The sequence below is a fragment of the Pseudomarimonas arenosa genome (genome assembly GCF_014841215.1).
Lineage (GTDB): Bacteria > Pseudomonadota > Gammaproteobacteria > Xanthomonadales > Xanthomonadaceae > Pseudomarimonas > Pseudomarimonas arenosa.
The window spans coordinates 1-56,351 of sequence record NZ_JACYTR010000001.1; the positions used below are offsets into that span (position 1 = coordinate 1).

Here is a 56,351-nt window from a genome sequence, read left to right on the forward strand (position 1 = left end):
GAAAAGCGGATTTCGACCTACTCTGAGGCCCCACTGGCCCGGGGCGATAGGGTAGACCTCCACTGACGGCGAGCCGCCAGGGAGGGCAGAGTTCAGAAAACCGATGGGTATTTCAGCGGCCTGTTAACGCTCGATCCAAACCGCTTCGCCTGCTCCAGTGCGACCGGCGCGACGACACCGGCCAAGGCCTTGGCGGCACCGGCGGATTTCTGGCCGATTTCTATCGCCAACGCCGCCGCATCCGCCGTGCTCTGCTTCAAGGCCGCCAGGTCATCGCCACTCGTGTTTGTCGGCGTGCTGGTGCGCGGTGTGAAGACCGGCGCCTCATCGTCGTCATCGCTGATGACAAACCGCCGCGGTCCGCCTGTGTGCTGTCCGACCTGCCAGCCCGAATGATCGCCGTCCGCGGTCGAGCCGTCGGACTGCGGCTGCTGCCGCTCGGCTTGCGCTTGCTCGTCGTGCTCGTCTTGCCGAGGGCCACCCGACCGCGGTCGGGCCTGGTCGCGCTCGGCCCGCTCGATTTCGTCGAACCGGATCTGGTCGTCGGTCTTGATGTTGGGCCCCGTGTCTTGGGGTTGTGCTTGGGGTTTGGTGTGATGGTCGTGGGCCTGGTGCATGTCGGTCTCCAAAGGTTGAGGAAGGGAAGCCGGGGTTGGGTTAGGCGCGCTTGCTGGCGTCGAGCAATCGCTGTCGCATGTCGTCCGTGGAAGCGCTGCCAGTGGCGCTCGGTTGGCTGAACACACCGAAACGCGAGGCGACGTGATTGAGGTTGCCGAGGGTCGCATTCATCGCCTCAAAGATTTTTGTCATTACGCCAAGAAGTTCATCGGCGTCCGAGGTGCGGTCGGCATTGGCTGCGGCAATGTCGGCGCTCACCGCTTCCACGGTTCTCCGTGCTGCGTCGGTCAACGCGCTGTTCATCCGTTCGATGGCCTGGCGTTCGAGCAGGGCAAGCGAGTGGCGCGTTTGCTCGGCCAGATCGCTGATGGGTGACCGTAAAGCGTCGGTGCGCAGATAGAGGCGCAGCGCATCTTCGTACAGAAAACGGATCGGTCGCCCCTCGCGGGTTGCCAGTTTTTTGATGCTGTCGTGCAAGTCGCGCTCGATGTCGAGCGAGGTTCGTTGGGCTGTCATGCGGTGTGACTCCGAGGGAATGGTCACACCTTGTTTTAAACGCAACGGCGCAACGCGCAAGGGGCACGCACCACCCCGGTATGGATTTTCGGCATTGCTGCGCGCTTTCCGTGCTATTCCGCCGCGTTTGCCCGGTAGGATTTTTAGGGGTGTCCGGTAGTGCTCAATCGCAATGGCGGCGCTAGGTAGACGCCGGTCGCGGCCCGCCAGGGCCGGTAACACCAAGGTGCGACTGGTGTATATCCAACCTGCTGTATTCGGTAACTCTCGGCCCTAGCGCTCGCCGCGTCGCCGGTTGTGCCGCATTCGTTGGCCGCCTTGCGCTCTCTGCTCGCGCTCTTCTCGCTGCTTCGCCCGATCTTCTTCTTGTTCGTTCTCTGCCCGCCGTTTCGCTCTTGTCGCCCCGCTTTTCGCTTCGCGCTTTCCTCTGCCCCCTGCTCTTCTTGTTCTCGTTTCCTTGCTCGCCCTTCGCCTCTTGCCTGGCTCTTCTTGTTCCGTTTCGCCGTTCTCCTGCCGCTCTTCGTCCCCGCTTTTCCGCTCTCGTCCCCTGCTGTCCCCTGGCCTTCCTCGTTTCGCTTTCTCGCCGCGCCCTCTGCTTCCTGATCCGTTTTTCTTCCTGCTTGCGTGGTGCCCGGCTCTTGGTATTTGTGTCTGTATCTCTTCCCCGGACACCCCGCTCATGTCTTCCGCTGCCCCTGACTTTTGCCCCGCCTTCACATTTCCTACACACGCAAAGCCGGGCCGATCGTCGGCTGTTTTCCGCACCTTCGTGCTCCCGGAATCTCTGATGCAGCGGGTGGCTCAATCGGCCCACCTCGCCGGCATTTCGACCTCGGCCTGGTGGGGCGCGGCGATTGATCGCGCTCGCAAGACAAAAAGCCTGGTGAACCGGGAAGCAGTCTGGCAAGTTGCGCAGGCGGTGGCCGGGGCCAATGGGTTTCGGTTCCGAATCGAGCGCGGCGCAGCTCCGCTCGATGCCGCGTTGCCCTCGGCGGAAGGTCCTCCGCGCACCGCAGCCCTGTCGGTACGTCTTGCCCGCGCGGACTTCGAATGGCTCGACCGACAAGCGAAATCCTTGGGTCTGTCGAAGCCGATGGCGCTGACCGTGGCGGCGCTTCGCTTGCTCGAAGAGGCCACCGGCCACGCCGACTGGTTGACCCGTTCGGCGCTGGAAAACTATGCGGCACACGGCCGCAAGGCTGTCCGAAAGGGGGTGTTGTTCGACCTGGAAACGCCCGACCTGGATGGGGTGACCGGCCAGGTGGCCGTGTCGATGCTGACTCTGGCTCGCCCGAAAGTCAGACCACCACCGGTCTGGCTGCGCTCGGCGGTTGAGCGAAACCAGGGGTCGCACTGCGTCGTCTGCGGCCTGGTCACCGATAACCTGATGCTGGATCGGGTGGTGCCGGCGGCTCACGGTTCAACGAGCATGGAAGAAAACTGGTTCTTGACGTGCTTGACCTGCCACCGACACCGCCAGCATCGCGACCTTCTGATGCTCACCGTCATCGGTCCCAACGCCGCCGAGCGCCGGTCGGCTCTACTGGAGCGGCGCACAAGGATCATGCACTACGCTCTGAACCACCTGCCAACCGGCTCGAAGAAGTCCGTCACCGACCGATTCGCCCATCCACGCCGCAGGCTTTGGGCTTGGGAAGACCAGGCCGAAGGCTCGTTTCTCGGATGGACAGGGGTCGATGGATGGTCGGGTGACCGCGCCGATTTCCTCGAAGCAACGCTGCGCTATGGCCTTCGAGCGGCGTGGGTGGCCGTTCCAGGGGAGCCGCTGACCCGGCTTTTCCGGATCGAAGAACCGGATGACGGCCGGTTTCGGGAACTGCTCTGGACCTTGATTGACGAAAATACGCTCGTTCGCCGGCTTCCGATGGGCCGCAGCGGCCTGGTCGGAAAGCCGGTTGAGAGCGGGAAGGATTGGGGCCTGCTGAAAGCGGCCCGACCGCCCGCCGCATTGAAGGCGAGACGGAAGGGTTAAGGCCTGTCGGGTCGTACACGCGCTTTCGGCGCTGGCCCGGCCAACGCGAGCAGTTGAGCACGCTGCGCCTCTGACCGGATCTCCCACCACTTATCTCGATCGCCTTTGAGCGCGGCGATCCTTTGCTCGAAGGCAGTCCGCCTTGCCACGAGCATGGCGTCGCCTGCCTGAATGACAGAGATGGGGGGATTGCTCAACCGCTCTTCCGCCCGCCCGATCCGCCCGCCCACCGCATCAGCGCGTAGCCTTGCCCATTCCTCTTCACGCGCCAAATCATCAATAGCAAGAAGTCCGCGGTGTATGGCTTCACTCACCACCGCCCGCCGCCGCCGTTGGGGGGCGCGCCCCTCAATCCAGGGATGCGACAACGCCTCGGTCAAGGGCATGGCCTGAAAGGCGTCGTCGGGTTCGCGAAGGAACTGCATAACATTCATGTGCTCGACCAGGCCGACCACCGGCGTCTCTTCTGCGTAGTAATCACGGATGCCCGCTTGAACCCGCGCTTCCACACGCACCAAGAACAGGCCCATCGCATCGTTCTTAACTGGCTCAATCTTTTTGGTCAGGGTCGCTATGTCGTAAATGCCTCCCAACCGACAACGAAAGGCATCGGGCTTCCCGGCCCATTCCTTGGCCCTCGCCTGGTCTTTCTTGGGCATCCGGCCATCTTCGAGCGGCCACCAGGCCACTTTGGTTCCCTGCTCAATAACTTCACTCGTGAATGCCCACCATTGCTCGCCCATCCATTTCCATCGCCATTTCTGGATGGTCTCAACGCCCGCTAGGCTCTTGCCGTCGGTGATCAGAAGGCCAGCCAGTTTGTCGGTGATCGGAAGGTTTTCGCTGACCCGCCCTCGCTTGATGGCTTGTCGTAGTTCATCAAGCGCGGTCACGGTCTCGCCGGCACGCCGCCCGGTGTTGGCGGGCTTGAGGGTGGCGGCCACCGCCACCTGTCGTTTGAGTGCGTTCGCTCGGCGCCGAAGCACGACCAGGCGCGCACCTCGCCTCTTTAACTTCTTATCGAGCCAAGCCGCTTCTGCCTTCGCTTTCACGCGCTCTTCGTCTTTCGCTTCCACCGCGATTTTCTCTTTTCGCAACCGCAGGGCGCACCGGTCAACCACTTCTTTCAGCAGCGCCTCGGCCTTCCGACCGTCTTCCGTTTCGCGGCCTTTCAGCACCCCTTTGATTTGCGCCAGCATGTCCGCGATGCCCGCTTCTTGCACCAGGTCTTGTCGCGCTTCACTCGTGGCTTTCGCAATCCGCTGGCGCTGCGCCTTGTTTATTCGGTGCTTGTGGATCTCGTCGCTCACGAATCACGCTCTCCGCACCAGCGGCACGGGTAAAGCCTGGTCGCTGACGGTCACGACCAAGCGCTGTTGCTTGGCGCCCTTCACCAGGCTGTCGAGGGCCCAATCCGCGAGCGCCAGCAACCCAACATGACTGACCCCACCTTGCGCAACCGGCTGCATGCTGGTCCAGAGACCGTACGGGACATTGATTTGGATCTTCTTAACGATGGGCTGCGGGGCCAAGAGCGTCGGCTGCTTGAAGCCGGCCTCCGGTTCGCCCTCGTCGCTTTCAAACTCGAACTGCCGCGTGGGAAAGACCAGGTGCATGCCATCGGTGTCCGCGGGTTTGCTGCGTGTTGAGTAGTGAAACAACGGCCCCTCGTCGCACACGAGTTTGTCATCGAGTTTGTAGGCGCTCTGATAGCGCAGGTAGTCACCGCACAGAAACGCTCCCCGACCAAGGCTCTGCGACGATGTGCCCTCTTGCCCTCTCCAACGCCGCTGCTCGCCGTGGCTGGTCAAGTGCGCAATCTTCGCTTCCGAGTCTTTCAGCAAGAACGGCCCCGGCTCGGCGCCGGTCGCCAGCCATAGCGGCGGCAGGCCTTTGTCTTGCAAGGCCTTCTCGATGGGCTGCACTTTCTTCAAGGGCACGGCGGACGCGCGGTTGGGCCTCACCGCCAACAACTGCGGGTGAGGTGTGACCGACAAGCACTTGCCCTCGGCTTTCAGTTTCGACAACCCGTAGTCCGCGAGCACGGTCAGCACCGTGCTGAAACTGCCTCGGGTGTATTTCTGCAACCGCGTCAGCAAGGGCAGGCCCACCAGGATTTGCCGACGCAACACGCTCGGCCCTGGTACAAACGAGGGCACATCCACGCAAATCGTGCGCCCGTCGGCATCGCCTCGGCTGGCCGGCACTTCGTACGGCTTGGCTTTGTCGTCGTAGTGAAACAGCGGACTGGTTTCGATGAACGCTCGACCGGCCTCGGCCGCGCCAGCGCCCGCTTTCGGCGCCTCGGTGTAGAACTGGATTTGCTGGCGAAGCGCCGCGTACTCGTCTTTCGAGATACTGGCCTTGGCATGCGCGGCTTCTATGTTGGCGCAGACCCTGGCGAAGACGATCCCGGTTTCGCAGCGCGCCAGCGCTGCCTCTTCATCGTCGCTGTTCTCGAACACCTGGCGCGCCCCGCCTGGTCCCGCATCCACGGATTTCTCTGCCCGCTGTTTGTTCCGTCGCGCTTCCTTGCGCAGCGTATCGAACGCGGCCTTGATCTCGGCCTCCAAAGCCACCGCGCTTTTCGATGCGATTTCGCCCGCGCCCTTTTTCTTCCGCGCCATTCTTTGAACTCATGAGGTAGTGCTTGTGGCTTGAAACAATGATCGCCACCCCACCCCTTCGTCAAGTCTGGTGGCTGTCTTCGGGGCTCCAAATGTCGAGGTAGAGGCCAACCAGGATGCTCACCGGCTTGCCCCGCTGACGCCGGTCTTCGGCCCGGTTCATGATCCACTTTTGCGCAGCCAAGCGCGTGGCGTTGTTGGCGGACATCAAGCGGTTGCGCGAAATCGAGCAGCCATCGAGTGCATTGAAGACGAGACCTTGCCACCCCTCAACCGCCAAGCCCTCGGCCTGGTGGTTGGGTTTAGGCGTGGCAAAGTTCAGCCCGATATCGCATCCAGACTTGTGCATGACGATCCGTTCGGTCACGAGGGAAAGCAAGCGCTCGCTGGAACGGATTTCGTTGACTGATGGGCTGACCATGCGCGGCCTCCTTGCGCTGAATAGATACTAGTGGGGTGGTGCTGATGGTTTGGGCTTGGGCCTTGGCTTCCCGCTCGGCTTTGCGTTGGGCCGCTTTCTGTCGCGTGGTCAGCGGCAAGTCGGCCTCGCCCCGGTTGAGATCGACGTGGTAGTGCGCTTCCAGCGTGGCGACGATGGCCGCTGGCACACCACCGATTTTCTGTAAGACCGCGTACCGCTTGCGAAGATAGCCCACCGCTTGCGCGCGCTGGGGCTGCGTGCCGTTGGTCACTCGCTCAACGGCCCCAAGGATTTTTGGTGAAGCGGCTTGTTCGGCGATGTGCGCCGCTGCGAAGCCGGTCCAAGGGTTCTGATTGCGCGCGAGTTGAGGCTCGGCAAAGCGGTCGTCGGACGGTAGAGGGCCACCGCCTCGACGCAAAGCGCCAGGTGCAAGTTCATAGGCTTCTTCAAGTCGTTTCGCCAGCATCGCGCTCGGTCGGCCTTCGACTTGCGCACGTGTATAGCGCAAACGCCATGCGCGCAGTTCGTCGGCCTGGTCTTCGTCGCTTACTGTCTCGTCGTTGTCGATGTCAGCGGTGCGCACTTCGACGCCAAGTTGCGCATGAATATCGTGGTTTCGTGTCGCCCATTTTTCAAAGCGTGAGCCCTCCATTTGATTTCCCTCGCTGCCAGTCAAATAGGGGTCTACTGCCGCCCATCGCTGAACGTGCGCGGCGTTGGCTTCGCGGAGGCAGCGCGGGATATGCGGAAGACCAGCGCTGACAAATTCGTTGTTCCCATAAGAGCACGACATTCCCGCGTTGAGCAGCAGTTGCACGACCGCTTCATAAAACCGCGCGCTCTGCGTTTGCAGTTGCTCGACAGCCCGGCTGTAAGCGTGGACGCTGACGGTCAGTGCGTTGCCACCGGCCCCCATTTTGTTGCGCTCTGATTCGACGGCGGCAAGTCGTCGGATGGTCTCGATATCTCGCCGCAGGATCGCCAGTTGAAGCGCGGTCGGCTTGAGGTCGGAAATGGTCGGTTGCTTGCGGGGGGCGATGGCGGTCATGCGATGGTTCCTTTGATTTCTTACATAGACAAGTCGAACTCGTGAGCCAGGGAGGCGGCGATGGCGATGATGAACAAGATTTTCAGCGTGATCATGAAGGGTTCCTTTCACTGCGCGTGGGGTTCTGCGTGGGCTTTGTTTGCTACACATTCAAGGTAACAAAAGTTCCAAAACGCGCAAGGGGTAAAACGCACGAAAAGTCAATCTTTTTTTGTGTTAGATAATCGAATGTAGGCATGAAAACCGTTCGAGAAAACGCTGTTGGCGCGGCAGCGAGCGTCCTCGTCATGGCTCTTTCGACTGCGCGCAAGCGCCCTAAAAACAACGCCGCCCGAAGGCGGCGAAAAAGAGGTGATGGGAAGCACCTTCGGTGCCGGCGCTGTCGCGCTTACAAGGGATCGCGAATGCGTTTTCCCTCTGGCTTGACTTGCACGGACTTCAAGAGTTCTTCGCGCTGACGGATGGCCTGGCGCTCGGCCACCAGTTGGGCCAGCACGGGCGCGAACTCATTCTGCGCCATCGCGGCCGGCGTTGCGCCATTCCACATGCGCCGCTCGAAGTCGAACTTGTCTGCAAACACCGCATTCCAGATTTCCAGCAACGACGAAGTAGGCGAAAGCCCGCCACCGCTCGCCTTCTCTCTAACCAGCATCTCGCTGATGGATTTGGTCAGCATGCCCGCGCAAATCGTTCGCACGGTGGCGCTTTGACTCTTGGGTCCATTGCTTTTCGTGAGATCCAAGGGCGCTGCGAACATTTGAAAGACATCCGGACCCGCCACCCATCCACGCCTTCGAAAGACCGCCGTGGGGACACATTCCATTAACACATGGCCCGCATTCCTCGGATGCGATGAGTACATCGCCTGCATGTCGTCCTCGGTCGTGTCTCGCATCACGACGGCATACTCCCCCTCACCCTCGACCTCAACAGCAACAGTGATGGGCATGGAAAAGGCGGCCAGATCGGCCTCGGAATAGATGCGTGCGGTCTTTGTGCTCATGATGGCTTCCTCGGTTCGTGCTCGTGATTGTGGTGGTGACGGTGGTCTTGGTGTGTTGCGGTTGGCCCGCCGACTCTACGCGCCGGCCGGGCCTTTCGATCTGATCTGGGTCACGCTACAGCCGCGCTCACGCCTGGCCCTGACCCTGGCCCTGGACGGTGCGGTTCACCGCTTCCAGCGCGCTGGCTTGGACCTTCGCAAAGTAAGACTTGGGACCGCGGCCTGCGAACGCATTGAACTCCTGGCGAAAAATCGTGCGCACGCCCGGCGTGCGTGAGGTCCACACCGAACGGCCTCGCCCTTCGGCGACTTTGGACTTCTGAATGAGCGCATCATCGACCACTTCGACGCAGAGAAACTTCGGCGCGTAGTGCTTGTTGGCATTGCCGCCGGAACTGCCCGCCTCACGCACCACCACCCACCGCTTGGTGCCGGGCAACGGGGCTTCGAAAACAATGTTTTGACGGATGAAATCGGCGTTCAGTTGGTCTTGCGAGATATTGTTGCTTTTCATGATGTGTCCTTTGTGTTTTGGCTTGTGGTATTGCGTAGGGCTTGTGTTCCTCACTCATTCATTGAACCAAACAATCTGAATCCCGCAAGCCCACAAGCGCGGGTTCATCGCACTTTGAAGAAATATTTCTTGCATTCCTTTGCGCTTTTGAAAACCCGATCTCATCGTACCGAGTACGCCGATTTCCCCTCGCCGCCTTCCGCCCTTCTTCGCGCGCCCTGTCGTGCGTGGGCGTTGTGCCCATTCGAGCGCGAAGCGTCGTCCACCGCCGCTTCCCCACCCTGGCGCGTAAGCGCCGTGCTCTATATTCCGACGTGGCCGATTACAACCGCGCGCGTTTGACAGGGGCTTTCAGTGCGAGTTGTGTCCCCAAGCCGTGCCGCCATTTTCCCGAGCGACCGAGTTGCGTCCCCAAGCCGTGCCGCCTGTTGCGCTGGCGGTCGGGATTGGTTTGACAACCTCTGGCGGATCGACAATCACAATCCGAGGACCGCCAGACTCCAGTGCGTATTCCGTCGCGTCGGCCTCAACCCCTTTGTTTCGATGAACGGTCTCTTTAACCATGGGAAACATATGGCCGTAGCGAGAGACCGCAAGGATGCCCGCGCAGGTCATCAATGTGATTCCAACAATCATCAATATCGATGCGATTCCAACAATCGAGATTTGCAGTGTCTTCATAGCAGTGATCCTTTTTGATATCGGGTTGTGCGTGTGGCTTGCGTTCCTCACTCATTCATTGAACCAAAAAATCTGAATCCCGCAAGCCCACAAACGCGGGTTCGGTCACACTTTGAAGAAATAGTTCTTGCATTCCTTTGCGCTTTTGAAAATCCGATCTCATCGTACCGAGTACGCCGATTTCCCCTCGCCGCCTTCCGCCCTTCTTCGCGCGCCGTGTCGTGCGTGGGCGTTGTGCCCATTCGAGCGCGAAGCGTCGTCCACCGCCGCTTCCCCACCCCTGGCGCGCAAGCGCCCCAAACAACAACGGCGCCGAATGGCGCCGTGCTGTTGCTGTTGCTGTTGCTCTTGCTTCTGCGTCTGCTCGCGCTTCTGCGCTCGGCTTCATGCCTCATCGGCCACCCGTACAATCACATACGGCAACATGCCCTGGCCGACCATCAGCCGTTCGCCCTTCGCTTCCAAATCGGCCAGTCCGCGCAGGATCAAACCGGTCACCGACACATTGAGGTTGCCCTCGCAGCGCTCTTTGATGAACGCCACGACAGAACCCGGAAGTTTGAGCGCCAACTTCTCATCGCTGCCGTGGCCCGCAAAACTGGCCACACCCAACACGCTCGCTTGCTCACCCTCACGAACGGGCAAGGTCTCAAAGCGCAGCATGTCTTGCACCGCGACCTGGCGCGGCACCTTCCGCGTGCGCTTGACGGCCTTGGGCTTGCTGGTGGTGGGGGAAGCCGGCGCGGCGGCCGGCGTGGCAAACGAACCGGCCTCGGCGGCGTCGGCGGCGACATTGTTGAGCCAATCCATGATGATTCTCCTCGGTCAGTAAAGGGGTTAGGCCGCGCGCATAGGCGCGGCGCAAAGGAAAAGGGTTTTCAAGGTGGCCTCGACCCGGTCGGTCACGGCTTCCATTTCCGCGATGGCTTGCTTGCGGCCGGACAAGGCGCAGTCGTAGATGCTCTGCCCGCGCGCGTAGGCTTCGTTGTAAATCGACCGGTCTCGAAGAAACGGGGTGTTGGGGTGGAAGCGTTCGATCACTTTCCGGTGGGCCTGGCGCGAAGTGTTGACGCGGTTCGGCACCGCGACCAGCGGCTTATTCCAGACCTGCACACGCTGCGTGCCCGGCACGAACACGCTGTAACTTGCCGCATCCAACAGGGTTGGCATCACCACGATATCGCCTGGCACCGCCTCGATCATCATCGGGCCATGGTCATAAATGACCAGGTTTGCGCCCGGCGCCACACTGCGCCCGACGGTGAACGGCAACGCCTGGTTTAGGCGCTTGGCGATGGAAGCGAAAATGAGGCTTCCAGACTGCGGGTCGAGATCGACCAGGCTGACGGTGGCCCCGCGCTTGCTGAATGCCGCGGCCAGGTTGATGGCGACCGTGCTTTTTCCGCAGCCACCTTTGGGAATCCAGACCGAAATACTTGCAATGCTCATGGTGCGTCCTTTGTGTGTCGTGTGCTGCGTGGGGTTTGTGCTTGACGAGTTCAGACTAGATCGGACTTGCTAACGCGCAAGGGGGAAACGGTCGCCCGTCGTCCCCTGCGGTCGCCCTCGGTCAGTCCTCGTTGGTCCGCATGATGGTGATCACGGGCTCCATCTGGTCGCCCGGCCCAATCACGACGGCCAGCCGCACGCGTTGCGCTCCGATGCGCTGGCCCTTCTTGTGGTTTCGTGGAATGCGGTACACATCGAACTCGCGCCGCCGGTCACTTGAGCCGCGCTTGGCGCGAGCGGTTAGATAGGCCATCCACAAAACGTCATGGGCGCGCCCACGGGTGTCTTGCCCCATGCCCGTTCGCTCGGTGTCTTCCTTGCTCCACTCGATGCAGTCCTCCCACACGCTGCGCGTCACCACGGTTTGGACCGTGAACATGCCGCCGCACCACTGGCTCACATCCACTAGGTTGCCATCGGCCAGCGCATCTGCTCGGGTGTACGAATGAATGATGTCGTCGTCCGTGAACAACGGTTCGTCGTGGGCTTGGGCTTGGGTGTTGTCGGTCATTGTCGGTTCCTCTGGTGGTCTATGGGGTACTGCGTGGGGCTTGTGTTGGATCTTGCGAAACTCGGGACACCTCAGTCAACCGGTGCTGGCTTTGGTGGGCTTTGGGGTGCCTTGGGGTCCGCGATACCTCATCGCGGGCGATGAAGACCCGAAGGGGGCCCGCCGAGCGGCGGCGTCAAGGGGAAGGCCGAAGGCCTAGCCATCGGATTGGTGCGGGCAACACGGTTCCGATGGCGGCGCTTGACGCAAGAAGCCGGTGGGCGATCAGGCCGAACACGCTTTGCCTCGGTGATAGGTTTTCGCGCTTGGATGCGCGATGGTCACCGACACTCGGGCCAGCGTAGGGAACGGTGGACCGCGCTGTTCAGGCTGTCGAAAGGCGGAGCATCAGAAACAACAGGGCCGCCCGTAGGCGGCGCTCTCAAAGGTACGTATTGTGGCTATTACGCGCGAAGCGTCGTGCCTCGCGGCTTCTCGACCTGGCGCGTGAGCGCCCAAACAACAACGGCGCCATCGGCGCCGTGATTGTTCGAAAGCGGGGACCCGGCGCTGTCGCGCTGGTATCAGCGCACCGATCGTCGAAACCGCTACAACCGCATCCGACGAGTCGGCGTCTGGTCTGCGTCCGGCCCCGTCGCGGCAAAGGAGGCCGTTCGCTGCGCCGCTGCCAGCAGGCGCGCTCGCTCACGAACCGCGATGGCTTTGTCGATGACATTCGGTTGAACGATCTTCGATCGCGGGTTCTCCATGGCGGTCGCTTCGATATCTTGAGCTGAATGGTCTCGTGCTGTCTGCCCGCCATGATCACGTGCGTCCAAATCGGCGCCCGAGTCGAGCAACAGATGGACACACTCCTCGTCCTGACGCCACGCGGCTTCCATCAACGGCGTACGCCCGTCGCTATCCGCATGATTGACATTCGCCCCTGCTGCCAGCAACGGACGACAGCAAACGGCGTTGTGCATTGCGGCAAGCACGAGCGCCGACCGCCCATCTCCGCTTTCCGCGTTCACATCCGCCCCACTTTCAATCAATGCTTCGACGATGCCCGGCAAGGTGGACGCTTCGACTTCCTCGCGCCCATACCACCCATTGGCTTCACTGGAACCCAGCGCCAACAACAGAGGGGTCACGTTGTTGCCGCCGCGCGCGTTCATATTGAGGCCCATTCGAGCCATTGCGCGTACGATGCCGGGCACGTCTTTACCGCTGGTCAGCTCAGGATGCACGGCCGAATGCACCACGCTGCGCTCCTTGTGAGTCTTCGACCAGTCCGCCCCGGCGCTGGTCAGCGCTTCAACGAAGTCCGCCCGCGAAATCTTGTGCGTCAGCGATGCCCCGTGCTCGCTCTCGATGGCGTTCACGCAACCGCCCTCGGCAATGAGCGCACGAAAGCGTTCGATGTCGCCGTGTTGCATCGCTGCGTGAAGCGCCTCGCTGTTCATCAGCAAGCGCTTGACTTCCGGCGACCCTGCATAGTCCTTGGCGCTGGAAATGTTGTTCCGTTTGTGGGCTCCCCGAGTCCGATTACGGTTGATCGTCAGCGGCGCCCCATGCTCCAGCAGCAACCTCACCATATCGACGTCTCCCAGTGCCGCCGCCCCGAAAAGAGCCACCTCCCCCGCGCACGTCGCCATCTCCAAATCGGCTCCCGCACCGAGCAGCCGCCGCGCTTTCTCCACATTCCCGCTCTCAATCGCCCGGTCGAGACTCTTATCAAAGTGCTTCATGATGGGTTTCCTTGCTCGTGCTGGTTCATGCACGACAGTACGCGCCCGGTCCTCATAGGCGCATCCGCCGGTCTTGCCGCGGCTCCGGCTCGTGGTGAAGCGAGGTGATGTGCGTGTCGTTGCGCATGCCGGCGTCGATCAGCGCGTCGCGCTGCTTCTGGATGGCCTGGTCGATGACATTAGGCTGAGCAGGCCCACGCGCACGCTCCGCATACTCGCGGGGGGTGTCGTTGTTCCCGTCACGATGATGAATGTTGGCCCCGGCGGCCAGCAGTAGATCGACAACGGGGGCATCTTGTTGATCGGCCGCCAACATCAACGCCGTCCGCCCAACCACGTCCTGCGCGTTCACATCAGCGCCTCCCTCTAACAGCGCCGCGACGACCTCGGCCTCCCCCTCGTACGCTGCATTCATCAACGCCGTCCAGCAATGCTCATCCCGAGCCTCCACGTCCGCGCCTCCCTCCAACAGCGCCTTGACGTTTTCGCCAATCCCCGTGTGCGCCGCCAACATCAACGCCGTCTTTTCGTCGTCATTCCGCACCTCCGTCGCCGCCCCTGCGTTGAGTAGTTCCTTGACGACCTCAACCATCCCCGTCTGCGCCGCCAACATTAGCGCGGTACTGCCCCCCCATTTCCATTTGCTCGCATTGATATCAGCACCACCCTCCAGCAGCGCCTTGACGATCTCGACATTCCCGTTCTGCGCCGCCAGAAACAACGCCGTCCCGCCAGAGTCTGTCCGAGATTCCACATCCGCCCCTTGGGCGATGAGCGCTTTCACGCGTTCGAGGTCGCGTTGTTCTACGGCCTGGATGAGGTTCTGGTTGTTGTCGGTCATGCTCGTTCCTTTCTTGGGGTAGTGGTTAGGTTTTGTGCTTTTGCCAGACTAGGGGAGACCGCCCATCGCGCAAGGTCAGGCGGCCAGCGCCAGGCCGGGCATCGTCGTGACCTTCGACCGGCGCACGCCCTTGGCTTTCTGCAACCGGCGTTCGGCGGCACGTTGGCGTGAGGTCATGGGCAGCGCCGCGCGACCTTGGTTCAAGTGGACGCCCCCGTACGCCTCTTGAAGCGCGTCCACGATCGCTTGCGGCACCGGTCCTTTCGCTTTGAACGACTCGTAAGCGTTGCGCAGGAATCCGATGGCGTTCGCGCGCTGGTACTTGTTGCCGTTCTGCGCGCGGGCCACGGCGCGGGTCACGATCGGCGGAAGGTCGGGCGTCGGGGTGGCGCTGGCCGGCCGGCGCTTGATGAGCAAGCGCGAATAGACTTGCGTGACGCCGCCCGCACCATCCGCGATCTTCGGTTGAATATGACCCAGCACTTCAAACTGGGCAGGGCAGTGCTTTTCCAAAAAACTGATGGGCACGCCCATGACGCCGGCCCAATCGCGTGGGATATCCACCACCCAATCGACGTTGATCGCGGTCGGGTGATTCAGCATGCGCGGGTAGCGCGCGGGATCGGCTCCGTACGTTTCGGTCAGCACCAACGGCGCGCGGGGGTTGTGACGCAGGTTCGTGTACCACACAACGTGCACGTCACACTTATTGCCCTTGGGATCGTGGAAGGTCTTGGTGTGGGTGACGCCCAGACGAATCTCGTCACGGACAAACAGCGGCATGATGCCCACCGCTTTCACCTGCTGGCCCGGCCCCATCACCAAGAAATCTTTCTTGTTCGCCGTCATCAGAGCGATGAACTCGCGGAACAGCGAGAAAGGCGGATTGGTCACCACAATATCCGCTTGATTGAGAAGGGCGCGGCATTCCGCGCTGCGAAAATCGCCGTCGCCCTTCAACGCCCGTTTCGTGCGGAACAGCCGGCCGTTTTTGTCGCGGCGCAGGACGTGGCAGAACGCACGCGCACCGGATTGGTATTGCCCGTTGCCGATGTAGTACGTGGCGATCAGGCATTTGAGGCCCAGGGTTTCAAAGTTGCGGGCGAAGTATTTATAGACATTCGACCACGACGGGTCATCGCAGTTGAGGTACACCGTCTTGCCCTGGAACTGAGCCGTGTAGTGCGCCACTTCTTTCTGCACATCGGAATAGCGAGTGTAAAACTCATCATTCTTTGCTTGTTTGGCGGCCAGGAGTTTGCGATTCGATAGGCCGCGGTGCAGCGCCAGCGGGGCCTTGTTGGCGGTCGGGGTGCTTGGGGTACATGGGGTGGCGGTGCGCATGGGGGTGTCCTCGTCCGGTGGATGAGGTCTCACCGTCGCCAGGGCCCGGCCGTGTCCCTGGCCGCCTTTTGTCCTTGTTGTGCTATATGGTGGTGCGTGGGGCTTGCTGGACGCACTCGCCCCGACAAGGCCCTGCCCGGCCCCGCTTCCGGCGCGAAGCGGCTTCACCCCTGCGGCGACAGCCGCCCCAAAACAAAGCGGCGCCCGATGGGGCGCCGTGCCTTACGAAATGGAGAACCCCCTCGCTGTCGCGCCTACGCGGCGCGCCGGTCTTCCTGTTCAGTCTTCTCCCCGGCCGCCCCGGCCCGGCCGAGCAAGCCCAACAAGCGCTTGCCGTCGATCAGGTCAATCTGCTTGCCCTGGACGAAATGCCAGCACTCGCTCGTGAAGCCACCGGTCGCCACCAGCAATCCCCGCTCGGCGTGGTGATGCTGGATGAGGCCGACCATCTCGCGCACGGGCTTGATACCAACCCGACCCCTCCAGTGCTTGCATTGAACAAGGCGTTTCCGCGGTCCTCGGCGCAACTCGATATCCACGCCGCCATCCGCCCCACCGCCCCCCACGACGTCCGCGGTCCAGCCTTGCTTGCGAAAGGCCACGGCCACCAGTTCTTCGAAGGCTTTCCAGTCCAGCGCGCGAAGACTTTCCAGGGTTTGCTGGCGCTTCATCCAAAGCGCGGCCCGGCGGGCGTGGGCGTTTCGGCGTCGGACCCACACCACCGCGCAGACAAGCCCAAGCGCGCCCACCGCGAGGGCGACAAACCAAAGAGCGCCATCAGGAAGACTGGCGCGCTTGATCCAGACGACCGCCAGGGGCAGCGCCAGCGTCATCGCGAGCGCGACCGGCACGCCACTACGGCGCGCCGAGGCGCCGCGCCGGGGTTTCCAGCGACGGGTCATGCGGCCAACTCGGAACCAGGCCACGGCACCGGCTGACCGGTGGCGCGCATCTGCGCGCATTCGATCAGCAAGCGTACGTCCTCGCCGCGCGCGACCTCGGCCGGCGTGCGGCCTCCGCTGTCCCGCGCCCCGGGGTTGGCCCCGAGCGTCAACAGCATATCCACGCAGCCAAAGTCCTCGTTCAGCGCGGCCTGGTGCAGCGCCGTGGAACCGCAACCGTGGGCCGCCGCGCTCAGGTCGGCGTGGTTGGCGGCGAGCAAGCGGATGGTGTCGAGGAAGCCACGTTTGGCGGCAATCCAGACCAGCGGTCGGCCATACGATCGGGCATCGACCGACAACCCCTCACGCAACGCCCGGCGCAGGGCGCTGTTGCGCAGATCGGGATCGCGCTGGTCAAGGGCTTCCAGCGCACGCGCGAGCAACACATCGGAATAAGGGGGCAGCGTCAACATGAGGAACCTCGGGATGGAGGGAAGGATGCTTACCCCAGTCAACCCGAAATCCCCGGGCGCGCAAGCCCCAGGCACCACGCGCGCCCAGAGCACACCGAAGCCGCCCCAAAGGGCGGCCGGTGGGCCGTGAGGCGGGATCAACCCGCCTCGTTCTCCTCGACCTCGCGCAGGACCACCACGCCGTCGGTCGGGATGGCCGAGAGGACGATGCGGAAGCCTTTTCCGTCGGCATGGGAGAAACCCGACCCGATCCGCATCCAATCGCTTCGGCTTTCTCCGCCGATCTTGTATTCGCGGGTCACGTAGGCGTGGTAACGAGGGCCCTTGGTCGGGGTGCTGCTGGTCTTGGTGGACTTGCTCATGGGGTGTTTCCTTTCGATATGTCTGAACGCCGAAGGTGGCGTGGAACCCGGTCAGACCGACCAAAAAGGGGCAGTGCACCAAAAGCGATGAGCGCCAGTCGAAGAGCGGGGGCGGAACGATGAGTGAAGCAGCCGCCAGGCTTGCACCGGACCGGGGCGGTCCAGTGTTTCCAAGAGCCATCAAGGCGAGTTCAGACGCCCAATCGAAGGGACCGATACGTCATCAGTCCCACCGACAGCAGCAGTCCCGGCGGATTTCCGAAAAGCAGCAACGCGAGACCCGCCAAAACGGCGCATCCGGCGCGCAGCGGAGCAGCAGCCGGGTGCATCAGCGACCGCCCACGCCGACCGTGGCGTGCGCCGTCGCCGTCAACGCATCCGCGACCGCGGACAGCGCCCAGGGGCCCAGCGCGACGGCGAGGACTAGGGCGATCAGGGCGATGTGGTTCCGCACCAGATCGGCCGAGGCGGACGAAAACGAAAACGCGTGCGTCGAAGAAGAGAGCGAGCGGTTCATGGGGGCGGTCCTCGTGGGGTGTTGTATCATGGGGTGGTGCGGGGGGGTTGTGTCCCGCACCTTCATCATCCCAAAACAATCGAACCCCGCAACCCCCCTTCCGCCCTCATCGGTGCTCGTGCGGTCCGCCGCGCTCGCCGTTACTCGCGGGGCGCGAGCGTGGAAAAAACCAGCCGCTCGCGCTCGATATCGAGATCAAATCCGAAATCGCGCGAAACCATCCTTGCCTCCCGCTCGGCCATGAGGCGCGCGGCGATCCGGGTATCGCCGCGGGCGAACGCCCGGCCGGCGGCTTGGGCCAGGTTCTCGAACAGCGAATCATCGAAGAGCCAGGGTGCGAGCCGCTTGTCGTCGACGTACTCGACCGTGGCAGGCCACGTTTGATGATACTTGCGCCCCACGGAGCGCACGGACAACGAAGCGAAACGCAGGGCACGGCCTTGCCCGTGTTCGGCCAGCCCGAGCGCCATTCGAGGCGTGTGGTTGGGTTCGGTGATGACGGTCATGCGGCCTCCTGATCGTGTTGCAAGAGTTGTTCGACTATGTTTTGTTGGCGCCACCGGCCATTGCCGGTCAGGGGAAACACGGTCACCACCTTTTGAACGGTCGGATAAGCGATCACCACTAACACGACTTTCGATGGTCCGACCAAGACCTTGCCCGAGTAGCCCCCCGGCTCGCACTCGGAAAAACTCTTCAACTGCGCGCGCAGTTTGCGCCGCTGCCCTTTAGATGCGCGCCGCGCGTTTGCCCATTCATCCGCAAGGTTCAGGTCGGCGCAGCGCTCGCGCCACCGATTGCTGGCATGTCGGGTCATCTTCATGGGTAAGCGTGCGTCCGCCATCATGCGGCCTCCCGCTCGTCGGGCTGCGCCGCGACCATCGGCGCTCGCGCGGCGTCGCGCAATGCCTGCTCGGGCGAGATATCGTTCCAACTGCGCTGGATGTAACGCGCCAGGGCTTCGGGGTTGAACAGCCGAAGCGCGGTGTGCGCCGTACTTGGACTGTCAAAGGTCGCATCCACCAGCGCGGACAAAATATGGCGGGCATGAACAAGCGAACGCTCATTGGCGGGCGGTTTGCGGTGGGCGTCCAGACAACCACTGGCGTGGATGGCGTCAAGGGCGGCGTGATACAGCGGGGAAGGATGAGCAAGCGGCATGCGGGTCTCCGATGGTGATGGATGGGCTTGCGTTGTGCGTGGCCCTTGAATCCAGGCTAGATCGGAAACCATGACGCGCAAGACCACTCACACCGCGCTGCGCGCGAAGAGCCAAAGCGGTATTAGGCGGCTGTCGCCGCAGAGGTGAAAAGCGCGCTTCGCGCTGGAAACCATGCGCGAGTTTTCCGCGCGTAGCGGCCCGAACCGAAGGTTCCAAACCGCTGTCGCTTTCGCTCTGGCTTGTGCGGTTGGGATTAAAGCCAACCGCGTTCCGCCATGCTCACGACGGTCGAACCGACCACCAGGTGATCCAGCAGGCGGATATCGAGAAGAGCCATCGAGTCTTTGATGCGGTCGGTGAGAACCCGATCCGCGCGCGAGGGCTCAGGCTCGCCGCTCGGATGATTGTGCGCCACGATCAGCGCCGCGGCGTTGAGTTCCAACGAGCGTTTCGCGATCACCCGGCAGTGGACTTCTGCGCCGTCGATGGTGCCGTGAAAGAGATCTTCCACCGCGATGATGCGGTGCCGCGTATCCAGAAAGATGACGCAGAAGACCTCGTGGACCTTGGCCCCGAGCCGCGCTTTCAAGAGATCTGCGGCGTCACTCGGGCGCGTGATGCCGGTGCCTTGCCGCTGCAATCGCTGGTGAAGGATGTCCTCGGCGGCTTTGAGGATATCCGCATCGGTGGTTTCTCCCGTGATGCGGTAGTTGCCGAGCATATCTCTGACCAGTGCCATTGTGCTTTTCTCCCGACCGCCGGATTGCGGTGCGGGGACAGATCCGTGAAGGGTTCAAGCAACACGGCACCCAAGAGCGATGAGCGTCAGTCGAAACGCGTGGGGCGGAACGATGAGTGAAGCAGCCGTAGGCTTGCCGTGGACGCGGCCCGAGCACCCTGCCCCGCCCTCAACCGCTTATCCGAGTCGCGGTCGGGACAGAGCAAGGCGCGTGGGGCGTGCGGGTCATGCGCTGCTTTGGGCGATACCGTCGAGCAAGGCATTCACGTTGGCGCTCATGGATTCATCGTCGGACAACAGCGCGTTGTCGAAGTGCGCGGGGGCATCGTCGAACTCACCGGGCGCTCCGATGGTCAATCGGGTCCATGTGTGCGGAGGGAAGAACGGCGATTCGCTGCGCAGCCAATCGGCGCTCGTGCGCACCGCCACGGCATCGGCGCGCTTCATCTGGCGCCCTTGGCCGAATCGCACGCGCTTTTCCATGATGGGCTGGCCGCCCGCAAAGCGCACCTGCACGTCCGCGAGCCAACGTCCTTTGGCGAGCACCTTCATGCCCGATTGCTGACAGTGGTGGACGTAGTGGTTATACAGCGCTTGCTTTTCGACCCAATAACTCGGGCCACCTTGGAACGTCAGATCGATGCTGTCGATCCACTGCCCCACGGCGTCGTTGGCCTTGGCGTGCGCTTGGATGATGCCGGTGCACGCCGCGGGCAACTCGGCGTCCGAACGGAAGTCGCCCTTGGCGACCAGGCGCCGCACGCCTTCCAACGCCCAGTCCAGAAAGTAGCCGAGTTCGCGCGGGTCGTTCAGCAGTCGGTCCTTCAGGGTGCTGTCGCGTTGACCCGGCCCAAAGGTCTGGGTCCACGGGATCAACACGATTCGGCGCGCCAAGCCAAACGTGTGATCCGACTGGATCGGCATTTCGTTCATCGCGATGAACACGCGCGCGCGTGGGGCGCAGGTGATGGGGGTCTTGTGCATCATGCGCACCGAAATCGGGTCGCCCGACACAATGCTCTTGATGAGTTCGGTGGGCCATTTTTGTTTGTCGGATTCGGCCGCGACGATGCACCGCGCGCGGATCAGCGGCTCCAGCGCGAACTTGTCTTCCGCGAGTTGAGCCAAGTTGAGCGCGGCAAAGCCGTTGCCATGCAGGGCCTGAAGTAATCCTACATAAATCGATTTGCCGTTGCCGCCGCGGCCCCACAGATAGAACATGCGCTCGTGCCGTGCGTTCACCATCAGACTGCTCGCGGTCGCCTCGCGCAGCACCTCGCGCACCTCGGGGTCCGGCATGGCGCCCCAAAGGTACTGCTTGAAGGCGCTGCTCTCCGGGATGTCGTCGTCGGAACGCGGTGTGTAGGTGCCGTCGCGGCCGATGCGATCGGGATCGATGGCGGCGCTCAATCGTTGAATCACCCCGAGATCCCGAGCCGGTGGTTGAATCCGAAATCCTTGGCCGTGTTCGTCCACCGTCAGATAGCCTTGGTCGAGCGCGATGATGGTTTGCCCGCTCGGCGCCGTCGGCAACAGACGGCCCTCGCTTTGCAGGGCCAGCACGCCGAACTTGGCGCATTGTTCGGCGTTTGCCGCCGTGGCCTTGGCCGGGTTTGTCGCCCGCAACCATCCGGCCGCTTGCACCGTCAGTTGGTCGCGCGGTCGGTAGCACCAAATGCCGGCGCGTTCGTTCCACTGGTAGAGCACCGGTTCGCCCGATTGCGGGCTGACGGACTCCCCGGTTTGCGGATCGACCGACGGCGCTTCGACCACCAGCGCTTGCTTGCTGTCGTTGAGCAGCCATTGGGCGAAGATTTCTTGGACGTGGGGTTCGTTCTTGGTCTTGCCCTCGCCTTTCTTGGGTGTCTTCGCGGGCTTCTGCAGGGCCGCGGTCACCGCTTGCGCCACGGTGTCGGCAAGGCTCGTGGGGGCGCTGGCGCCCGGTCGTTCGTCGTCGCTCAAGCGCGGCGGACGGGCAGCGACCAAGACGGGACGGAAGCCGCGACGGGCGGCAGAAGACGATGCATTCATGTGGGGTCCTCGAACGATAGAGCGGGGGAAGAAAAGGGGTAAGACGGGGTGTTAGGCGGTCGCGGCCCACCAGTTGACAGTGGCTTGCTCCACCAGGCCGCTGACCACTTCGCCCACCGGCACGTTGTTCGCTTTCGCACGCGCTTCGAGTTTGCGAAGAGTGCACAAGGGGATCTCGCTGACGACTTTCGCCGTCGGCGGCTTCCGGGTGGAGCGGATGGGAACGACGTTGGACTTGCGCATGCGGGGGTCTCCACGTTTCGACACTCCACCGATACCAAAATCCAGGGAATGCGCAATACCCATGCACCACCCGACCTCATCGAAATGCGACGGCATTCGCAGTTTTCGGGGGGTTTGGACGCAATCCGGCCAGTTGCGTCCAGGCCACGTCCACCACGTCCATCGATAACGCGCTGATTTACCGATGTTTTTCTGCCCGTGGACGCATGGACGCGGTGGACGCGGTTTTTTTCTTTTCTATATGGCGATCCGTTTTTCATTTCTTTCTCTCACACGTAAAGAAGTAAAAAGTTGCGTCCATTACGTCCAACCACCCGGAAAGCCTTATGAGTATTGGGCTTGAGCATGGACGTGGAATCTGGACGTGGTGGACGTAAAACCCAAATCTGCGTCCACAAGGGCCGGTCGTGCCTGGGTTTTGCGCGGGCCGGCGGTCCTTTGGACCGCAAAAGCCGAAGTCGGAGGCTTCTCCTCGCTGCGATCCGCCCGCCCGCTGTCGCGCCGGAAACCCGGACCGATTTCCCGCGCGGTAGCGACCGAGCCGAAGGCTCCTACCCCCGCTTTTGCCATTGCTTTTGCCATTGCTTTTGCTCTTGCTCTTGCTCTTGCTTTGGCTCTTTGCCCCTTCAGCCTGCTTCGCGCCTCCTCCGTCTTCTTTCGCAGACCCCACGCACCACACCGTGTCCACTTGACAGTTCTCGAAATCGATCCATAGTGAAACCGTCGGCGGATTCCTCGCCGCCGGCAAGGGCGGTGGCGGGCAGCGGCTTACGGGGGTAGGCCGCTGCCCTTCTTGTGGCGCTCGCGTTGACCGCCCGCTTCCCCGCTCGCCCTCGTCGTCCTCCGACTCGCCCATCCCCGCCATCCTTCTTGCTTTCGTCGTCATCGACAGGGACAGCGTGCGCCGAGTCCTCATGCTGGGTTGGCCGCCTTTTGTCCTGTTTTGGTTACGGTGTGGTGCCTGGGGCTTGCGCGTTCGCGCTATTCCGCTTCACTGGTGAGGACACTCACTCATCCAGGATTCTTGCCATGCGCCCCACGCCCGCCTCCCTCCCCCGGTCCTTCTCGGCCCTCGCTCGTCGCACCCTGACCGTGGCCATCGTGGCCGCCTTCTCCCCCACCGCCTTCGCCCAAGTCGCCATCGGCACGAACGCGAACGCCACCTGCACGGGGGGCAACTGCACGGCCATCGGCGACGACTCTCGCGCCACTGGCGCGAACAGCACGGCCACCGGCGACCTGTCGCAGGCAACAGGCGCTTCGTCCACCGCCACCGGTCAGGATGCCCAAGCCACGCAACTCGGCGCCACGGCGACCGGTCAGGGCACGCGGGCGACCGGCACGCAATCCACCGCCAGCGGCTGGTCGGCCGACGCGACGGGCACCAACAGCACCGCGAACGGCTTTGATGCCCAAGCCCGTTCGTCGAACTCGTCGTCGTTCGGTGCGCAGGCCAACGTCAACGCGGCCGCCACCAACGGCACCGCGCTCGGCGCCAACAGCAACGTCCAATCCTCCGCCACCAACGCGGTGGCGCTGGGGCAAGGGTCGATCGCGAATGAAGCGAACACGGTCTCGGTCGGCACCAGCACCACCACCCGTCGCATCACGAATCTTTCCGCGGGCGTGAACGCCAACGACGCGGTGACCGTGCAGCAGTTGAGCCAGGCGATTGCTGGGGTGTCGGGCGGTGGTGGCGGCGTCGATCAGGCCGCGGTGGATACCGCGCGGGATCAAGCGGTCGCCACAGCACAAAGTTACACCGACAGCGCGGTGAGCGCGGCCACGTCCGCGGCCAGCAACGCGCAATCGGTGGCGGTGGATGCGGCGAACACGGCCAACGCCGCCAACACGGCGGCCAATATCGCCAGCACCGTCGCCAACAACGCCAGCAGCAACGCAACCAATGCCCTGAACGCGGCCAACGCCGCGCTGTCGGTCGCCACGACCGCCGAAACCAACGCGGTGACCGCGGCGCAGAGTTACACCGACGGGGCAATCGCCTCCGTCAACACGACGGCGCAAAACGCGGACGCCGCGGCGCAGGCCGCGGGACAGCAGGCCAACGCGGCGTTGAGTGCGGCCAGTCAAGCGGAAGCCACCGCGAACGCGGCCTTGAATGCGGCCACGACCGCCGAAACCAACGCGGTGACCGCGGCGCAGAGTTACACCGACGGGGCAATCGCCTCCGTCAACACGACGGCGCAAAACGCGGATGCCGCGGCGCAGGCCGCGGGCCAGCAAGCCAACGCGGCGTTAAGTGCGGCCAGTCAAGCGGAAGCCACCGCGAACGCGGCCTTGAATGCAGCCACTACGGCCGAAGTCAACGCGGTGACCGCGGCGCAGAGTTACACCGACGGGGCAATCGCGTCCGTCAACACGGCGGCGCAAAACGCCGAAATCGCGGCGCAGGCCGCGGGCCAGCAAGCCAACGCGGCATTGAGTGCCGCGAACCAAGCGGAAGCCACGGCGCAGGCCGCGCTGACCGCGGCCAACCAGGCCGAGACCAACGCCATCGCCGCGGCGCAAAGTTACACCGACGGTGCCGTGGCGGCGGTGACGGCCACGGCGCAGGAAGCGCTCGCGGTCGCTCAAAGCGCCGAAGCCAACGCCGCCGCGTACACCGACACCCGCGTGAGCGCGGTGCAGGCCGAGGTGGACACGGTGCGCCAGGCCGCGGTGGCGGCCCAAGCCGACGCCTCCCAGGCGTTGTCGGTGGCGCAACGGACCGAAGCGGGTCTGGCCTCGGTCATCATCGGTCAAGAACAGCAGGAGATCCGGATCGCGCAGCTGGAATCCACGGCCACGAATCATCAACGCCGGCTCGACGGTCATGACCAACGTTTGACCACGCTCACGCACGAAGTGGCCGCGGTGGAACACCGAGCGGTGACGCGCGCCAACGCTTATACCGACCAGGCGGTTCAGGCCGGGGTGCAGCAGGCGGTGAGCCAGGCGAACGCCTACACCGACCAGGCGGTGCAACAAGGGGTTCAGCAAGCGGTGTCGGAAGCGAACGCGCACACCGACCGCACCGCCGCGCAACTGCGGTCCGAGATGGAAGCCGGCGACGCCGCGACTCTGGCCGCGGCCAACACGCACACCGACCAACAGGTGAACCAGGTCCGGCAAGAGATGGCCGATGGTGATGCGGCGACCTTGGCTGCCGCCAATGAACATGCCAACCAGGCCGCCGCCGAGGCCGAAGAGCGCGCGATGGACTACACCGATGAATCGGTGCAGCAGAGCGAGCGCCGGACCTTGACCACTATCGAGCGCCGGTCGGCCGAAGCCGAAGCGCGGGCGATGGACTACGCCGACGCGGTGCGCTCGGCCTCGTTCGATTACACCGACCAACTGCGCGCCGATATGAATGCGCAGTTCGAGCGGATTGACCGCTCATTTGCGGATCTGAATACCCGGCTCGACCGCCAGGGCGCCATGGCCGCCGCCAGCGCGCAGATGGCGGCCACCATGGCTTCCTCGGGCAAAGACAACCGTTGGGGGCTCGGCGTCGGCAATCAGAACGGCAAGATGGCGTTCGCGCTCGGGATTCAGAAAAAAGTCGGCGACAACACGACGGTGACCTTCGGCGTCAGCAAGTCGGGCAAAGACACCCAAGTCGGCGTCGGCCTGGGCGGGGGGTGGTGAGAGCGAGGATGTGGGCTTCGACGCCGACCCCTCGCGTGTCGGCGGACTCGGCTCAAGGGTGTTCTATCCGCAGCACCGACGCCGAATCTCGTTGGCCATCTGCAACGCACGCGCACGTTGCTCAGGGGTCAACTGGGCCTCCAGACCGTCAACGTGATTGTGGAAGGTGGCGCCAACCAATCCGGATTGCTGTGCGGCCCACGCATAGGCGTACGCATAAACCGGATCGCGCCCAACGAGAACGCCGCCGTCGTACTGATTGGACAGTGACACCATCGCGTCCACGCTGCCGCGCATCGCAGCGCGGTTGAGGAAACCGATGGCGTCGTCGCGGTAGCGTTGGAACTCCGGGATGTGACTTGCCAGGTATTGGGCGTCCTCAAAGGGCACGCTCGCCACAGGAAGGAAGTCGATCTGGGCCTCAATCACTCCACCATGGGCGGCCAGGCGCAGCAGTTCCACAATCCCCTCGAACTCCGCGTCTCCGAGACCATCGCATTCAAGCCCTGGATGGGGTTCGATGTAAGCGCGTTCTTCGGTGGCCGGGAACTGCGTACGCGTCCGGCATGCACTCAACACTCGGGTCAATTCGTATGCCGCCGCGGCGTCGCCGGCTTTGGCGTTGCCAATCAAGTCGTCGTAGATCTTCCGCGCATTTCCCGAAAGTTGTGGTTCCGGATTGCGCCGGAACGCGAATGACTTTGTGCGGGGCTCATGCTGCTCGTCTGCAACCTCTTCGTTGTTTCGACCCTCTGTTGTGCCCGTCGACACTTCCTCGACCGCCGTTTCACCGAGGCCGGACTGTGCGGCGCCGCGCTCCGGGGACGGTTTCGACTCCACAAGCATGACGGCAACCGCGCCGCCAATGGCGACCAAAAGCAAACCAAGAGTGATAGATTTTCTCACGGATGAACTCATCGTCGATTTTGTGCGTTATGTGGTTTGGGTGCCTAAACACCCAAACCCTTACTTACGCTGATTTCCGAAGAGGAATCAGCATACCTGAGTGGAGCCTGTGCCACCTCCGGCAACGTACTGAGGCCTGAAGCCGGTAAGAATGACCTCGTAGTACGGTACGCCCGCACTGACGATTCTCCAAGTTTCAAAGACAGGGACATTGATGATTCCGCCACCGGCGTGGCCACCACCGCAACTTCCTCCCATCGCCACGAAGTTGCTTTGCGTGTTGAGGTAGTCCCTTCCGCTGTCAGGGAACTCCGGCCCTCGAATCGCCCACGAAAGCAACCCCAACCTATACTCGCGGCAAACTGAGCCGTTACAAACGACAACGGTGTACCCAACCGGAATGTTTTGAATAAACTGCGGCACCACCGATCGCAGAAACGTGTTTGTCTCTGGGTCGGGTTCGCCGCCGTCATTTCCGGACAGCAGGCAATCGCCGCAGAAGAAGCGATTCCAGTTTTGCGATTGGGAGAACGCAGAACTCGAACCAGCCAGCAACCCCAAGAGTATTAGCGCTTGCAATAGACGCATGAAAGTCGATCCTCAATGTTGTGGTCAGTGAGCGAAACGCAGAGCAGTTTGACGTTTTCGCGGCGACAGATTGAGGGAATCGAAAGTTCCCTGTCAATGAAATGTGATGCTTCTGCGGCGAACCGTTGTGTTCAGCGCCAATCTCGGTCAAACGCCATGTTGAGACGGGCCATTTGAACGCATTTTGAGTCAAACAAGTGCGAGGCAAAGCGACCTGTCATTGCGCCGCGCATGAGACGTGTCGAGCGCTGCTCGCTCAACGGTGATCCGCGGTTCAAACGGATGGGCGTCCGGGCGCCACGACACCGTGCAGGTCATGCGTACGCGCGGGATGCGCTGTCACGCTATGCTGCGCGCATGGCCCGCCCGACCGACGCCCACCTGCTGGATCTGCTTCGGCAACTGCAAGCCGCGGCGCGCGGCGGCGACCGAAAAGCGGCGGGCTTCCTGGCCCGGTTTTACCTGCCGCACCTGGTTGAAACGCTGACCGGTCGGAAGGCGCCGCATTGAGCGGCCGAAACTCCGGTGCCCGGCCCAGCGGGCGATACCGCCCAACCCCGAACTGGCGCGCCTTGCGGTGGCATCTCGTCAATGCTGGCGTTCGGCATTGCGCCGGATCTGCTTTTTATGCGTGCATCGCGGATAGTTGGAACACCCCCAAAACGGACCATAACGCCCTCGGCGCAACACCATGGTTCCGTTGCAGCCTGATTGGCCACATGGGTCGGCCTGAGCCGCCGGTTCTCCGTCGAGTCCGACCAGCACAAGACCGTCCTTTTTCTGCATCTCAACGATGAAAGGCGAAACCTTGTGCTGCTCCGTGATGAGAAACACCGACCGTCGTGCCCGGGTGAGCGCGACGTAGAACAACCGTCGTTCTTCGGCATGTTCGAAGTCGTCGCCGGCCGGTCGCACCAAGGACAGCACGGGGTCGTCTTCGATGGTCGAGGGGAAGGCGTAATACCCATTCACCATACGCGGTAACAAGACGTAGTCGGCTTCGAGCCCCTTGGAGCCGTGCACGGTCATGACCCGAACCCGCAGCCGGCCCCACGACCGAAGGTCATCCGGAAAGTAGGCGTTATCGCGCTTGTATCGTCCGAGCAGCAGCACCTCCACCTGCCCCGACGTGCCAGCGGGGATGGCACCAGTGCCGACGCTCTCGTTCAAAGCATCGAGTTTGGCGCGGATCGCCGATCGGATCCGGTCTTCATGCGGCACCACGACCGCCTCAAGCACCGGGCCGACCGCGGGCGTATCCGACTTCACGTGCTTGCGAAGTTGTTCGGGATTGCGTTGCACGAATCCACCGGATAAGTCGCAGAGCGCCTGCGGGCAGCGAAACGTGCGCTCCAGCCGCAGTGTCTCGGCCTTGCCAAACCAATGCTCAAATCGGGTCATCACCGACAGGTCGGCACCGGCAAACCGATTGATGCTTTGCCAGTCGTCGCCGACCGCGAACAAATGCGTGTCCGGGTGGGAGGCCAAGGCCTTGGACAAGCGCGCCCGAGCCTGCGAGGCATCTTGGAACTCGTCCACCATCACGAGACGAAACGGCGATGTCCAGTGCCCTTGCTCAATGTGGTCGGCGGCGAGACCCAGCATGTCTTCGAAGTCAATGACGTCCTCTTCTCGAAGCCGCCGCTCCCATTCCGCGCGAATCGCCGAGAACAGCGTCAGAAAGGCAAGGTGACGGTACCGAAAGCGGTCGTGCGGCTCGTTCTGCAGCCGGACGTGCAGGTCGGCGTCCGACAGTCGATTGCTTTTCGCGTGAACGAGGAACGTGCGAAACGTACGGGCCATTTCTTCGTTCTGAATCACTTTTCGACCGGGAACCGGACGATCCGGATTCGGGTCCAACACCAAGCCGCGCTGCGTCAACTCGCGCGTTAAGTGGACAAACGCTTGTCCCGACCAAAGCATGGCCATGGTCGTTTCAATGAGTGTTGTCCCCTTCTCGGAATGCAGCTGCTTTTTCCAGCGCATATCCTCTGCGTACCCGTAGAACTTGGGCGGTGCTTTCCCTTGGCTGTCGAGCGCCCAATGCTCTAGATACGTATCGATGTCGCGCAGATAAAAGTCCGGTTTGTACTGCCGATGGGCAGCATCGGCGGTGGCGTATTTGTAGTCGGGCTCGTACTCGTAGGACACACCGTTGTAGAACAGCCAGTCGGCGATCAAACGCTCGCCTTGACTCCTAACCACGTCGCCACCTAGCGTCCGAAACCCTGTCTTGCCATTGTCCCAATCCTCCGGTGCCTCCTCTTCTTCGCCGAATGACGGCAGGTCTCGTCCAAGCACCACGCGAAAAAGGTCCCACTGCGAGCGGAACGTGGGATCGCGATCTTTGAGGTCGTCCACGATTTCCAGCAAGCGGCACGTGTCCCCGCCGTGGTCGAGCCACGGCGCCAGCGAGGGCTTGCGGCCGGTCGCCTCTCCGATGACCGAGAGACCGAACGCATGAAACGTGCGGGCCTCGACGCGGTGCGCAGGGAGGCCCAACGGCTCCAGCCGTTGACGAATGCGCTGCCCCAGTTCTTTTGCGGCGTCCTTGTTGAAGGCGAGCACCAGAATGCATTCCGGCGCCACGAGGCCACGGTGCACGGCGTAGCCGGCTTTCGCCACCATCGTTGAGGTCTTGCCCGACCCCGCCGCGGCCACCACCAGCACCCGATCGTCGAAGCACACCACGGCACGCGCCTGCTCATCCGTGAGCGGCGATTTTTCGACGCGCTGGAAAAAGTCGGCGCATTGAGTCAACTCCGACGCCATCAGCCGCTCGTTGGCCTCGGCCACCACACGGGTCAAGTCGCATCGCCACCAGTCCGCCGCCTGCTGCGCCTCGGCGCCCAGCGAGGCCAAGTAATCCTGCACGAGAGGAAACCCGAGCATCAGCGGTTCGTCGGGACGCTCCGACAGCCAGCGCGTCAAACAGCCATGCGTAAGCCAACGGGATGCGCCAAGGCGACGCCGCATCTCACCATGGGTGCGCCGGAACCAGTCCAGCACGCGCGGGAACCGTTCCGCGAAGGCCGCCAGGGCCCGGCTGGACTCTTCCCGTTCTGCGTGGACGCGCTCGACGGCGCGCCCCCAGGCGCGTTCGAGGGCCGCGGCCTGCCGATTGGGAATCCCGTCAACCTCAATCGTGGTCCCGTTGTGGGTGATGCGCACCCGAGCCCACAAAACACCCAGCTCCACCTCCAGGCGCTCGCCGGTCGCCAGTTTGATGGCGGACGGCCATGCATCCACGACCATCGAACCGGAATCGATGGTGATGCGCCGCCGCGGGCTGCCGGTGAAGATTCGGCCCCAGAATGTGGGCTCCCATACAAGTGCGCTCATCTAACTGGCGACTTCCCTTTCGTCCATGGCGCCATCAGAGTGCTCCGACTTCGAGATCCAGTCCATCGCTCGCAGAACCCACCGACAACCCGCCCCCTTTGAAGTCAAGCGCTCGTTGCGCGTCCGAGAAACTTGTCCGCGGAACAGCCCGCCTAGCGATGTTGGCGATGCGCCGTCGCAGGACCTGAGACGGAATCAGGCTAACGTTCGGTTCCACCCCCTTTTGCCGAAGGCCCGCATGCCCCGTCATCCCACGCATCCCACGTCCATGCCTTGGCTCGACCGCTCAAAAGGCAAACTGGATTACCTGCTCGCCTCGGCGCCGCTCGCTTCGCTGATCTTTGTGGTTGTCGCCTACTTCCACACGGTGCACCCGCATTTCACGAAGCAAGAAGAACTGTCCCGCGCCCAAGAACGGATTGCCAGCCTGGAACGCACCGTTGCGGAGCGTGAGCAGGCCGTGGCCTCGCTGACGCGCGATGTGTCGGAGGCGACCGCGCGCCTGACCTCTGCCCAACTCCAATCGCACTATCTTGCCGAGCGACTGCGGGATGCTCTCCCCGATGGCACGCTGGACGAAATCCAGCGCGCCGCGATGGGTCGCTTCTACTCCGCGGACGCCGCGGTGGCCGCTTACGTGGAACTCGAAATCCAACCCGCGTTAGAAGATGTGGAAGGGTTCGACGACGCTTCGGTCCAACGCCAGGTGATTGAGTCAAAGGGCGCCTCGCATCGACGATACCTGTACCTCACGCACCTACTCTTCTGCGGAAGCGGAGGATGCACGGGGCCGCTGTTTGAAGAAGAGTTCGGATCTTATTGTTTTGTGGCGTGGGCTCATTCCCGAACATTGGAAGCCCTGGTCGAACACGCGGACCTGCCCTGTTCCGACCTTTCCGACGGCCGCTGGCTGGACGACATGGCGGAGTCGGACGCACGAGGAACCCGCGCCGCAGTTGAACAAGCGATAAGCGAGTGAACTATTTACCTCGTGTAGGACTTTTCCTACACGAAATGCCGCATTTCTCCGATGGTGCGCCCGCTTTGGCGTGGGCATGCTTGGTCGGTGTTGAGTGGCCCTGGGACTGGTTCGCGCCGCGAGCCTGCTGATCATGAACGCGCTGTGAAATCCGCAACGCAACACCTTGTGAAGATTTTATCAAGAGCAGAGACTACGGCCATTTCAACGAGGAACGCGAACAGGACCAAGAATCGGGCTGGCGGCCCTAACTGATCAACCTTCACATGCGGAAGCAAAGATATGAGACTTCTTGGATTTGCAGCGCTATGCGTATCGCTGGTGGTGCCGGCGCTTTCGCACGGCGCGTCGGATGACGGAGAGCAACACTTCGCAGAAATGCTTTCCCTGACGAAAGCCCCAAAAACCGCGGGATCAATGGAACCCAAATACGGTGACTGTGAGAACCATGACGAAGACAAACTACTGGAGCACGTCGAAGGAACGGTAAGCCAGTACATCTACAACGACTTCTACGAGTGGGCGTTTATTGAAGTTGATGGTCAGGTTTGTGTGCTGATGATCGAGCCGATTACTCGACTTCTCGACGCAAACGAGGTCAGGCTTCTCGGCGCCGCCTCGAAACAAGAGTTTCCGATTCCAAAGAGTTATCAGCAACCGGTGATTCTTGAACGTCCGCCCCCCGACGAAGTCTAGGGATTCACGCCGCGACACCCAACAACACCCCCGATCCATACTGCTGTATTTGCGCCTTGTACGCGCTGTAGGGGTCTTTGGGGATGTGGGAAGGCCACAAGGTCCCCATCGCTCTTGCGCTCGCTCTCCATTCCTTCATGGTGCGGAACCCCTGCTTCTGCGCCCACTTTCCGGCCTCCTCAAACGATACAAAACCATTGGCGATCAAAGCAGGATCGGACACCACCGTCTCCGCATTCACCTCATGAAAATCGTGGAAGGCAAAGCAAGCCCGGACATGCTCAATCACCCGCTGCACCCGCTCGGCCTCGCTCGCGTTAGGGTCAACGCAGAGGTCCAAGCCTTCTCGCAGTGGGGTTAACGGCGCCTCACGCATCCGCATGACAATCCACCCGGCATCCCAAAGGTCCTGGGTCTTGCGGATGTCGAGCGCTCTCTGCTTGCTCGGCTTGTGCCACCGAGCGCCATCGTATTCAAGGATGATTTCGAGACCCCATACCTGGATGATTCCGTCCACGCGCCATTCTTTGCCGCTGGCGCCGGTCACCACCCGCTGGTTGTGGTCCAGCGCTTTGCTCCCGAACGCCGCCACCACCGCGTTGCGCACACACGCCTCAATCCGGGATTGGCGCGCATCGCCCTTCGCTTGCCCTCGCAGGAAGCGCGCCCATCCACCGTTCTTGAACTCGTTGGCGTAGATGAAGTCCGGGCTGCGCGGGATGTCGTCCGGCCACGGGCGTAAGGTTCTGACTTTCTTCTTCCACGCGCCCCGCGTGTGAATCTTGTGTTCCTGCGCCCACCGCGACGCCTCCAGGTAAGTGGCGTGGGTGCGGCCACGGGTCCATGTGAACCCGGTTCCCAACAGGTGGCCCCACCCTCCCCGTTCGAGGAAATCGGGATAGACCTGCTCCGGGTGCCGCGGGATATGGGGTGGCCAGGCGTCTCGGACTGCCTGCAAGGGTCGATGCCAAGCCTTTGCGTTGGGGAACCCCATGGTCCGCGCCCACGCAGTCGTTTCGTCGAGAGAGGCCCATTGCGTCATGCGTCATTCCTTGATGGATTCCATAACCTGGATCTACCAAAGAACCGCCTTCTCGCAAGGTTTCGCGTGTCCGCAGCGTGTCCGCAAAAGCAAACGGCCCCGTCGGGGCCGCTGAAAACCGCATAAAACTGGGGAAAAATGGTGGGCCGTGAAGGATTCGAACCTTCGACCAACGGATTAAAAGTCCGCTGCTCTACCGGCTGAGCTAACGACCCACGGTGCTCTGAAGAGTGACTTCAGAGTTCTGACGCGTCATCGCAACGCGATGAGGGGCGCGAATTTTACCATTGATGGCTGCTGATGCAAGTCGAAATTCTTGGCCCGGATATTTCATGAGGGCGCGGATGATCACCGAGGACTTTGCGCCGAGTGCAAGGCCAACTTGGACGAGATCGGGACGCAGTCCCGCGTAGCTGCGCAGCCGACCGACTGGCTCAGCCCGCGTTGGCTTTGCGCGAAGGAACGGTCTGTGGCGTCGATCAATTCCGGCCTTGATATCGGGTGGGATCGGCCAATCCGGCCTGCCGGAAGCCTTCTGCACGCAGTCTGCAAGCGTCACAGCGGCCGCAGGCGCGGCCCTGGTCGTCGGCCTGGTAGCAAGACACGGTGTCGGCAAAGTCGATGCCGAGGCGGGCGCCTTCGCGTGCGATGTCGGCCTTGCTCATGGCGATCAGCGGGGCGTGGACTCGGATACCGGCGCCTTCGACGCCGGCCTTGGTGGCGAGGTTGGCGAGTTGCTCAAAGGCCTGGATAAAGGCGGGGCGGCAGTCGGGGTAGCCCGAATAGTCGACTGCATTGACGCCACAGAACAGATCCTTGGCACCCAGCACCTCCGCCCAGCCGAGGGCAATCGACAGCATGATGGTGTTGCGGGCCGGCACATAGGTGACCGGAATGCCGCTGCTGGCCTGCTCGGGCACGTCGATATCGTCGGTTAAGGCGGAGCCGCCAATCGCGCGCAGGTCGATCGTCACTTGCTTGAAGGCGGCAACGCCCAGCGATTCGGCCACTCGTTTCGCTGCCGCAAGCTCGGCGGTATGGCGCTGGCCGTAGGCCACGCTGAGGGCGTAGGGCTGGAAGCCTTGTTCGCGTGCGATGGCCAGGGTGACGGCAGAATCCATGCCACCGGAGACCAGTACAACGGCAGGCGTGAGTTGTGTTCGTGTGGTGTGGCTCATGCGTCTCTCTCAGTTCGCGCGCGAGGGGTAGCGTGCTTGCTTGCGGTGGAACGTGGCGCGGAGGGGCGGTTCAACCCTTCCCGACCCGGCTCCTCGCCAGCGGAGTGCGGGCGACGCCCTGAGCGTTGGTGCGTCCAAGACGCACCCTATGCCCGTCTGGAACTCCGGGATGCAGCATGGTTCAGCGCCCCTTTGCCTCGCCCCATAGAATCTTGTGCAGCTGCAATTGCAAACGCGCGTCGAGACGATCCTCCAGCATCCACTCAGCCAATTGTTCCGGCGGCTGTACGCCAAAGCTGGGCGAGATCAGCACTTCGCAGCGCGCGGGCAGGTTGTGCTGGCGAATCACCTCGCGAGACCACTCGTAGTCCTCGCGCCCGCCGATCACAAACTTGACCTGGTCATCCGCCTTGAGGTGCTCAATATTGCTCCACAGATTGCGCGCCAGCTCGCCGGAACTCGGCGTCTTGAGATCGACCACCCGCACCACCCGCGGATCGACCGGCGCTATATCCAGCGCACCGGACGTCTCCAACGACACATCCAGGCCCAGATCGCAGAGCTTGCTCAGCAACAGCAGACAACGCTTCTGCGACAAGGGCTCGCCGCCCGTCACGCAGACATGCCGCGCAGCGTAACTCTGCACCTCGGCGACGATATCGTCGATCTCCCGCCACTCGCCGCCGTAGAACGAATAGGTGGTGTCGCAATAGGTGCAACGCAGTGGGCAACCGGTCAGCCGCACGAATACCGTTGGCCAACCCACCGAACGCGACTCGCCCTGCAGCGAATGGAAGATTTCGGTGATTTTTAGGCGCTGCGTTGCAGCGCCGGGATTCGTGATTCGTGGTTCGTGATTCGTTTCAAGCGTCGACATCGCGGCGACTCCATAACTCGCGCCTGGTCGACGCCGAGTCGGGATGAGATTCAAGAGTCCTTCGCGCTGGCCTCGGTCCGCTTCAGCGAATCCCGAATCTCGAATCCCAAGTCCCGGCTCTTAAACCTACTGCCTACTCTCCAGCCTGAGCGCCCTCAACCGGCCCTGTGCCAGTCGGGCGACGGTGCTGTCGGGATAGCGCTCGATCACCTGGTTAAGGGTGGCTTCGGCTTCGCTCCATTGCCGCAGCTCGTAGTGGCAGTAGCCGATCTTGAGCAGGGCATCGGGGGCTTTCAGACTGCTGGGAAAGTCGGCCAGCAGCTTGCGGAATGCATCGAGGGCGATCTGGTAGTTCTGGGTGACGTAGTAGCTTTCGCCCAGCCAGTAATGCGCATTGGGAGCAAACTCGCCGTTCGGGTAGGTGTTGAGAAAACCCTGGAATCGGCGCGCGGCTTCGGCGTAGCGACCTTCTTTCAGCGCGTCGAAGGCCGATTCGTACATCTTGCGTTCGTCGGCCGGGTTGGCCATCGGCTGCGCCGGGGCGGCCGGCTCGGCAGCGCCGCTCAAGCCGGTGGTCTGGGTGCCGCCGTCGACCGGCGCGCGTACCTCGGGCTCTTCGATCAGCTGTGCTGTGTTGGTCGGTGCGGTGACCGAGGGCGACGGCGGGGTCGGCTCCAGCGGCTGCGCGCCTGGCGGCAGAGCCAGACCGGCATTCGGATCGGTGACCGCTTCAGAGGCCACTGGGGCTCCGCCTTCGATGCGGGCCAGACGACCATCGATATCGAGGTACTGATCGCGTGAACGCTTCTTCAGCGCCTCGATTTCAAAACTCTGCTGCTCCACCAGACCGCGCAGGGATTGCACTTCCTGCTGCAGCTGAGAGATGCGATTGAGCAACTCCAGGGTTTGCTGATTGCCGGCGCCTTGTGCGGCGTCCTGCTCCAATCGAGCGACCCGATCGGCCAGACTGAGTCGGCCGGACTGTGCTGATGCCTGAAACGCTGCGGCGGCCATCAGGGCCGCCGCAGTCAGGGTCAGCTTACGCAGACCCAGTCGCATCACTTCGCCGTGTAGACGATTTCGACGCGACGGTTCTTACCCCAGCAGCCTTCTTCGCTGCTGTCGCAGGTCGGACGCTCTTCGCCATAGCTCACCACGTTCAGCTGGTGGGCACCGCCGCCATTGGCGCGCAGGGCGTCGGACACCGAATTGCCGCGGCGCTCGCCCAGGCCCAGGTTGTACTCGCGGGTGCCGCGCTCGTCGGCATGGCCTTCCAGGCTGATGCGGGCGCTCGGACGGTCACGCAGGTACTTGGCGTGGCAGTTCATGATGGCAGTGAACTCGGCCTTGACGTCGCTCTGGTCAAAGTCGAAGTACACCACGCGCTGACGCAGGCAGGTGTCGGTGTCCAGGTCACCCAGCTTGTACTTGCCGTCATCAACCGGCTCGACCGGCGGCGGCGGCGGCGGTGTCGGCTCCGGAGTCGGATCGGGCTTCACTTCCTTGGTGCATGCGGCCATGGTCGCGCAAAGGGCGGCGGCCAGCAGAACGCGAGTAGTCGTATTCATGGTTATACCTGTAGTTCGTGTTTATCGAGGGACAGTAGTCGAGGAACGCTTTTTTTCTGTTGCCAATCACGTTGCATTGAATCAAGCCCGTCCTGCAAATCAACGCTGCCGAAACGGTGACCAGGCGGGCTCCCGGACATCACCATCGGCCAAAACTAGACGCTGCCGTACCCGCGCATCGGCGGAGACCGCATACAGCACACCCCGCTTTCCTTCGCGTGAGGCGTACAGCACCATGCTGCCATTGGGCGCAAAGCTGGGGGACTCATCCAAGTTGCCCGGCGAAAGCACGAGCATCTGGCCGGAGCCCCCGTAAGTTTTGTCCAAAACCGCTATACGATAAACGTTTCCATTTCCCTGCGCCATAGCCAGCTTGTTGCCATCGCAGCACACAGTTGGCCTAGCGTTATATTCGCCCTGGGAGGTGACCCGGGTCGGCTCGCCACCGCTGGCCGCCACCTGATAGATCTGCGGCTTGCCGGAGCGATCGGAGGTGAACAACAGCGATTGGCCGTCGGGCGCCCATACCGGCTCGGTATCGATGCCCCAGTGGCGGGTGATCTGGGTCAGCGCCTTGCTGCCGAGATCCATGATGTAGATTTCCGGGTTGCCGCTACGTGAAAGCGTCAGCGCCAGGCGATTGCCATCGGGCGAGAAGGAAGGCGCACCATTGATGCCGCGGTAGCTGGCCACCACTTCGCGGGCGCCGGTGGCGATCTCCTGGATATAGATCGAGGAGTTGCCGCGCTCGAAGCTGACATAGGCCAGCTTGCGGCCATCCGGGCTCCAGGCTGGCGACAGCAGCGGCTCGCGCGAGCGCACCACGGTTTGCGGGTTGTAACCATCGGAATCGGCCACCATCAGCGCGTACTGGATATCGCGCCCCAGACCGGTGGCGGTAACATAGGCAATGCGGGTCCAGAAGGCGCCGCGAACACCGAGAATCTTCTCGTAGACCAAGTCGGCGATCTGGTGCGATACATCGCGCATATTGCCGGCACGACCGGCCAGGGCCAGGCCGAGCAGGCGCTCCTGCTTGGCCACGTCCATCAGCTCGAATTCAACCCGGTAGCCGCCATCGGTGGTATCCAGCACCCGCCCGACCAGCAGGAAATCCTGCTTCAGCAGGCGCCAAGTGGCGAAATTCACATCGGCCAGACGCTGCGGGCGTTCAACCAGATCCTGCTCGGCCAGGGTGCGGAAGGCACCGGAACGATTGAGATCCGCGCGCACCACGGCAGCGATATCGGTATCCGGCGCCACGCCGGTACCGAGATAGTCGAGATTGACTACGGCGATGGGCATAGCGGCGGAATTGCCTCCCACGATATCGATTTCCAGCGGTTGTTGGCTTCTAGCATTCTGGACACAGGAAAGCATAAGAACCGCGAGCAAGAACCGGAGCATCATTGGGCACATTCCTCTCGGGGGTAGCAGAACGGAATTCGAACTTGACGCTGAAATACCGTTTCGAACCCCGTGTACGGTAGGGGTTGGCGAGTGACTGCTGCCTCAACCGAACGCCGCCCCACTTGATCGAACGGACAATCGGTTAAGTCCACGTTTATCACTTCGCCTCCGACGATTTGAATCACGGTCACATGACACATGACTCGCGCCGGCAGGCTATCAGGTCGATTCCAGTTTGAGTCGACAGTTTGCTGAATAGCTAGTTTGTACCGGGCTTGTAAGCTGTTATCAACTCCATAGTTGCCGGCTTGTACAGCCGGCTTCGTCGCCGGCGTCGGCGTGGCATCGGCCACTTGGGCCTTTTTCATATCTTCGATCTGCTTGAGCTTTTCCTGCTCCCGCTTGCGCTTGCGCTCGGCCTCTTCGCGCTGCTGACGAATCTTGTCCAGCTCTTTCTGTTGCTCGAGCTGTTGCTGACGCAGACGTTCCTTGCGCTCGATTTCTTCCTGCTTGCGCTTTTCTTCCAGCAGCACCTGTTCCTTGCGCTTGCGCTCCTGCTCTTCTTGCTTGGCCTTCTCTTCCGCCTGCTGCTGGGCCATGCGCGCGGCCTTTTCGGTGTCGCGCGTATCGGGCTTCGGTGGCTCGGTCTGAGGCTTGGGCTGCGGTGGGGTGGGTGCCTGCTGTGGCGCTTTGGTTTTCTCCGGCTGCGGCGGCGGCGCAGCGGTTCTTGGGGCCGGCTCCAACTTGCTGGCCGGCACGAAGTTGGCCGGCGCCGACATCAGCACGGCTGACACCGGCTCGCCGGCCACGCTCAGCGGGGTTTCGGTGCGGGTCCAGAAAACGCCGAGCGCAATCACCAGCACGCAGGCCAGATGCAGGGCCAGCGAGAACACCAATGCCCGCCAATTGTCGGCCATCGAGTCCATCGTCTTAACGCTTCGCTCCGTCATCTTCTGCCGGCGTACTCATCAACCCCACCTTGGGCACGCCCGCCTCTTGCAGCAGCACCATGCCACCGTAGATGGTGCCGTAGTCGACCCGCCGATCGCCGGCCACCATCACCGCGACATTGGGGTTCTGCCGCACGAAGGCCGATACCTTGGCCTTCAGCGATTCGGCGTCGATCTCTTCTGCCTTCGCACCCTGCAGGGTAAGGAAGTAGCGGCCATCGGCGGTGACTTCCACCACTACCGGATCCTTCTGCGACTCGACCGGTTTGGCATTGGATTGCGGCAGCTCGATATCCACCCCGAGATTCAGCAGTGGCGCGGTGACCATGAAGATGATCAACAGCACCAGCATCACATCGATATACGGCACGACGTTGATTTCGGATTTCAGCTTGCGCTTGCGCTTGGGGCGGCCGGAAAAATGTGCGGACATCGGAATTAACGTCTCGATCCGTGTTGGGTGGACCACTGGCCCACCATTTCGAATGCCTTGCGCGGTGGGCGGCACGCCCACCCTACGAAAGGACTAATGATCATCACCATGCGACTGGCGCTGCAGAATGGCGCTGAACTCTTCGGCAAAGGCCTCGTAGCGGACATTGATGCGGTCGACCTTGGTCGAATAGCGGTTGTAGGCCCAGACCGCCGGAATCGCGGCGAACAGGCCCATGGCGGTGGCGATCAGCGCCTCGGAAATGCCCGGCGCCACGGTGGCAATGGTGGCTTCCTTGACATTGGCCAGGCCCTGGAAGCTGATCATGATGCCCCACACGGTGCCGAACAGACCCACATAGGGGCTGATCGAACCGACATTGGCGAGAAACTCGAGGTTATGTTCCAGCTCATCGACCTCGCGCGCCAGCTGCACGCGCATCGCGCGTTGCGCACCTTCCAGCTGGGTACGCGAATCCATGCTCTTCTTTTGCCGCAGGCGGGCGAACTCGCGGAAACCGGCCTCGAAGATCGCTTCGATGCCATTGATGCTCCGGCCCTGCTGCGATGACTCGCGATACAAGGCACTGAGATCGGCCCCCGACCAGAAGCGCTCTTCGAAGCGATCGGAGCGTCGCGCAGCGCCGTCCAGCACGGATTTCTTGCGGAAGATGATCATCCACGAGGCGACCGACGCCAGCACCAGCAGGGCCATCACGATCTGTACCGGCAAGGAGGCGTGCAGGATCAGATTGAACATATTGAGCTGACCACTGCCGGTCACCACCGGCGCGGCTACCGTGGCGGCAGCGGCCGTCTCTTCCGGCAAGGCGGCGGCCTCCTGGGCCAGGCTGAGCATCGGCCAGGCCGACAGCAGGGTCAGCGCAATCGATCGGTGAAACAAACTGTTCATGTGCCGCTCCGCAACTCGGTTGTCATGTTTGCTCTGGTCAGGCGATGCCAGAGCATGGCCAGGGGGTGAAACTATCGCTTAGCGGGCTGCTGAAATGAGTCTCAGCAGCCTGTTAGGTGAATCGGGGTCAGTCAGCGCCCGACTCAGTCGCCTGCAGCAAGATCTGGCGCAGGCTATCCGGCATCCGGGTTGGCTTGAAGCTCGAGGCCACCAGACAGCCGACACGAACCTGGGCAGTGGCGATCGACTCGTCCTCGCCCTGACGCAAAATGCTCTGGCGAAAATCAAGACTGGCCAAGCCCACCCGCACTTCGTCCACGCGCACTACCAGCTGATCGTCCAGCCGGCTGGCACGCCGGTAGTCGGTGTGCATCGATCGAATGGCGAACACGCGGTCGAACTCATGACGAAAACGCTCCTGCGCAATACCGAGACTGCGCAACCATTCGCTGCGGCAACGCTCGAAAAAGCACAGGTAATTGGCGTGATACACTACGCCGCCAGCGTCGGTATCTTCCCAATAGACGCGTACAGGCCAGCTGAACGGCAGGCGCCCAGCGGATTCAGCGTTCATCATCGGTTGTCCCAAACAGATCACCGCCGGAACCGCTGGCCTTGGCCGGCGGCTTCAGACCGAGATGGCGATAGGCTTTGGCGCTCGCCATGCGGCCGCGGGCCGTGCGGATCAGAAAGCCCTGCTGGATCAGATAGGGTTCGATCACATCTTCCAGCGTGCCGCGCTCTTCCGACAGGCCGGCGGCCAGCGATTCAACACCGACCGGACCACCGTCGAAGTTGTCGATGATGCTGCGCAACAGGCGCCGATCCAGCTCGTCAAAGCCTTCCGGATCGACCTTCAACATCGACATCGCCGCGTCGGCGACCTCGTTGGTGATTCGCCCATCGGCCCGCACCTGGGCGTAATCGCGCGCTCGACGCAGCAGACGGTTGGCGATACGCGGCGTGCCACGCGAGCGCTTGGCGATCTCGGCAGCGCCTTCGGCCTCGCAATCGATACCGAGAATCTGTGCCGAGCGGCGCACGATAGCGGTCAACTCGGCTGCGTTGTAGAACTCCAGGCGTTGCACGATGCCGAAGCGATCACGCAGCGGGCCGGTCAATAGTCCGGCGCGGGTGGTGGCGCCGATCAGGGTGAACGGCGGCAGATCGAGCTTGATCGAGCGCGCGGCCGGCCCTTCGCCGATCATGATGTCGATCTGGAAATCTTCCATCGCCGGGTACAGCACCTCCTCCACCACCGGCGACAGGCGATGGATCTCATCGACGAACAGCACATCGTGCGGCTGCAGATTGGTCAGCAGGGCAGCCAGATCGCCGGCACGCTCGATCACCGGCCCTGAGGTCTGCCGCAGCTGCACGCCCATCTCATTGGCAATCACATGCGACAGGGTGGTCTTGCCCAGGCCCGGCGGGCCGAAGATCAGCACATGATCCAGCGCCTCATCGCGCCGTTTGGCCGCTTCGATATAGATCTTCAACTGCTCGCGCACCGGCTGCTGGCCGAGGTATTCATCCAGCCGCTTGGGGCGAATCGATGCTTCGAGCAATTGCTCGTCGCGATCGGCGTCGGTGGAGATCACGCGATCCATGGAGTCTCGGCTGGGGTAGGCAGTGCGGGCGGCAGCGCCCGATTCAGCCGCCTACCTTAACAGGCGGCGGGGAAGGCGCAAGAGGGGGAACGATTCAGGCGCCATAGGCTGCGCCTTGGGCGCACCGTGCATGCCTTTCCAAGCCGCCCTTCGGTGCGCCCGAGGCGCACCCTACTTAAGTGCCGCCTTCAACGCATGCCGAATCAAATCCTCGGCCGCCGCGCCTTCCGGGGCGCCTTTCAGCAGCCGGGTGATCTCGGCCGGCTTGTAGCCAAGCTGCTGCAGGGCAACGCTGGCTTCGCTGGCCGGGTCCTGCGGCACGGCACCGAAGCTGACGCCGGCCGGGCCGCTGCCGAAATCGGCCGCCGCGCGATCACGCAGTTCCACCACGATGCGTTCGGCGGTCTTCTTGCCGATGCCGGGAATGCGGGTCAGCGACGTCACATCGCTGCCGGCGACCAGGCGGGCGAATTCGGCCACGCTGACCCCGGACAGAATCGCCAGCGCGATCTTGGCGCCGATGCCAGAGACCTTCTGCACATCGCGAAACAGCCGCCGCTCGGCCTCGGTCATAAAGCCGTACAGGGCGACGCTGTCTTCCTTCACCGCGTAATGGGTAAACAGCACCACTTCCCGGCCCAGTTCGGGCAGGTCATAGATGGTGCTCATCGGCGCTTCCAGTTCGTAGCCGACACCATTGACATCGATCATCAGCCAGGGCGGCTGTTTCACCGACAACACGCCGCGCAAACGTCCAATCATCGCCACCCTCTCCTACGCATCAGCGCCGATGCCGGCAACCCGGTCTGCAGACCGAGTCGCCGCGCATGACCGTGGGTAATCGCCACCGCCAAGGCATCAGCGGCATCTGCCTGCAGTTTGGTGCTCAGGTTCAGCAGCACGCCAACCATGTGCTGAACCTGACGTTTCTCCGCCACACCGCGCCCGACCACGGCGTTCTTGATCTGCATCGGCGAGTACTCGAACACCGGCAGATCGGCATCCACCGCAGCACAGATCGCCGCCCCACGCGCCTGCCCCAGCTTCAGCGCCGAGTCGGCATTCTTGGCCAGAAACACCCGCTCAATCGCGACTTCCACCGGACCGAACTCGGTAATCACCGCACGCACGCCATCCAGGATGCGCTTCAACCGCGCCGGAAATTCACCCGCCTCCAGCACCACCAGGGGCTGATGATGCACATGCACACAACGCCCCGCCGCATCGACATCCACCACCCCGATACCGGTGCGTTGCGAGCCGGGGTCGATGCCGAGGATGCGCGTGAGTGGAGCCGGGATTCGGGATTCGGGATTCGGGATTCGTCGCACCAGCGTGATCGCTCCTGTTCAGTGATGCTGCGTCGCTCGCCGAACTTCATGAGCGAGCCAACTACGCCGCGCGGTCTGTCAGCTTAGCAACAGAGCGAAGACGCAGCGCGCTCAAGTATCGCTCAGACGCACGCTCGACGAATCCCGAATCCCGAATCCCGAATCCCGAATCCCGGCTTCAAAGCCAATCCCGGCTTCTCGATCACCATGCCTCCGGCGGCAGGTCGGCATTCGAATACACATTCTGCACGTCATCAAGGTCTTCGAGCCTATCCAGCAGTTTCGCCACCGCGATCGCTGTGTCGCCTTCGACGGCGATGTTGTTCTCGGCACGGAAGGTGATTTCGGACTCGTCGGGTGGGCAGCCGGCGGCATCCATGGCGTCTTTGACCGCCTGGTAGTTGTCGGCGCTGGTCAGCACTTCGATCGAGCCGTCGTCTTCGTTGACCTGGATATCGTCGGCGCCGGCTTCGATGGCGGCCTCGGTGATCTTGTCTTCGTCGCAGCCGGGAGCATAGCTGAGCACGCCGAGCCGGTGGAACATGAAGGCCACCGAGCCGTCGGTGCCGAGGTTGCCGCCGAACTTGTTGAAGGCGTGACGCACATCGGCCACGGTGCGTTGGCGGTTGTCGGTCATGCAGTCGACGATCACCGCCACGCCGCCGGGGGCGTAGCCTTCGAAGCGCGGTTCCTCGTAATTCACCCCTTCCAGCTCGCCGGTGGCCTTCTTGATCGCGCGCTCGATATTGTCTTTCGGCATCGAGGCGGCCACCGCCTTGTCGACCGCCAGACGCAGGCGCGGATTGCCCGCGATGTCTCCGCCGCCGCTACGCGCGGCCACGCTGATTTCGCGCACCAGTTTAGTAAACATCCTGCCCCGCACGGCGTCCTGCTTACCCTTGCGGTGCTGGATATTGGCCCATTTGGAATGTCCAGCCACAACCTTGCTCTCGTCAAACCAAGCGGGCAATTATAGCCGGCCGCTCCCGCACATCGTCGGGCTTGCGTCTGATCAAAGGCAGCCAGGCCAAATCGCGCGACACTGGAGCTATGGACGACAGCGCCAGCCCGATCTTCAGCGCTCGTGGATTGAGCAAGACCTATCGCATGGGCGAGACCGAGGTACGGGCCTTGCGCGGGGTCGATCTCGACCTGTTCGCTGGCGAATTTGTCGTCCTGCTGGGCGCCTCGGGCAGCGGCAAGTCCACTTTGCTCAATATCCTTGGCGGCTTGGATCACCCAAGCGGCGGCCAGCTGAGCTGTCGCGGCCGCCAGCTCAGCGAATTCGACGATGCCGGCTTGACCGAGTTTCGTCGGCGCGAAGTCGGCTTCGTGTTCCAGTTCTATAACTTGATACCCAGTCTGACGGCAGAGGAGAACGTCCGCCTGGTAACCGACATCGCCACCCAGCCGATGGCGCCGATCGAGGCGCTGCGTCTGGTTGGACTGGAGCAGCGCGCCGAACATTTTCCCGCCCAGTTGTCGGGCGGTGAGCAGCAGCGGGTGGCCATCGCCCGGGCCATCGCCAAGCGCCCGGCGATCATGCTGTGCGATGAGCCGACTGGCGCGCTGGACTCCAAGACTGGGGTTCGGGTGCTGCAGAGCCTGCAGCACATCCATCGTGAGACCGATGCCCTGGTGCTGATCATCACCCACAACGCCGCCATTGCGGCGATCGCCGATCGCGTGCTGCAGATGAGCGACGGCCGGGTGGTGAGTGATCAGCGCAATAGCGCGCCACAGCCAGCCGATTCGGTGAGCTGGTGAATGCACTGCAGCTCAAACTGGGGCGCGAGCTAGCGCAGATGAAGGGCCAGATTGCAGCGATCGCCACGGTACTGGCCATCGGAATCGCCATGTGGGTGATGTCGATCAGCAACTACCAGTCCTTGTCACGCACCCAGGCGCGCTTCTATGCCGAATACGACTTCGGCCACGTGTTCACTCAGCTGACCCGGGCCCCGCAAACGCTGCTGCCAGCGATTGCCGCCATTCCCGGGGTGGCGCGCGTGCATGCGCGGATCAGCGCTGAAGCACGGCTGCAGGTAGACGGCTACGCGGACTCAGTGACAGCGCGCATAGTCAGCTTGCCGATGCAAAGCCAGGATCTTGCCGGCCGCTTGTTTCTGCGCAGTGGCGCCTTCCCGCAGCAGGATGACGAGGTGCTGCTGATCGAGGCGTTTGCCGACGCCCATGATTTGCGCCGAGGTGATCAGCTTTATGCAGTGATCAATGGCCGACAACAGCGATTGCAGGTGGCCGGCATTGTGCTGTCGCCCGAGTTCATCTATCCGATTCGGCCCGGCGACGTGTTTCCCGACTTTGCCCGCTACGGAGTGCTGTGGATGCGCCATGAGCCGCTGGCTCGCGCGTTCGACATGTTCGGCGCCTTCAACGACTTGAGTCTGTCATTGCAGCGCGAGGCGCGGAGCGAGGATGTGATCGAACAGCTCGATCGCCTGCTCGACAACTACGGCAATGTCGGCGCCCATGGGCGCGAGCTCCAGGTATCCGATCGTTTCCTCTCCGACGAGCTGCAGCAACTGCAAGTCATGGCGCGGCTGTTTGGCGGCATCTTTCTTGGCGTGGCCGCTTTTCTTCTCAACATCGTGTTGGCGCGAATGCTGCAAAGCCAGCGCGAACTGATTGGCTTGCTCAAGGCCTTTGGCTACCGTGGCCTGGAATTGGCCCGCCACTACGGCGGCTTTGCTCTGGCGATTGCCGTAGCAGGCGCCCTGCCCGGCTTGCTGCTCGGCGCTTGGATGGGCAGCGGACTGGCGCGCCTGTACGCCGAGTTCTATCGCTTCCCTTATCTTGATTGGCAGCTGTCGCCGGGACTGATTTGGCAGGCTCTACTGTTTGCCCTGCTGACTGCCGCCACCGGCGCCGCCGCCGCGGTCTACCGCTGTTACCGGCTTCCGCCGGCGGAGGCCATGCGGCCGGAACCGCCGCCGCGCTATCACCGCTCCGTGCTGGAATCGCCACGACTGTTGCACTGGCTCGACCTGCGCGCGCGGATGATCCTGCGCACCCTGGTCCGCCGCCCCTGGCGCAGCGCCCTGTCGGTGTTCGGCATCGGTTTGGCCGCTGGCATTCTGATCATGTCGCGCTTTCAGGCGGCGGCGGTCGAGCATATGGTGAACGTGCAGTTTGGACTGGCCCAGCGCGACGATCTGAGCATTATCCTGAGCCACCCTCGAACACTACGTTTCGCCGAGGAGCTCGCGACCTTGCCCGGCGTAATGGCAGTGGAGGTCGGCCGCACCGTGCCGGTGAAATTGCGCAATGGCCACCGTCAATGGCAGGGCGCGCTGACCGGCCTGCCGGCCTCGGGCCAACTGCGCCGGGTGTTGAACAACGAGCTGCAGCCAATCAATCCGCCCGAACACGGATTGCTGCTGACGGGTTTTCTGGCCGCTAGCCTGGCGCTGCGCGTGGGTGATGAAGTTGAGGTGGAGGTGCTGGATGGCGCCCGTCAGCGACTGCGCCTACCGCTAGCCGGAACGGTTGACGAGTATCTCGGCGTATCGGCGTATAGCGAACGCAATGCACTCAACCGATGGCTGGGTGAGGATGCGTTGGGCAACCGCGCCTGGGTGGCACTGGCTGAAGCACAGCGCGGCGATCTGCTGGAGGCCTTGCGAGCCCGCCCGGTGATTGCCTCGATCAGCGACCGACAGGCCATGGTCAGCAGTTTCCGCCGCACCTTGGCCGAGGGGATACTGACCTTCACCCTGATCGCCAGCCTGATGGCCGCCAGTGTCGCCATTGGCGTGGTGTACAACGCGGCGCGAATCACCCTGGCCGAGCGCGGCCGCGAACTGGCCTCGTTGCGCGTTCTTGGCTATACCCGGCAGGAAGTACGCGCGCTGCTACAAGGTGAGCTGCTCAGCCTCTCCTTGCTGGCATTGCTGCCCGGCATCGCCATCGGCTATGCCCTTTGCGCCTGGATCGTGTTCAACTTTCAGTCCGAGTTGTATCGCATTCCCTTGCTGACCACACCGGCCGCCTATGGACTGTCCGGGTTGATCGTTCTCAGCGCCACGGCGGCCTCGATGGTACTGGTGCGGAGGCGGCTGGACGGCATGGACCTGATCGAAGCACTCAAGGCGCGCGACTGATGACACACAAGGGCCGTTGGCTGATCGCAATCGTGGTAGTTGCACTGATCGTGCTGGCGGCCTGGCCGCAGTCGCGGCCGGTGGATTCGGCCCAGGTGCAGATCGGAACGGTGCGGGCGACGGTGGAGGCCGAAGCTCGCACGCGCTTGCGCGATCGCTATCTGATCAGCAGCCCAGTACACGGGCTGGCCCAACGACTGCAGTACGAACCCGGTGCTGTAGTGCACGCGGGACAGGTCGTGCTCAGCATCGCACCTAGCCCCAGCAGTGCTCTCGATCCGCGCAGCCGAGCCGAGGCCGAGGCACGACTGGCGGCCGCGCAGGCCGAGCGCCAGTCAGCAGAAGCCAGCGCAACGGCGGCCGACAGCGCGGCCCGACAAGCGCAGTCCGATGCCCGGCGCGCGCAACGCCTGGCCGAGCGAGGCCTGCAGGCGGCCGCGCCTACTGAACAGGCGCTTCGTCTGGCCGAACTGCGTCGGGCGGAGGCCGCCAGTGCCCGCTATGCCGTTGCCGCCGCCGATGAACAGGTGCGGCTGGCGGAAGCTGCGCTGGGCAGCTTCAGTGCTGAGGGCAGCGAGCCGATCGAACTCCGCTCGCCGATCGACGGTGTATTGCTGCGGCGTCATTACGAAAGCGAGATGGCGGTAGCGCCGGGTACGCCCCTGATCGAAGTCGGCGATCCCACCAGCCTGGAGGTGGAGGTCGACGTTCTGTCCGCTGACGCTGTGCGCCTGCGCGAATCGATGCCAGTTGAACTGCTGCGTTGGGGCGAGCCTCAATCGCTGTCGGGCCAGGTTCGGCGGATCGAACCCGCCGCGTTTACCAAGATCTCTGCGCTTGGTGTGGAAGAACAGAGGGTGTGGGTGCGAGTGAGCCTGGATGATCCGATCGAACGCTGGCAGCGCCTCGGCGATGCCTACCGTCTAACCGCGCGCTTTCTGCTTGACCAGGCCCAAGATGCCGTGCGTGTGCCGGCCAGTGCGCTGTTCCGTGCCGAGACCGGCTGGCAGGCTTTTCGCATCAAGGGCGGCCGAGCCCGTCTCACCGAAGTGGAAGTCGGCCTGATCGGCGAAGGGTGGGCGGAAATTCGCACCGGCCTGTCCGTTGGCGAGCCGGTGATACTGCACCCGGAGCGCGAGCTGAGTGATGGCGAACGGGTTGACTGAACTGGTTGTTTCGCCTAGCCCGGATCGCGCTCACAACGAGCAGTTGCGCCTGGCGAAGCACGGTCTGCTCGGCGTCGACCTGACTCAAATCCCGGCCATCGCCGCGGGCGTTCTGACCGCTGCTAGGACGACTGCAGCTCTGCCTCCGCATCGGCACGCGTGCGCTGCGACTCAACCGCTTGTCGCGGCGGCGGCGTGGCCAGGCCTGAGGGCATCCGGGCACGACGCGCGCGTCGGCCCAGCACCACATGGCTGGCCACGATCAGCGGCAGCGCGGCGCCCAAGGCGAAATGCAGATTGCCGATCCACGGCCGCAAGGTTTCACCGGCCAGGTAGTACAGCACCCAGCCGCTGATCACCATGCAGGCGGTGATCACAAGCAGCAGGATGCCCAAGCGGCGCGAGGAGCCGCTGCGCCATGCCGACGGCACATGATTGGTCCACAGGGCCCCCAGCGCCAGCAACATCAGAAAGGCACAGGCGCCGTGCGCGGCCAGCACGGGCGATTGCCACGGATGCTTCATCGGCCCGAATTCGCCCTCGACCTCAACGAAGCGACTGAGGATGAAGAACGTGGTGCCGGTCAGCCAACTGCCTGCCAGCACCGCATACAACAAGCGGCGCAGCCAGCCTGGCATCCGAACCCGTACCCAGGGCATCAGCGCTCTGCTCCTGTCTGTTCGGGTTGCGGCGCAACCGGCTCCACTGAGGGTGCCCGATAGACCTTCACAGGGCGCTCGGCATCGATCTGAATCAGCGCATGAGCGCCTGCTCGCCACAACCGCTCAAGCCATGAGTGTTCAGGATCAGCGCTAAACACGGCCAGCTTGGTCAATGCATCGGCGACCATGGCGCTTTCGGCGAACACACTGACGCTGCAGGCACGTTTGCTGGCCTGGCTGCTGCGCGGATCGATCAGCAGACTCAGGTGTGCGCCCGGCGCGGCTACGCTACTGGCAACGGCGGCCGCCAGCATCGGCGTGTGGAGGGCGACTTGATGATCGGGGCCGCGCAATCCGAGTGACTCGGTCTGCCAATGCGACAAGCGCAGATCGCCGCCGATGTTTATCCCGAGACGCACCTCGGCGGGGGCCAGCGCAAACGCGCAGTCGATTGCATAGCCCTTGGCGATCCCCCCCAGGTCCAGCAAGGCCGGGCGCTGAAAGCTCAGTCTGTGGTGCTGCAGATTGAGATCGCACCAACGCGCTCCCGACTCCACCGCGTGGTGTCCAGGCAATGCGCCCGCGGCCGTCAGGGCAGGTGCGACGCAGATGTCGAACAAGCCGTCGCTAAGCGTGCTGAAACGCAGTGCCTGCCCGATCAGCGCCGCCGTCTCGGAGTCGAGAGCGATTTCAACGGCGCGTGCTGCTGCTGCATTCACCTCACTTAACACACTGCTAGAGCGGTGAAAACTGTACTTGGCATCAAGGCGATCGAGTTCGGCAAACAGCGCTTGACTCAGTTCCAGCAGGCGCGCTCGGGGCCAGTCGGCCTCAAGACTGATTTCGGCGAAGCTGCCCATCAGCGGCCGGCAGCGGCGCAACGCTGCAGGGATCACCGCTGCTTCGCGATGGGCGATGTTCACAGGCGTTTGGACAGCACTTCGGCCCAGGTCGCAGCGAGCCGATTGATGCCCTCAGTAATATGCTGGCAGGACAGGGTGGCGCCGGAAATATTCTTGATCTGTTTGTTCAGTTCCAGCTGCTCGCGATAATCGCGGCCGTGGAACTGAGCACGCCAGCGCGGATTGCGCACCTCGGAGCCGTAGGATTCGCGGTAGGTGAGCACTTCAACACCCACCACTTCGCCGCGCGGATTGAAACCCACGGCATAGTCGATGAATTCATGCTTGCCGATCACCTGATCGAGCAGAAACCAGTCGCCCTCAGCGCTGCGCCAGGCCTTGAGCTCCTTCGAACGAACCCGCGCCTTGGACGCCGCCTTGATCGCCGCCCGCTCGATAGCGCTGAGCTGAACGTTGTTCGGAATGAAAGCCTTACCAGGAAACATCAGCTCGCGCGCCTCGGCGGCACTGAGGAAGGTCGCCGCCCGGGACTGCCCACCCAGCAACAACAGGCCAGCGGCACCCATAGCCAGGATCAACTGACGTCGGGTGGTGTCCTGAATCGCCCGCACATCGCTGTGGCATGAACTGGGCACGTCGGATCGGTGGCGGTTTCTACTCAAGCGTAGCACTCATGATTCGGCAAGCCGGCGACGGGATTCAGCCCCGGAAACGCGAACCATTATCTTTTGCGCTCTTATCCATCGTCAAGCGCAGCGACACCAGAGCAACCCGCACAATCCTTTGGGAATCAATTCTTTGCGCACTCAACCCTGGGACAGGGCGGTGCCGAAACACGCCGTGCGCAGAAAACGGATAGTCGCCTCCGCCACCGCCCCTGAAAAAATCAGTCCGCTATGCGATACCCGCATCTTCAGGTGCTCGGTCAGGCCTGGCTGCCAGGTCTCCGCAACCCCCACCGTGCCGTCATGCTGATCGCCAAGATCGGCCACCCAGTGTCCGCCGCCCAATGCCAGCGTTCCGGCAATCATGCCGACCTCGCGGTCGGGCGGCAGTTGAACACCGCGCTCCAGAAATGGCCCGCTGCGGCCGACCAGCAGACGCAGATGGTGTTCACGCATGCCGCGGGCGGCGGCGCTGCCATTGATGGGTGAGCCCAGGCACACGACCCGACCGGGCGGCAGGTTGTTGCCATCGTGCAGAGCGGCCAGGGCGGCGACACCGCCCAGACTATGGCCGACGATATGCACCGGGCCTGGACCCAGGGCGCGCAACTCGGCCTGCAAGCGTGGAACGGCCTGTTCAGCGGAACGCCACAGCGTGGCGTAGGGAAACAGGCGCGGGGAAAAGCCCGCGGCACGCAAGCGGCGGGCCAGCGGCCAGAGGATCGGGCGGCGCATCCACAGGCCGTGTAGGACGAGGACCGGGATTGGGGTGGCATAGAGCCCCTCTCCACTGGCGGGAGAGATCGATGCGCACTGATTTTCGCGCGCCGGCTGGTGCCCCGGAACTCCCTCCCCGATGTTCGGGGAGGGCCGGGATGGGGTTAGGGAGCCGATCTTTGCCTGCCCAGGGGCCTCGCATAGCGAGGTTCCTGGGTAGGGATTGGGGTGAGGGGGAAGGCTGGCGCCCACTGCTCGCGCGACGATTGGTTCGGACGCTGCACTGGCGGGTCGAGACCCGCCCTACGCCTCTAGGGTTCGGATGTGCACCTCTTTCAGCTGCTCGGGGTCGAGCGGCGAAGGGGCACCGGTCATCAGGCATTGCGCGGTAGTGGTCTTGGGGAACGGGATCACGTCGCGAATCGAGTCGGTGCCGGCCATCAGGGCAGCGATACGGTCGATGCCAAAGGCGATACCGCCGTGCGGCGGGGCGCCATGGCTGAGCGCTTCGAGCAGAAAGCCGAACTTGGCATCGGCTTCTTCGCGGCTGATGCCGAGCAGGTCGAACACCGCGCTTTGCATATCCGGGCGGTGGATACGAATCGAACCGCCACCGATCTCATTGCCATTCAACACCATGTCGTAGCCACGCGAGACGGCTATACGGGCATTGGCCTTGAGATCGGCAATGTCATCGACCGCCGGCGCGGTGAACGGATGATGCAGGGCCACATAACGCCCGGCTTCCTCGTCCCATTCGAACATCGGGAAGTCGGTGACCCAGAGCGGACGCCAACTGTGCTCAATTCGACCGAGGTCTTTTCCAAGCTTGAGCCGTACTGCACCCATGAAGTCGCAGACCTGCTTGTAGGGACCGGCACCAAACAGCAGCAGATCTCCATTCTGCGCGCCACAGGCATCGAGAATGGCATTCAAGGTGGCATCGTCAAAGAATTTGGCAATCGGCGAGTTCACCCCCTCGCGGCCCTTGCTGCGATCTTCCAGTTTCAGCCAGGCCAGACCCTTGGCGCCGTATTTCGCCGCATGCGCGGCCAGTTCATCGATCTGCTTGCGCGACCAGGTGGCCGCGTCCGGCGCGCGCAGCGCCACCACCCGCCCTTCGGCGTGATTGGCCCATTCGGCGAACACCTTGAATTCCACCGAGCGCACATGTTCGGCGATATCGATCAACTCAAGGTCGATGCGAAGGTCCGGCTTGTCGGAGCCGTAGCGGCGCATCGCCTCGTCGTAGCTCATGCGCGGGAACGGATCGGCCAGCTCGACCTGCATCACTTCGCGGAACACGTGGCGAATCATGCCTTCCACCGTGTCCTGCACCTCGGCCTCATCGACCCAGGCGAATTCCATATCGAGCTGAGTGAATTCGAGCTGGCGATCGGCGCGCAAGGCTTCGTCGCGGAAACAGCGGGCGATCTGATAATAGCGATCGAAGCCGGCCATCATCAGAATCTGCTTGAACAGCTGCGGCGACTGCGGCAGGGCGTAGAACTCGCCCGCATGCATACGCGCCGGCACCAGAAAATCGCGCGCGCCTTCCGGCGTGGCCTTGGTCAGGATCGGGGTTTCGATATCCTGAAAGCCACGCGCATCAAGCCAGGCGCGCAAGGCCTGCACCAGCTTGATGCGAGTGCGCATCATGCGCTGCATTTCCGGGCGCCGCAGATCGAGATAGCGATACTTGAGCCGCACATCTTCACCCGGTGTTTCATGCGAGTGAAATGGCAGGTTAATGGCGCGATTCATCACGTCGATCTTTTCCGCCAACACCTCGACCCGACCGGTACGGATCTTGTCATTGATGCTGTGGCGCTCACGCACCTTGCCGGTGACCCGCAGGCAGTCTTCCTGGCCCAGCGAGCTGGCGATCTCGAACAGCTCGGGCTGGTCGCTCTCTACCAGGATCTGCACGATGCCCTCGTGATCACGCAGATCGAAGAACACCTGGTGACTTTGCACCCGAGCCTTGTTGACCCAGCCGCAAAGAGTGACGGTCTGACCAATCAAGGTCTCGTCGACAAGACCACAGAATTGACTACGCATGGCGGGCTCCGAACCAGCTGACACAGCGAAAACCCGCCATTTTAAAGAGGCTTGGCCTGGCTCGGCAAAGCTTTTCTTCGCCAGGCCGGGATCAGCCCAGCCGCTCGCCGCGGCGGGTCTTGGGTTTTGCCATCGGTCGGCTCGCTATCGCTCGATGCCATCGCCGTGGGTATGCTCGGCAAACCGCCGGCCTCTCTTCGGAGCCTCGTATGGTGCCCCTGCATAGACTCGCCCTGGTGCTCGCTCTGCTACTGCTGAGCGCTGCCGGTTCCACGCAACAGAAAGCCTATGCACCGGAGAACTTGCGCCAGCTCACCGTCCCTGATCGGGTGCGGGTGATCGAACGCGAATATTCCGATCAAAGCGGCGGGCGCCTGATCCCCGACGACCAATTGACCTTCTATCTCGATCAGATCGATTCCGGCTGGGGTTTCAGCGAGATCAAGCGCGACATCGCGAGTTCGCTGCGCGGCTCGGCCTGGCGCCCGTCGAATAGCAACTGGCAACCGCGCAGTGTCACCTGCTCCAGCATCGACGGCCGCTACACCGAGTGTGTCACCTCGTTCCACGGGCAGGCCACACTGCAGCACCAGTTGTCCCGCGCGAACTGCATTGAGGGTCGCACCTGGGGCCAGCGACGCGGCGTGATCTGGGTCGACGACGGCTGCCGTGGGCAATTCAGCGAGCGCCACGACGCGAGCCAGGGTTCCTGGACCGGTGCGCCCTATCACGACGGCGGCAGCTTCGTGGTCTGTGAGTCGCGACAAGGCAAGCGCCGCCGCTGTGCGACCAGCCTGCGCGGCCCGATCATTCTGATCGAGCAATACTCCAACGCCGAATGCATCGAAGGCGATAGTTGGGGCTGGCAACCCGGTGAGATCTGGGTGCGCCGCGGCTGCCGTGGCAAGTTCGCCGAAGCGCGCGGCGGCCGACCCGGCTTGCCGGTGGGTGGCGGCCGACCTGGCTATGGCGATGCGGGCTATTCGGTGACCTGCGCCAGCGAAGACGGGCGCCATCGTACCTGTGCCTGGCAATCACGCCAGGGCCGACCGATCCTGGTTGAACAGATTTCCCGAGCCAGCTGCGTCGAAGGCCGCAGCTGGGGCTTTGACGGCTATCAGATCTGGGTCGACCAGGGCTGCCGGGCGCGCTTCGCGCCGCGCTGACAGGCTGCTGAGACCTCCATCCCCCGAATCAAGTCCGGGGCAGGCTGTGGTGGTTTTCAGCGCCAACGGACCGGCCGGCAGCCCGCGCGATCAAGAAGACGCGGCAGCGGCGGCCGGCTTGCTGTCGGTGGAGGCCGGCTTGCTTTCGGGCTTGGCTTCCGACTTGGTCTCTGACTTGGTCTCTGACTTGGCCTCGGATTTCGAATCGGACTTGCTGCCTTCATCGCCGGATGAGGCAAGATTGCGCTTCTTGTCGCCGTCTTTCTTGAAGTCGGTTTCATACCAGCCGCTACCGGCCAGTCGAAATGCCGGGGCAGTAATCTGTCGCCGTACCTGAGCCGAGCCGCAAGCCGGGCAGCTGCTGGGATCAGGGTCCGACAGTTTTTGCAGGCGATCGAAGCGATGATCGCAATCGGGGCATTCGAATCCGTAAATTGGCATGGGTGACTCCGTGGTTCGGTGCGCAGTTAGCGCAGGTCGTAATGGGGCCGAGACTGGGGGCGGATGCCGGCATTTTCAATCCCAGGCCCGGCTCAGCCGCCGCCACTGCCGCACGACTCGATGGCAACGAGAGCTGCGTCGACACCCGAAACAAGCACGGCTCAGGTTTCAGCCAAGGCCTCCAGCGCCTCGTAGGTTTCCAGCCAGGCCGCCTCGTTCTGCGCATGGGCGGCGTGCAGTTCGGCCTGCTTGCGGCTGAGTTCGCCGGCAGCACGGCCGTCCTGCTGATACAGCTCGGGTGCGGCGAGTTGCTGTTCCAGTTCGGCGAGAGCCTGCTGCTGCTGCGCCATGGCCGTCTCCAACTGTTTCAAGCGGTTCTTCAATGGCCGCTCCTTGTCGCGCTGTTCGGCAGCACTGCGGCGGCGCTGCTTGGCATTGTCAGCCGACACCACCTTGGCGTTGTCCGGGTCAGACCGCTGTGGGTCGCGGTCACGGCTGCGCAACCAGGCCGCGTAGTCATCGAGATCGCCATCGAACGGCGCTACCGTACCCTCGGCCACGCGCCAGAAGCGATCGCAGGCCAGACCTATCAAATGGCGATCATGACTGACCAGGACCAAGGCGCCGTCGAACAAGGCCAGCGCCTCAGCCAAGGCCTCGCGCATGTCCATGTCGAGATGGTTGGTCGGTTCGTCGAGCAACAGCACATTGGGTCGCCGCCAGGCGATCAGGGCCAGGGCCAGCCGCGCCCGCTCGCCCCCACTGAACCCCTCGACCGGGTCAAACGCACGGTCGCCGGGAAAGTTCCAGCGTCCGAGCCAGTCGCGCAGAACCTGCTCGGGCTGTTTGTCCGCCAGACGCGCCAGATGCTGGATCGGCGTCTCGTGCTCACGTAGAGACTCAACCGTGTGCTGGGCGAAGTAGCCGATCCTGGCTGCCGGGTGCAGCACGCGCTCGCCCGCCAATGGTTCGATCTCGCCGACCAGGGTCTTGACCAGGGTCGACTTGCCGGCGCCGTTGGCGCCGAGCAAGGCCACGCGATCGCCCGGCTCAAGCGAGAACTTCACCCCACTTAGCACCTCGATCCGCTCACCCCCAACCTGATAGCCGGCACTGAGTTGTGACAGCCGCAGCAACGGACTGGGGAGCTCAGCCGCCGTTTCAAAACTGAAGCGGAATGGCGATTCGGCACGCACCGCCTCGGTGCCGGCCAGCTTCTCCAGCCGTTTCACTCGGGACTGAGCCTGCTTGG

Annotated in this window: 58 protein-coding genes and 1 tRNA gene (1 of these 59 running past the window's edge); 9 read left to right on the forward strand and 50 right to left on the reverse strand. The window is 62.9% G+C overall.

All coding sequences use genetic code 11. From position 1 onward, the window contains the following. Nucleotides 1–92 precede the first annotated feature (92 nt). Nucleotides 93–617: a hypothetical protein gene (locus IFO71_RS00005; RefSeq protein WP_192027466.1), complete on the reverse strand. Its 525-nt coding sequence runs from the start codon at nt 615–617 to the stop codon at nt 93–95. Nucleotides 618–657: 40 nt separating this feature from the next. Then, a complete protein-coding gene (locus IFO71_RS00010; RefSeq protein ID WP_192027467.1) occupies nt 658–1,194 on the reverse strand; it encodes a hypothetical protein in 537 nt (178 codons plus the stop codon). Nucleotides 1,195–1,921: 727 nt separating this feature from the next. Here IFO71_RS00010 and IFO71_RS00015 point away from each other — a divergent pair. Further along, a complete protein-coding gene (locus IFO71_RS00015) occupies nt 1,922–3,127 on the forward strand; it encodes an HNH endonuclease (RefSeq protein WP_192027468.1) in 1,206 nt (401 codons plus the stop codon). Here the strand turns inward: IFO71_RS00015 and IFO71_RS00020 are convergent. The 23 genes from IFO71_RS00020 to IFO71_RS00130 form a co-directional block, all read right to left on the reverse strand. Further along, nucleotides 3,124–4,437: a hypothetical protein gene (locus tag IFO71_RS00020; protein ID WP_192027469.1), complete on the reverse strand. Its 1,314-nt coding sequence runs from the start codon at nt 4,435–4,437 to the stop codon at nt 3,124–3,126. The genes IFO71_RS00015 and IFO71_RS00020 overlap by 4 nt on opposite strands. Before the next feature lie 3 nt (nt 4,438–4,440). Further along, the gene (locus tag IFO71_RS00025; protein WP_192027470.1) at nt 4,441–5,754 is read right to left on the reverse strand and encodes a hypothetical protein; all 1,314 of its coding nucleotides are present in this window, start codon (nt 5,752–5,754) and stop codon (nt 4,441–4,443) included. A 61-nt stretch (nt 5,755–5,815) separates the two neighbouring features. Then, the gene (locus tag IFO71_RS00030) at nt 5,816–6,121 is read right to left on the reverse strand and encodes a hypothetical protein (protein ID WP_192027471.1); all 306 of its coding nucleotides are present in this window, start codon (nt 6,119–6,121) and stop codon (nt 5,816–5,818) included. Further along, nucleotides 6,057–7,223, reverse strand: a complete 1,167-nt coding sequence (locus IFO71_RS00035; RefSeq protein WP_192027472.1) for a hypothetical protein — start codon at nt 7,221–7,223, stop codon at nt 6,057–6,059. Before IFO71_RS00035 ends, IFO71_RS00030 begins: the two co-directional genes overlap by 65 nt. A gap of 388 nt (nt 7,224–7,611) precedes the next feature. Beyond that, nucleotides 7,612–8,226, reverse strand: coding sequence for a hypothetical protein (locus IFO71_RS00040; protein WP_192027473.1), 615 nt, complete (start codon nt 8,224–8,226; stop codon nt 7,612–7,614). 127 nt (nt 8,227–8,353) lie between these two features. Then, a complete protein-coding gene (locus IFO71_RS00045; RefSeq protein WP_192027474.1) occupies nt 8,354–8,740 on the reverse strand; it encodes a hypothetical protein in 387 nt (128 codons plus the stop codon). 351 nt (nt 8,741–9,091) lie between these two features. Beyond that, nucleotides 9,092–9,421 (reverse strand): hypothetical protein, encoded by a 330-nt coding sequence (locus IFO71_RS00050; RefSeq protein ID WP_192027475.1) that lies wholly within the window; start codon nt 9,419–9,421, stop codon nt 9,092–9,094. A 384-nt stretch (nt 9,422–9,805) separates the two neighbouring features. Next, nucleotides 9,806–10,231, reverse strand: coding sequence for a hypothetical protein (locus IFO71_RS00055; protein WP_192027476.1), 426 nt, complete (start codon nt 10,229–10,231; stop codon nt 9,806–9,808). Between the two features lie 27 nt (nt 10,232–10,258). Continuing rightward, a complete protein-coding gene (locus IFO71_RS00060) occupies nt 10,259–10,870 on the reverse strand; it encodes a ParA family protein (protein ID WP_192027477.1) in 612 nt (203 codons plus the stop codon). Between the two features lie 121 nt (nt 10,871–10,991). Next, entirely contained in the window at nt 10,992–11,441 is a 450-nt protein-coding gene (locus IFO71_RS00065) for a DUF6573 family protein (RefSeq protein WP_225444254.1), read from the reverse strand. 587 nt (nt 11,442–12,028) lie between these two features. After that, complete coding sequence (locus IFO71_RS00070) at nt 12,029–13,171, reverse strand: ankyrin repeat domain-containing protein (RefSeq protein WP_192027478.1); 1,143 nt, start codon at nt 13,169–13,171, stop codon at nt 12,029–12,031. A 52-nt stretch (nt 13,172–13,223) separates the two neighbouring features. Next, entirely contained in the window at nt 13,224–14,012 is a 789-nt protein-coding gene (locus tag IFO71_RS00075; protein WP_192027479.1) for an ankyrin repeat domain-containing protein, read from the reverse strand. A gap of 75 nt (nt 14,013–14,087) precedes the next feature. Next, a complete protein-coding gene (locus IFO71_RS00080; protein ID WP_192027480.1) occupies nt 14,088–15,356 on the reverse strand; it encodes an adenine-specific methyltransferase EcoRI family protein in 1,269 nt (422 codons plus the stop codon). Nucleotides 15,357–15,610: 254 nt separating this feature from the next. After that, nucleotides 15,611–16,258, reverse strand: coding sequence for a restriction endonuclease (locus tag IFO71_RS00085; protein WP_192027481.1), 648 nt, complete (start codon nt 16,256–16,258; stop codon nt 15,611–15,613). Then, entirely contained in the window at nt 16,255–16,710 is a 456-nt protein-coding gene (locus IFO71_RS00090; protein WP_192027482.1) for an ankyrin repeat domain-containing protein, read from the reverse strand. The genes IFO71_RS00085 and IFO71_RS00090 overlap by 4 nt, the downstream gene beginning before the upstream one ends. A gap of 137 nt (nt 16,711–16,847) precedes the next feature. After that, nucleotides 16,848–17,072 carry a hypothetical protein gene (locus tag IFO71_RS00095; protein ID WP_192027483.1) on the reverse strand — a complete coding sequence of 75 codons (225 nt, stop codon included), beginning with the start codon at nt 17,070–17,072 and terminating at the stop codon, nt 16,848–16,850. Between the two features lie 328 nt (nt 17,073–17,400). Next, nucleotides 17,401–17,589 (reverse strand): hypothetical protein, encoded by a 189-nt coding sequence (locus IFO71_RS00100; protein ID WP_192027484.1) that lies wholly within the window; start codon nt 17,587–17,589, stop codon nt 17,401–17,403. A gap of 140 nt (nt 17,590–17,729) precedes the next feature. Beyond that, on the reverse strand, nt 17,730–18,095 hold the full coding sequence (locus IFO71_RS00105; protein WP_192027485.1) for a hypothetical protein: 366 nt from the start codon (nt 18,093–18,095) through the stop codon (nt 17,730–17,732). Then, a complete protein-coding gene (locus IFO71_RS00110; RefSeq protein ID WP_192027486.1) occupies nt 18,092–18,436 on the reverse strand; it encodes a hypothetical protein in 345 nt (114 codons plus the stop codon). The genes IFO71_RS00105 and IFO71_RS00110 overlap by 4 nt, the downstream gene beginning before the upstream one ends. After that, entirely contained in the window at nt 18,433–18,750 is a 318-nt protein-coding gene (locus IFO71_RS00115; RefSeq protein WP_192027487.1) for a hypothetical protein, read from the reverse strand. The genes IFO71_RS00110 and IFO71_RS00115 overlap by 4 nt, the downstream gene beginning before the upstream one ends. 254 nt (nt 18,751–19,004) lie before the next feature. Next, nucleotides 19,005–19,490, reverse strand: coding sequence for a RadC family protein (gene radC, locus IFO71_RS00120; RefSeq protein ID WP_192027488.1), 486 nt, complete (start codon nt 19,488–19,490; stop codon nt 19,005–19,007). A gap of 225 nt (nt 19,491–19,715) precedes the next feature. Next, nucleotides 19,716–21,452, reverse strand: a complete 1,737-nt coding sequence (locus tag IFO71_RS00125) for a DNA primase family protein (protein ID WP_192027489.1) — start codon at nt 21,450–21,452, stop codon at nt 19,716–19,718. A gap of 120 nt (nt 21,453–21,572) precedes the next feature. Beyond that, nucleotides 21,573–21,764: a hypothetical protein gene (locus IFO71_RS00130; RefSeq protein ID WP_192027490.1), complete on the reverse strand. Its 192-nt coding sequence runs from the start codon at nt 21,762–21,764 to the stop codon at nt 21,573–21,575. 1,029 nt (nt 21,765–22,793) lie between these two features. Here IFO71_RS00130 and IFO71_RS00135 point away from each other — a divergent pair. Beyond that, nucleotides 22,794–25,415, forward strand: a complete 2,622-nt coding sequence (locus IFO71_RS00135; RefSeq protein WP_192027491.1) for a YadA-like family protein — start codon at nt 22,794–22,796, stop codon at nt 25,413–25,415. Between the two features lie 63 nt (nt 25,416–25,478). Here IFO71_RS00135 and IFO71_RS00140 read toward each other — a convergent pair whose 3' ends face one another. Both IFO71_RS00140 and IFO71_RS00145 read right to left on the reverse strand, forming a co-directional pair. Beyond that, nucleotides 25,479–26,321, reverse strand: a complete 843-nt coding sequence (locus tag IFO71_RS00140; RefSeq protein ID WP_192027492.1) for a hypothetical protein — start codon at nt 26,319–26,321, stop codon at nt 25,479–25,481. 87 nt (nt 26,322–26,408) lie between these two features. Beyond that, nucleotides 26,409–26,909: a hypothetical protein gene (locus IFO71_RS00145; RefSeq protein WP_192027493.1), complete on the reverse strand. Its 501-nt coding sequence runs from the start codon at nt 26,907–26,909 to the stop codon at nt 26,409–26,411. A 357-nt stretch (nt 26,910–27,266) separates the two neighbouring features. Here IFO71_RS00145 and IFO71_RS21610 point away from each other — a divergent pair, with 357 nt between their 5' ends. Next, the gene (locus IFO71_RS21610; protein WP_225444255.1) at nt 27,267–27,419 is read left to right on the forward strand and encodes a hypothetical protein; all 153 of its coding nucleotides are present in this window, start codon (nt 27,267–27,269) and stop codon (nt 27,417–27,419) included. A 78-nt stretch (nt 27,420–27,497) separates the two neighbouring features. On the opposite strand, the gene IFO71_RS00155 is transcribed toward IFO71_RS21610, so the two are convergent. Beyond that, nucleotides 27,498–30,251, reverse strand: a complete 2,754-nt coding sequence (locus tag IFO71_RS00155) for a UvrD-helicase domain-containing protein (protein WP_192027495.1) — start codon at nt 30,249–30,251, stop codon at nt 27,498–27,500. Between the two features lie 268 nt (nt 30,252–30,519). Here IFO71_RS00155 and IFO71_RS00160 point away from each other — a divergent pair, with 268 nt between their 5' ends. Together IFO71_RS00160 and IFO71_RS00165 are read left to right on the forward strand one after the other, a co-directional pair. Beyond that, complete coding sequence (locus IFO71_RS00160) at nt 30,520–31,230, forward strand: hypothetical protein (protein WP_192027496.1); 711 nt, start codon at nt 30,520–30,522, stop codon at nt 31,228–31,230. A gap of 282 nt (nt 31,231–31,512) precedes the next feature. Then, a complete protein-coding gene (locus IFO71_RS00165; RefSeq protein ID WP_192027497.1) occupies nt 31,513–31,926 on the forward strand; it encodes a hypothetical protein in 414 nt (137 codons plus the stop codon). Between the two features lie 4 nt (nt 31,927–31,930). On the opposite strand, the gene IFO71_RS00170 is transcribed toward IFO71_RS00165, so the two are convergent. The 15 genes from IFO71_RS00170 to IFO71_RS00240 form a co-directional block, all read right to left on the reverse strand. After that, nucleotides 31,931–32,968: a hypothetical protein gene (locus IFO71_RS00170; RefSeq protein WP_192027498.1), complete on the reverse strand. Its 1,038-nt coding sequence runs from the start codon at nt 32,966–32,968 to the stop codon at nt 31,931–31,933. 139 nt (nt 32,969–33,107) lie between these two features. Beyond that, nucleotides 33,108–33,183 (reverse strand) — tRNA-Lys (locus tag IFO71_RS00175). Nucleotides 33,184–33,447: 264 nt separating this feature from the next. After that, complete coding sequence (gene queC, locus IFO71_RS00180; protein ID WP_192027499.1) at nt 33,448–34,146, reverse strand: 7-cyano-7-deazaguanine synthase QueC; 699 nt, start codon at nt 34,144–34,146, stop codon at nt 33,448–33,450. A gap of 181 nt (nt 34,147–34,327) precedes the next feature. Next, nucleotides 34,328–35,023, reverse strand: a complete 696-nt coding sequence (gene queE, locus IFO71_RS00185; protein ID WP_192027500.1) for a 7-carboxy-7-deazaguanine synthase QueE — start codon at nt 35,021–35,023, stop codon at nt 34,328–34,330. Nucleotides 35,024–35,149: 126 nt separating this feature from the next. Then, entirely contained in the window at nt 35,150–36,082 is a 933-nt protein-coding gene (ybgF, locus tag IFO71_RS00190) for a tol-pal system protein YbgF (protein ID WP_192027501.1), read from the reverse strand. Next, a complete protein-coding gene (gene pal / locus IFO71_RS00195; protein ID WP_192027502.1) occupies nt 36,082–36,591 on the reverse strand; it encodes a peptidoglycan-associated lipoprotein Pal in 510 nt (169 codons plus the stop codon). Before pal ends, ybgF begins: the two co-directional genes overlap by 1 nt. Before the next feature lie 99 nt (nt 36,592–36,690). Beyond that, nucleotides 36,691–38,001: a Tol-Pal system beta propeller repeat protein TolB gene (tolB, locus tag IFO71_RS00200; protein ID WP_192027503.1), complete on the reverse strand. Its 1,311-nt coding sequence runs from the start codon at nt 37,999–38,001 to the stop codon at nt 36,691–36,693. Further along, nucleotides 37,998–38,795, reverse strand: a complete 798-nt coding sequence (locus tag IFO71_RS00205) for a protein TolA (RefSeq protein ID WP_192027504.1) — start codon at nt 38,793–38,795, stop codon at nt 37,998–38,000. Before IFO71_RS00205 ends, tolB begins: the two co-directional genes overlap by 4 nt. A 136-nt stretch (nt 38,796–38,931) precedes the next feature. After that, nucleotides 38,932–39,384, reverse strand: a complete 453-nt coding sequence (tolR, locus tag IFO71_RS00210) for a protein TolR (protein ID WP_192027505.1) — start codon at nt 39,382–39,384, stop codon at nt 38,932–38,934. A gap of 93 nt (nt 39,385–39,477) precedes the next feature. Further along, nucleotides 39,478–40,242, reverse strand: coding sequence for a protein TolQ (gene tolQ / locus IFO71_RS00215; protein ID WP_192027664.1), 765 nt, complete (start codon nt 40,240–40,242; stop codon nt 39,478–39,480). A 181-nt stretch (nt 40,243–40,423) separates the two neighbouring features. Beyond that, complete coding sequence (gene ybgC, locus IFO71_RS00220; protein WP_425502855.1) at nt 40,424–40,891, reverse strand: tol-pal system-associated acyl-CoA thioesterase; 468 nt, start codon at nt 40,889–40,891, stop codon at nt 40,424–40,426. Beyond that, a complete protein-coding gene (gene ruvB / locus IFO71_RS00225) occupies nt 40,860–41,906 on the reverse strand; it encodes a Holliday junction branch migration DNA helicase RuvB (RefSeq protein ID WP_192027507.1) in 1,047 nt (348 codons plus the stop codon). Before ruvB ends, ybgC begins: the two co-directional genes overlap by 32 nt. A gap of 171 nt (nt 41,907–42,077) precedes the next feature. Then, complete coding sequence (gene ruvA / locus IFO71_RS00230; RefSeq protein WP_192027508.1) at nt 42,078–42,668, reverse strand: Holliday junction branch migration protein RuvA; 591 nt, start codon at nt 42,666–42,668, stop codon at nt 42,078–42,080. Next, the gene (gene ruvC / locus IFO71_RS00235) at nt 42,665–43,228 is read right to left on the reverse strand and encodes a crossover junction endodeoxyribonuclease RuvC (RefSeq protein ID WP_425502856.1); all 564 of its coding nucleotides are present in this window, start codon (nt 43,226–43,228) and stop codon (nt 42,665–42,667) included. The genes ruvA and ruvC overlap by 4 nt, the downstream gene beginning before the upstream one ends. Before the next feature lie 211 nt (nt 43,229–43,439). Continuing rightward, nucleotides 43,440–44,177, reverse strand: coding sequence for a YebC/PmpR family DNA-binding transcriptional regulator (locus tag IFO71_RS00240; RefSeq protein WP_192027509.1), 738 nt, complete (start codon nt 44,175–44,177; stop codon nt 43,440–43,442). Nucleotides 44,178–44,239: 62 nt separating this feature from the next. On the opposite strand from IFO71_RS00240, the gene IFO71_RS00245 reads away from it, so the two are divergent. From IFO71_RS00245 to IFO71_RS00255, 3 genes are read left to right on the forward strand one after another with little or no spacing between them, the layout of a single operon-like run. Then, nucleotides 44,240–45,004, forward strand: a complete 765-nt coding sequence (locus IFO71_RS00245) for an ABC transporter ATP-binding protein (protein ID WP_225444257.1) — start codon at nt 44,240–44,242, stop codon at nt 45,002–45,004. Beyond that, entirely contained in the window at nt 45,001–47,358 is a 2,358-nt protein-coding gene (locus IFO71_RS00250) for an ABC transporter permease (protein WP_192027510.1), read from the forward strand. Before IFO71_RS00245 ends, IFO71_RS00250 begins: the two co-directional genes overlap by 4 nt. Then, nucleotides 47,358–48,524, forward strand: a complete 1,167-nt coding sequence (locus tag IFO71_RS00255) for an efflux RND transporter periplasmic adaptor subunit (RefSeq protein WP_192027511.1) — start codon at nt 47,358–47,360, stop codon at nt 48,522–48,524. Before IFO71_RS00250 ends, IFO71_RS00255 begins: the two co-directional genes overlap by 1 nt. 122 nt (nt 48,525–48,646) lie before the next feature. On the opposite strand, the gene IFO71_RS00260 is transcribed toward IFO71_RS00255, so the two are convergent. The 5 genes from IFO71_RS00260 to aspS all read right to left on the reverse strand — a co-directional run bounded on the left by IFO71_RS00260 (nt 48,647) and on the right by aspS (nt 53,492). Continuing rightward, nucleotides 48,647–49,183, reverse strand: a complete 537-nt coding sequence (locus IFO71_RS00260) for a hypothetical protein (RefSeq protein WP_192027512.1) — start codon at nt 49,181–49,183, stop codon at nt 48,647–48,649. Further along, nucleotides 49,183–50,109: an FAD:protein FMN transferase gene (locus IFO71_RS00265; protein WP_192027513.1), complete on the reverse strand. Its 927-nt coding sequence runs from the start codon at nt 50,107–50,109 to the stop codon at nt 49,183–49,185. The genes IFO71_RS00260 and IFO71_RS00265 overlap by 1 nt, the downstream gene beginning before the upstream one ends. Then, complete coding sequence (locus IFO71_RS00270) at nt 50,106–50,684, reverse strand: FMN-binding protein (protein WP_332309274.1); 579 nt, start codon at nt 50,682–50,684, stop codon at nt 50,106–50,108. Before IFO71_RS00270 ends, IFO71_RS00265 begins: the two co-directional genes overlap by 4 nt. Before the next feature lie 171 nt (nt 50,685–50,855). After that, complete coding sequence (locus IFO71_RS00275) at nt 50,856–51,518, reverse strand: esterase/lipase family protein (protein ID WP_332309282.1); 663 nt, start codon at nt 51,516–51,518, stop codon at nt 50,856–50,858. 216 nt (nt 51,519–51,734) lie between these two features. Next, nucleotides 51,735–53,492 (reverse strand): aspartate--tRNA ligase, encoded by a 1,758-nt coding sequence (gene aspS / locus IFO71_RS00280; protein ID WP_192027515.1) that lies wholly within the window; start codon nt 53,490–53,492, stop codon nt 51,735–51,737. A gap of 209 nt (nt 53,493–53,701) precedes the next feature. Between aspS and IFO71_RS00285 the strand changes: the two genes are divergently transcribed. Next, nucleotides 53,702–54,658, forward strand: coding sequence for a DUF3011 domain-containing protein (locus IFO71_RS00285; RefSeq protein ID WP_192027516.1), 957 nt, complete (start codon nt 53,702–53,704; stop codon nt 54,656–54,658). Nucleotides 54,659–54,748: 90 nt separating this feature from the next. Here IFO71_RS00285 and IFO71_RS00290 read toward each other — a convergent pair whose 3' ends face one another. Beyond that, a complete protein-coding gene (locus IFO71_RS00290) occupies nt 54,749–55,099 on the reverse strand; it encodes an FmdB family zinc ribbon protein (RefSeq protein ID WP_192027517.1) in 351 nt (116 codons plus the stop codon). A 161-nt stretch (nt 55,100–55,260) separates the two neighbouring features. After that, a protein-coding gene (locus IFO71_RS00295; protein ID WP_192027668.1) for an ABC-F family ATP-binding cassette domain-containing protein crosses the window boundary here: on the reverse strand, nt 55,261–56,351 show its 3' portion. Its footprint extends 817 nt past the window's final position; 1,091 of the gene's 1,908 nt are visible here — the last part of the coding sequence; its start codon lies off the right edge, out of view; the stop codon is at nt 55,261–55,263.

Bases quoted from the DNA above. Each gene is read 5' to 3' on its own strand.
- IFO71_RS00005 (WP_192027466.1), bottom strand. From the start codon at position 617: ATGCACCAGGCCCACGACCATCACACCAAACCCCAAGCACAACCCCAA.
- IFO71_RS00015 (WP_192027468.1), top strand. From the start codon at position 1,922: ATGCAGCGGGTGGCTCAATCGGCCCACCTCGCCGGCATTTCGACCTCG.
- IFO71_RS00025 (WP_192027470.1), bottom strand. From the start codon at position 5,754: ATGGCGCGGAAGAAAAAGGGCGCGGGCGAAATCGCATCGAAAAGCGCG.
- IFO71_RS00035 (WP_192027472.1), bottom strand. From the start codon at position 7,223: ATGACCGCCATCGCCCCCCGCAAGCAACCGACCATTTCCGACCTCAAG.
- IFO71_RS00040 (WP_192027473.1), bottom strand. From the start codon at position 8,226: ATGAGCACAAAGACCGCACGCATCTATTCCGAGGCCGATCTGGCCGCC.
- IFO71_RS00045 (WP_192027474.1), bottom strand. From the start codon at position 8,740: ATGAAAAGCAACAATATCTCGCAAGACCAACTGAACGCCGATTTCATC.
- IFO71_RS00050 (WP_192027475.1), bottom strand. From the start codon at position 9,421: ATGAAGACACTGCAAATCTCGATTGTTGGAATCGCATCGATATTGATG.
- IFO71_RS00055 (WP_192027476.1), bottom strand. From the start codon at position 10,231: ATGGATTGGCTCAACAATGTCGCCGCCGACGCCGCCGAGGCCGGTTCG.
- IFO71_RS00060 (WP_192027477.1), bottom strand. From the start codon at position 10,870: ATGAGCATTGCAAGTATTTCGGTCTGGATTCCCAAAGGTGGCTGCGGA.
- IFO71_RS00065 (WP_225444254.1), bottom strand. From the start codon at position 11,441: ATGACCGACAACACCCAAGCCCAAGCCCACGACGAACCGTTGTTCACG.
- IFO71_RS00070 (WP_192027478.1), bottom strand. From the start codon at position 13,171: ATGAAGCACTTTGATAAGAGTCTCGACCGGGCGATTGAGAGCGGGAAT.
- IFO71_RS00075 (WP_192027479.1), bottom strand. From the start codon at position 14,012: ATGACCGACAACAACCAGAACCTCATCCAGGCCGTAGAACAACGCGAC.
- IFO71_RS00080 (WP_192027480.1), bottom strand. From the start codon at position 15,356: ATGCGCACCGCCACCCCATGTACCCCAAGCACCCCGACCGCCAACAAG.
- IFO71_RS00085 (WP_192027481.1), bottom strand. From the start codon at position 16,258: ATGACCCGTCGCTGGAAACCCCGGCGCGGCGCCTCGGCGCGCCGTAGT.
- IFO71_RS00090 (WP_192027482.1), bottom strand. From the start codon at position 16,710: ATGTTGACGCTGCCCCCTTATTCCGATGTGTTGCTCGCGCGTGCGCTG.
- IFO71_RS00095 (WP_192027483.1), bottom strand. From the start codon at position 17,072: ATGAGCAAGTCCACCAAGACCAGCAGCACCCCGACCAAGGGCCCTCGT.
- IFO71_RS00100 (WP_192027484.1), bottom strand. From the start codon at position 17,589: ATGAACCGCTCGCTCTCTTCTTCGACGCACGCGTTTTCGTTTTCGTCC.
- IFO71_RS00105 (WP_192027485.1), bottom strand. From the start codon at position 18,095: ATGACCGTCATCACCGAACCCAACCACACGCCTCGAATGGCGCTCGGG.
- IFO71_RS00110 (WP_192027486.1), bottom strand. From the start codon at position 18,436: ATGATGGCGGACGCACGCTTACCCATGAAGATGACCCGACATGCCAGC.
- IFO71_RS00115 (WP_192027487.1), bottom strand. From the start codon at position 18,750: ATGCCGCTTGCTCATCCTTCCCCGCTGTATCACGCCGCCCTTGACGCC.
- radC (WP_192027488.1), bottom strand. From the start codon at position 19,490: ATGGCACTGGTCAGAGATATGCTCGGCAACTACCGCATCACGGGAGAA.
- IFO71_RS00130 (WP_192027490.1), bottom strand. From the start codon at position 21,764: ATGCGCAAGTCCAACGTCGTTCCCATCCGCTCCACCCGGAAGCCGCCG.
- IFO71_RS00135 (WP_192027491.1), top strand. From the start codon at position 22,794: ATGCGCCCCACGCCCGCCTCCCTCCCCCGGTCCTTCTCGGCCCTCGCT.
- IFO71_RS00145 (WP_192027493.1), bottom strand. From the start codon at position 26,909: ATGCGTCTATTGCAAGCGCTAATACTCTTGGGGTTGCTGGCTGGTTCG.
- IFO71_RS21610 (WP_225444255.1), top strand. From the start codon at position 27,267: ATGGCCCGCCCGACCGACGCCCACCTGCTGGATCTGCTTCGGCAACTG.
- IFO71_RS00155 (WP_192027495.1), bottom strand. From the start codon at position 30,251: ATGAGCGCACTTGTATGGGAGCCCACATTCTGGGGCCGAATCTTCACC.
- IFO71_RS00160 (WP_192027496.1), top strand. From the start codon at position 30,520: ATGCCTTGGCTCGACCGCTCAAAAGGCAAACTGGATTACCTGCTCGCC.
- IFO71_RS00165 (WP_192027497.1), top strand. From the start codon at position 31,513: ATGAGACTTCTTGGATTTGCAGCGCTATGCGTATCGCTGGTGGTGCCG.
- IFO71_RS00170 (WP_192027498.1), bottom strand. From the start codon at position 32,968: ATGACGCAATGGGCCTCTCTCGACGAAACGACTGCGTGGGCGCGGACC.
- queC (WP_192027499.1), bottom strand. From the start codon at position 34,146: ATGAGCCACACCACACGAACACAACTCACGCCTGCCGTTGTACTGGTC.
- queE (WP_192027500.1), bottom strand. From the start codon at position 35,023: ATGTCGACGCTTGAAACGAATCACGAACCACGAATCACGAATCCCGGC.
- ybgF (WP_192027501.1), bottom strand. From the start codon at position 36,082: ATGCGACTGGGTCTGCGTAAGCTGACCCTGACTGCGGCGGCCCTGATG.
- pal (WP_192027502.1), bottom strand. From the start codon at position 36,591: ATGAATACGACTACTCGCGTTCTGCTGGCCGCCGCCCTTTGCGCGACC.
- tolB (WP_192027503.1), bottom strand. From the start codon at position 38,001: ATGATGCTCCGGTTCTTGCTCGCGGTTCTTATGCTTTCCTGTGTCCAG.
- tolR (WP_192027505.1), bottom strand. From the start codon at position 39,384: ATGTCCGCACATTTTTCCGGCCGCCCCAAGCGCAAGCGCAAGCTGAAA.
- tolQ (WP_192027664.1), bottom strand. From the start codon at position 40,242: ATGCTCAGCCTGGCCCAGGAGGCCGCCGCCTTGCCGGAAGAGACGGCC.
- ruvB (WP_192027507.1), bottom strand. From the start codon at position 41,906: ATGGATCGCGTGATCTCCACCGACGCCGATCGCGACGAGCAATTGCTC.
- ruvA (WP_192027508.1), bottom strand. From the start codon at position 42,668: ATGATTGGACGTTTGCGCGGCGTGTTGTCGGTGAAACAGCCGCCCTGG.
- IFO71_RS00255 (WP_192027511.1), top strand. From the start codon at position 47,358: ATGACACACAAGGGCCGTTGGCTGATCGCAATCGTGGTAGTTGCACTG.
- IFO71_RS00260 (WP_192027512.1), bottom strand. From the start codon at position 49,183: ATGCCCTGGGTACGGGTTCGGATGCCAGGCTGGCTGCGCCGCTTGTTG.
- aspS (WP_192027515.1), bottom strand. From the start codon at position 53,492: ATGCGTAGTCAATTCTGTGGTCTTGTCGACGAGACCTTGATTGGTCAG.
- IFO71_RS00285 (WP_192027516.1), top strand. From the start codon at position 53,702: ATGGTGCCCCTGCATAGACTCGCCCTGGTGCTCGCTCTGCTACTGCTG.
- IFO71_RS00290 (WP_192027517.1), bottom strand. From the start codon at position 55,099: ATGCCAATTTACGGATTCGAATGCCCCGATTGCGATCATCGCTTCGAT.